General features: G+C 70.6%; 60 protein-coding genes, 1 tRNA gene and 1 pseudogene (2 of these 62 running past the window's edge). 32 read left to right on the top strand and 30 right to left on the bottom strand.

Features of this window, described 5'->3' with window-relative positions:
- Positions 1-1192, top strand: partial view of an RtcB family protein gene (locus ACZ5KW_RS07740; protein WP_343780211.1) — the 3' portion only. Its footprint begins 317 nt before the window's first position; the window shows 1192 of its 1509 coding nt (coding positions 318-1509); the start codon falls outside the window, past its left edge; it ends in the stop codon at positions 1190-1192.
- Positions 1193-1238: 46 nt separating this feature from the next.
- On the opposite strand, the gene ACZ5KW_RS07735 is transcribed toward ACZ5KW_RS07740, so the two are convergent.
- From ACZ5KW_RS07735 to ACZ5KW_RS07725, 3 genes are read right to left on the bottom strand one after another with little or no spacing between them, the layout of a single operon-like run.
- The gene (locus ACZ5KW_RS07735) at positions 1239-1550 is read right to left on the bottom strand and encodes an MTH1187 family thiamine-binding protein (RefSeq protein WP_343780208.1); all 312 of its coding nucleotides are present in this window, start codon (positions 1548-1550) and stop codon (positions 1239-1241) included.
- 25 nt (positions 1551-1575) lie between these two features.
- Positions 1576-2529, bottom strand: a complete 954-nt coding sequence (locus ACZ5KW_RS07730; RefSeq protein ID WP_343780206.1) for an alpha/beta hydrolase — start codon at positions 2527-2529, stop codon at positions 1576-1578.
- Positions 2526-2918, bottom strand: a complete 393-nt coding sequence (locus tag ACZ5KW_RS07725; protein ID WP_343780204.1) for a DUF8159 domain-containing protein — start codon at positions 2916-2918, stop codon at positions 2526-2528. The genes ACZ5KW_RS07730 and ACZ5KW_RS07725 overlap by 4 nt, the downstream gene beginning before the upstream one ends.
- A gap of 239 nt (positions 2919-3157) precedes the next feature.
- Between ACZ5KW_RS07725 and ACZ5KW_RS07720 the strand changes: the two genes are divergently transcribed.
- From ACZ5KW_RS07720 to ACZ5KW_RS07710, 3 genes are all read left to right on the top strand, one after another.
- Positions 3158-4384, top strand: a complete 1227-nt coding sequence (locus ACZ5KW_RS07720) for a DUF4013 domain-containing protein (protein WP_343780203.1) — start codon at positions 3158-3160, stop codon at positions 4382-4384.
- Positions 4385-4409: 25 nt separating this feature from the next.
- Complete coding sequence (locus ACZ5KW_RS07715; protein ID WP_343780202.1) at positions 4410-5477, top strand: mRNA surveillance protein pelota; 1068 nt, start codon at positions 4410-4412, stop codon at positions 5475-5477.
- A gap of 226 nt (positions 5478-5703) precedes the next feature.
- Positions 5704-6279: a hypothetical protein gene (locus ACZ5KW_RS07710; protein ID WP_343780201.1), complete on the top strand. Its 576-nt coding sequence runs from the start codon at positions 5704-5706 to the stop codon at positions 6277-6279.
- 23 nt (positions 6280-6302) lie between these two features.
- Here ACZ5KW_RS07710 and ACZ5KW_RS07705 read toward each other — a convergent pair whose 3' ends face one another.
- The 3 genes from ACZ5KW_RS07705 to infB all read right to left on the bottom strand — a co-directional run bounded on the left by ACZ5KW_RS07705 (position 6303) and on the right by infB (position 8715).
- Positions 6303-6629 (bottom strand): hypothetical protein, encoded by a 327-nt coding sequence (locus ACZ5KW_RS07705; RefSeq protein WP_343780200.1) that lies wholly within the window; start codon positions 6627-6629, stop codon positions 6303-6305.
- A gap of 71 nt (positions 6630-6700) precedes the next feature.
- On the bottom strand, positions 6701-6880 hold the full coding sequence (locus ACZ5KW_RS07700; RefSeq protein WP_343780198.1) for a hypothetical protein: 180 nt from the start codon (positions 6878-6880) through the stop codon (positions 6701-6703).
- 41 nt (positions 6881-6921) lie between these two features.
- A complete protein-coding gene (infB, locus tag ACZ5KW_RS07695; protein ID WP_343780194.1) occupies positions 6922-8715 on the bottom strand; it encodes a translation initiation factor IF-2 in 1794 nt (597 codons plus the stop codon).
- Positions 8716-9043: 328 nt separating this feature from the next.
- On the opposite strand from infB, the gene ACZ5KW_RS07690 reads away from it, so the two are divergent.
- From ACZ5KW_RS07690 to ACZ5KW_RS07680, 3 genes are all read left to right on the top strand, one after another.
- Positions 9044-9289, top strand: a complete 246-nt coding sequence (locus tag ACZ5KW_RS07690) for a PRC-barrel domain-containing protein (protein WP_343780192.1) — start codon at positions 9044-9046, stop codon at positions 9287-9289.
- Complete coding sequence (locus ACZ5KW_RS07685; protein ID WP_343780190.1) at positions 9289-9747, top strand: NOB1 family endonuclease; 459 nt, start codon at positions 9289-9291, stop codon at positions 9745-9747. Before ACZ5KW_RS07690 ends, ACZ5KW_RS07685 begins: the two co-directional genes overlap by 1 nt.
- Positions 9748-9843: 96 nt before the next feature.
- Positions 9844-10944, top strand: coding sequence for a DUF2891 domain-containing protein (locus tag ACZ5KW_RS07680; protein ID WP_343780188.1), 1101 nt, complete (start codon positions 9844-9846; stop codon positions 10942-10944).
- Here ACZ5KW_RS07680 and uppS read toward each other — a convergent pair.
- Positions 10941-11960: a polyprenyl diphosphate synthase gene (gene uppS, locus ACZ5KW_RS07675; RefSeq protein WP_343780186.1), complete on the bottom strand. Its 1020-nt coding sequence runs from the start codon at positions 11958-11960 to the stop codon at positions 10941-10943. The two genes, ACZ5KW_RS07680 and uppS, sit on opposite strands and share 4 nt — an antisense overlap.
- Before the next feature lie 64 nt (positions 11961-12024).
- On the opposite strand from uppS, the gene lwrS reads away from it, so the two are divergent.
- The 4 genes from lwrS to ACZ5KW_RS07655 all read left to right on the top strand — a co-directional run bounded on the left by lwrS (position 12025) and on the right by ACZ5KW_RS07655 (position 14049).
- Positions 12025-12408 (top strand): LWR-salt protein, encoded by a 384-nt coding sequence (gene lwrS / locus ACZ5KW_RS07670; protein ID WP_343780184.1) that lies wholly within the window; start codon positions 12025-12027, stop codon positions 12406-12408.
- 61 nt (positions 12409-12469) lie between these two features.
- A complete protein-coding gene (locus ACZ5KW_RS07665; protein ID WP_343780181.1) occupies positions 12470-13156 on the top strand; it encodes an HAD family hydrolase in 687 nt (228 codons plus the stop codon).
- Between the two features lie 34 nt (positions 13157-13190).
- Positions 13191-13502, top strand: coding sequence for a PadR family transcriptional regulator (locus ACZ5KW_RS07660; protein ID WP_343780180.1), 312 nt, complete (start codon positions 13191-13193; stop codon positions 13500-13502).
- 25 nt (positions 13503-13527) lie between these two features.
- Entirely contained in the window at positions 13528-14049 is a 522-nt protein-coding gene (locus tag ACZ5KW_RS07655) for a CopG family ribbon-helix-helix protein (RefSeq protein ID WP_343780177.1), read from the top strand.
- A 33-nt stretch (positions 14050-14082) separates the two neighbouring features.
- Here ACZ5KW_RS07655 and ACZ5KW_RS07650 read toward each other — a convergent pair whose 3' ends face one another.
- A complete protein-coding gene (locus tag ACZ5KW_RS07650) occupies positions 14083-16308 on the bottom strand; it encodes an AAA family ATPase (RefSeq protein WP_343780176.1) in 2226 nt (741 codons plus the stop codon).
- A gap of 116 nt (positions 16309-16424) precedes the next feature.
- Between ACZ5KW_RS07650 and endA the strand changes: the two genes are divergently transcribed.
- A complete protein-coding gene (endA, locus tag ACZ5KW_RS07645; RefSeq protein ID WP_343780175.1) occupies positions 16425-17615 on the top strand; it encodes a tRNA-intron lyase in 1191 nt (396 codons plus the stop codon).
- Positions 17616-17626: 11 nt separating this feature from the next.
- Here the strand turns inward: endA and ACZ5KW_RS07640 are convergent, their stop codons facing one another.
- A complete protein-coding gene (locus tag ACZ5KW_RS07640; protein ID WP_343780174.1) occupies positions 17627-18334 on the bottom strand; it encodes a universal stress protein in 708 nt (235 codons plus the stop codon).
- A 300-nt stretch (positions 18335-18634) separates the two neighbouring features.
- Here ACZ5KW_RS07640 and ACZ5KW_RS07635 point away from each other — a divergent pair, with 300 nt between their 5' ends.
- Positions 18635-19237 (top strand): LURP-one-related family protein, encoded by a 603-nt coding sequence (locus ACZ5KW_RS07635; protein WP_343780173.1) that lies wholly within the window; start codon positions 18635-18637, stop codon positions 19235-19237.
- 30 nt (positions 19238-19267) lie between these two features.
- On the opposite strand, the gene ACZ5KW_RS07630 is transcribed toward ACZ5KW_RS07635, so the two are convergent.
- Together ACZ5KW_RS07630 and ACZ5KW_RS07625 are read right to left on the bottom strand one after the other, a co-directional pair.
- The gene (locus tag ACZ5KW_RS07630; RefSeq protein WP_343780172.1) at positions 19268-20122 is read right to left on the bottom strand and encodes an SDR family oxidoreductase; all 855 of its coding nucleotides are present in this window, start codon (positions 20120-20122) and stop codon (positions 19268-19270) included.
- Positions 20119-20778, bottom strand: coding sequence for an NAD(P)-dependent oxidoreductase (locus ACZ5KW_RS07625; protein WP_343780171.1), 660 nt, complete (start codon positions 20776-20778; stop codon positions 20119-20121). The genes ACZ5KW_RS07630 and ACZ5KW_RS07625 overlap by 4 nt, the downstream gene beginning before the upstream one ends.
- Before the next feature lie 115 nt (positions 20779-20893).
- Between ACZ5KW_RS07625 and ACZ5KW_RS07620 the strand changes: the two genes are divergently transcribed.
- Positions 20894-21301, top strand: a complete 408-nt coding sequence (locus ACZ5KW_RS07620) for a winged helix-turn-helix transcriptional regulator (protein ID WP_343780170.1) — start codon at positions 20894-20896, stop codon at positions 21299-21301.
- 69 nt (positions 21302-21370) lie between these two features.
- Here the strand turns inward: ACZ5KW_RS07620 and serS are convergent, their stop codons facing one another.
- The 3 genes from serS to ACZ5KW_RS07605 form a co-directional block, all read right to left on the bottom strand.
- Positions 21371-22741, bottom strand: a complete 1371-nt coding sequence (gene serS / locus ACZ5KW_RS07615; RefSeq protein WP_343780169.1) for a serine--tRNA ligase — start codon at positions 22739-22741, stop codon at positions 21371-21373.
- 182 nt (positions 22742-22923) lie between these two features.
- Positions 22924-23133: a DUF1328 family protein gene (locus tag ACZ5KW_RS07610; protein ID WP_343780168.1), complete on the bottom strand. Its 210-nt coding sequence runs from the start codon at positions 23131-23133 to the stop codon at positions 22924-22926.
- Positions 23134-23231: 98 nt separating this feature from the next.
- The gene (locus ACZ5KW_RS07605) at positions 23232-23813 is read right to left on the bottom strand and encodes a DUF8162 family protein (protein ID WP_343780167.1); all 582 of its coding nucleotides are present in this window, start codon (positions 23811-23813) and stop codon (positions 23232-23234) included.
- A gap of 141 nt (positions 23814-23954) precedes the next feature.
- Here ACZ5KW_RS07605 and ACZ5KW_RS07600 point away from each other — a divergent pair, with 141 nt between their 5' ends.
- From ACZ5KW_RS07600 to yciH, 5 genes are all read left to right on the top strand, one after another.
- Positions 23955-25286, top strand: coding sequence for a dihydroorotase (locus ACZ5KW_RS07600; RefSeq protein WP_343780166.1), 1332 nt, complete (start codon positions 23955-23957; stop codon positions 25284-25286).
- A gap of 207 nt (positions 25287-25493) precedes the next feature.
- Positions 25494-26534: an AAA family ATPase gene (locus tag ACZ5KW_RS07595; RefSeq protein ID WP_343780164.1), complete on the top strand. Its 1041-nt coding sequence runs from the start codon at positions 25494-25496 to the stop codon at positions 26532-26534.
- Between the two features lie 27 nt (positions 26535-26561).
- Entirely contained in the window at positions 26562-27731 is a 1170-nt protein-coding gene (locus tag ACZ5KW_RS07590; RefSeq protein WP_343780163.1) for a DUF58 domain-containing protein, read from the top strand.
- Positions 27732-27781: 50 nt separating this feature from the next.
- Positions 27782-30025, top strand: coding sequence for a transglutaminase TgpA family protein (locus ACZ5KW_RS07585; protein WP_343780521.1), 2244 nt, complete (start codon positions 27782-27784; stop codon positions 30023-30025).
- 54 nt (positions 30026-30079) lie between these two features.
- Complete coding sequence (gene yciH, locus ACZ5KW_RS07580; protein ID WP_004596695.1) at positions 30080-30373, top strand: stress response translation initiation inhibitor YciH; 294 nt, start codon at positions 30080-30082, stop codon at positions 30371-30373.
- A 94-nt stretch (positions 30374-30467) separates the two neighbouring features.
- Here yciH and ACZ5KW_RS07575 read toward each other — a convergent pair whose 3' ends face one another.
- A complete protein-coding gene (locus ACZ5KW_RS07575; RefSeq protein ID WP_343780161.1) occupies positions 30468-31301 on the bottom strand; it encodes a geranylgeranylglycerol-phosphate geranylgeranyltransferase in 834 nt (277 codons plus the stop codon).
- Between the two features lie 153 nt (positions 31302-31454).
- Between ACZ5KW_RS07575 and ACZ5KW_RS07570 the strand changes: the two genes are divergently transcribed.
- A complete protein-coding gene (locus ACZ5KW_RS07570) occupies positions 31455-32063 on the top strand; it encodes a helix-turn-helix domain-containing protein (RefSeq protein WP_343780160.1) in 609 nt (202 codons plus the stop codon).
- 288 nt (positions 32064-32351) lie between these two features.
- Here the strand turns inward: ACZ5KW_RS07570 and ACZ5KW_RS07565 are convergent, their stop codons facing one another.
- The 3 genes from ACZ5KW_RS07565 to fer form a co-directional block, all read right to left on the bottom strand.
- Complete coding sequence (locus ACZ5KW_RS07565; RefSeq protein ID WP_343780158.1) at positions 32352-33587, bottom strand: TIGR04347 family pseudo-SAM/SPASM protein; 1236 nt, start codon at positions 33585-33587, stop codon at positions 32352-32354.
- On the bottom strand, positions 33584-33982 hold the full coding sequence (locus tag ACZ5KW_RS07560) for an Htur_1727 family rSAM-partnered candidate RiPP (protein WP_343780156.1): 399 nt from the start codon (positions 33980-33982) through the stop codon (positions 33584-33586). The genes ACZ5KW_RS07565 and ACZ5KW_RS07560 overlap by 4 nt, the downstream gene beginning before the upstream one ends.
- 238 nt (positions 33983-34220) lie before the next feature.
- Complete coding sequence (gene fer, locus ACZ5KW_RS07555; protein ID WP_297886178.1) at positions 34221-34610, bottom strand: ferredoxin Fer; 390 nt, start codon at positions 34608-34610, stop codon at positions 34221-34223.
- Between the two features lie 294 nt (positions 34611-34904).
- On the opposite strand from fer, the gene ACZ5KW_RS07550 reads away from it, so the two are divergent.
- The gene (locus ACZ5KW_RS07550) at positions 34905-35774 is read left to right on the top strand and encodes a CheF family chemotaxis protein (protein WP_343780153.1); all 870 of its coding nucleotides are present in this window, start codon (positions 34905-34907) and stop codon (positions 35772-35774) included.
- A gap of 87 nt (positions 35775-35861) precedes the next feature.
- Positions 35862-36779, top strand: coding sequence for a hypothetical protein (locus ACZ5KW_RS07545; protein WP_343780151.1), 918 nt, complete (start codon positions 35862-35864; stop codon positions 36777-36779).
- Between the two features lie 181 nt (positions 36780-36960).
- On the opposite strand, the gene ACZ5KW_RS07540 is transcribed toward ACZ5KW_RS07545, so the two are convergent.
- Together ACZ5KW_RS07540 and ACZ5KW_RS07535 are read right to left on the bottom strand one after the other, a co-directional pair.
- Complete coding sequence (locus ACZ5KW_RS07540) at positions 36961-37869, bottom strand: MOSC domain-containing protein (RefSeq protein ID WP_343780149.1); 909 nt, start codon at positions 37867-37869, stop codon at positions 36961-36963.
- Between the two features lie 81 nt (positions 37870-37950).
- On the bottom strand, positions 37951-38895 hold the full coding sequence (locus ACZ5KW_RS07535) for a hypothetical protein (protein WP_343780147.1): 945 nt from the start codon (positions 38893-38895) through the stop codon (positions 37951-37953).
- A gap of 104 nt (positions 38896-38999) precedes the next feature.
- Between ACZ5KW_RS07535 and ACZ5KW_RS07530 the strand changes: the two genes are divergently transcribed.
- The 3 genes from ACZ5KW_RS07530 to ACZ5KW_RS07520 all read left to right on the top strand — a co-directional run bounded on the left by ACZ5KW_RS07530 (position 39000) and on the right by ACZ5KW_RS07520 (position 44356).
- A complete protein-coding gene (locus ACZ5KW_RS07530) occupies positions 39000-39395 on the top strand; it encodes a CopG family ribbon-helix-helix protein (protein WP_343780145.1) in 396 nt (131 codons plus the stop codon).
- A gap of 423 nt (positions 39396-39818) precedes the next feature.
- Complete coding sequence (locus ACZ5KW_RS07525) at positions 39819-44000, top strand: CARDB domain-containing protein (RefSeq protein WP_343780142.1); 4182 nt, start codon at positions 39819-39821, stop codon at positions 43998-44000.
- Between the two features lie 134 nt (positions 44001-44134).
- Positions 44135-44356, top strand: coding sequence for a hypothetical protein (locus tag ACZ5KW_RS07520; protein WP_343780139.1), 222 nt, complete (start codon positions 44135-44137; stop codon positions 44354-44356).
- 107 nt (positions 44357-44463) lie between these two features.
- Here the strand turns inward: ACZ5KW_RS07520 and ACZ5KW_RS07515 are convergent, their stop codons facing one another.
- On the bottom strand, positions 44464-44703 hold the full coding sequence (locus tag ACZ5KW_RS07515; protein ID WP_343780138.1) for a hypothetical protein: 240 nt from the start codon (positions 44701-44703) through the stop codon (positions 44464-44466).
- Between the two features lie 82 nt (positions 44704-44785).
- Between ACZ5KW_RS07515 and ACZ5KW_RS07510 the strand changes: the two genes are divergently transcribed.
- Positions 44786-45022, top strand: coding sequence for a hypothetical protein (locus ACZ5KW_RS07510; protein WP_343780135.1), 237 nt, complete (start codon positions 44786-44788; stop codon positions 45020-45022).
- Positions 45015-45368, top strand: coding sequence for a type II toxin-antitoxin system PemK/MazF family toxin (locus tag ACZ5KW_RS07505; RefSeq protein WP_343780133.1), 354 nt, complete (start codon positions 45015-45017; stop codon positions 45366-45368). Before ACZ5KW_RS07510 ends, ACZ5KW_RS07505 begins: the two co-directional genes overlap by 8 nt.
- Position 45369: 1 nt before the next feature.
- Here the strand turns inward: ACZ5KW_RS07505 and ACZ5KW_RS07500 are convergent, their stop codons facing one another.
- From ACZ5KW_RS07500 to ACZ5KW_RS07480, 5 genes are all read right to left on the bottom strand, one after another.
- Complete coding sequence (locus ACZ5KW_RS07500) at positions 45370-45663, bottom strand: chorismate mutase (protein WP_343780132.1); 294 nt, start codon at positions 45661-45663, stop codon at positions 45370-45372.
- A complete protein-coding gene (locus tag ACZ5KW_RS07495) occupies positions 45660-46568 on the bottom strand; it encodes a shikimate kinase (protein ID WP_343780129.1) in 909 nt (302 codons plus the stop codon). Before ACZ5KW_RS07495 ends, ACZ5KW_RS07500 begins: the two co-directional genes overlap by 4 nt.
- Positions 46569-46672: 104 nt before the next feature.
- Positions 46673-47287: a hypothetical protein gene (locus ACZ5KW_RS07490; RefSeq protein ID WP_343780127.1), complete on the bottom strand. Its 615-nt coding sequence runs from the start codon at positions 47285-47287 to the stop codon at positions 46673-46675.
- Complete coding sequence (locus tag ACZ5KW_RS07485; protein WP_343780125.1) at positions 47284-47745, bottom strand: hypothetical protein; 462 nt, start codon at positions 47743-47745, stop codon at positions 47284-47286. The genes ACZ5KW_RS07490 and ACZ5KW_RS07485 overlap by 4 nt, the downstream gene beginning before the upstream one ends.
- Positions 47742-49103, bottom strand: a complete 1362-nt coding sequence (locus ACZ5KW_RS07480) for a hypothetical protein (protein ID WP_343780122.1) — start codon at positions 49101-49103, stop codon at positions 47742-47744. The genes ACZ5KW_RS07485 and ACZ5KW_RS07480 overlap by 4 nt, the downstream gene beginning before the upstream one ends.
- Before the next feature lie 114 nt (positions 49104-49217).
- On the opposite strand from ACZ5KW_RS07480, the gene ACZ5KW_RS07475 reads away from it, so the two are divergent.
- The 4 genes from ACZ5KW_RS07475 to ACZ5KW_RS07460 all read left to right on the top strand — a co-directional run bounded on the left by ACZ5KW_RS07475 (position 49218) and on the right by ACZ5KW_RS07460 (position 50531).
- On the top strand, positions 49218-49682 hold the full coding sequence (locus tag ACZ5KW_RS07475) for a DUF5796 family protein (protein WP_343780120.1): 465 nt from the start codon (positions 49218-49220) through the stop codon (positions 49680-49682).
- Positions 49683-49707: 25 nt separating this feature from the next.
- Positions 49708-49947 carry a DUF7508 domain-containing protein gene (locus ACZ5KW_RS07470; RefSeq protein WP_343780119.1) on the top strand — a complete coding sequence of 80 codons (240 nt, stop codon included), beginning with the start codon at positions 49708-49710 and terminating at the stop codon, positions 49945-49947.
- Between the two features lie 70 nt (positions 49948-50017).
- Entirely contained in the window at positions 50018-50389 is a 372-nt protein-coding gene (locus tag ACZ5KW_RS07465) for a ferredoxin (protein ID WP_343780117.1), read from the top strand.
- Positions 50390-50446: 57 nt separating this feature from the next.
- Positions 50447-50531, top strand: a tRNA-Leu gene (locus ACZ5KW_RS07460).
- A 154-nt stretch (positions 50532-50685) separates the two neighbouring features.
- Here ACZ5KW_RS07460 and ACZ5KW_RS07455 read toward each other — a convergent pair.
- Together ACZ5KW_RS07455 and ACZ5KW_RS07450 are read right to left on the bottom strand one after the other, a co-directional pair.
- Complete coding sequence (locus ACZ5KW_RS07455) at positions 50686-50904, bottom strand: hypothetical protein (RefSeq protein ID WP_343780116.1); 219 nt, start codon at positions 50902-50904, stop codon at positions 50686-50688.
- 54 nt (positions 50905-50958) lie between these two features.
- Positions 50959-51408, bottom strand: coding sequence for a MoaD/ThiS family protein (locus tag ACZ5KW_RS07450; protein WP_343780113.1), 450 nt, complete (start codon positions 51406-51408; stop codon positions 50959-50961).
- A gap of 62 nt (positions 51409-51470) precedes the next feature.
- On the opposite strand from ACZ5KW_RS07450, the pseudogene ACZ5KW_RS07445 reads away from it, so the two are divergent.
- Positions 51471-51722 (top strand): annotated as a pseudogene (locus ACZ5KW_RS07445) (hypothetical protein); the annotation flags it as partial.
- 29 nt (positions 51723-51751) lie between these two features.
- Here the strand turns inward: ACZ5KW_RS07445 and ACZ5KW_RS07440 are convergent.
- Together ACZ5KW_RS07440 and ACZ5KW_RS07435 are read right to left on the bottom strand one after the other, a co-directional pair.
- Positions 51752-52195 carry a CBS domain-containing protein gene (locus ACZ5KW_RS07440; protein WP_343780111.1) on the bottom strand — a complete coding sequence of 148 codons (444 nt, stop codon included), beginning with the start codon at positions 52193-52195 and terminating at the stop codon, positions 51752-51754.
- Positions 52196-52288: 93 nt separating this feature from the next.
- Positions 52289-52641: the final stretch of a 1,4-dihydroxy-2-naphthoyl-CoA synthase gene (locus ACZ5KW_RS07435; RefSeq protein WP_343780110.1), read on the bottom strand. 559 nt of this gene lie beyond the right edge of the window; only the last 353 of its 912 coding nucleotides appear in the window; its start codon lies off the right edge, out of view — the gene reads right to left on this strand; its stop codon occupies positions 52289-52291.

Below are 52641 nucleotides of genomic sequence, written 5' to 3'. Positions count from 1 at the left end.
GATGGTGAAAACTAACCTCACCTACGACGACGTTCGGGGTCGCGAGGAGGAGCTCGTCGACGCCCTCTTCGAGGCCGTCCCCTCGGGCCTGGGCGGCGGCGGCGTCGTCGGCGGGACCGCGGACGCGATCGAGGGCGCGCTCGAACGCGGCGTCGAGTGGGCCGTCGAGGAGGGGTACGGGATCGAGAGCGACCTCGCGCGCTGTGAGGACGAGGGGCGCCGGCCCGACGCCCGACCGGAGTACGTCTCCCAGAAGGCGATGGACCGCGGCCGCAACCAGATGGGGTCGCTCGGCTCGGGCAACCACTTCCTGGAGGTCCAGCGCGTCACCGACGTGTTCCGCGAGGGCGTCGCCGACGCCTACGGGCTCGAAGAGGGTGGGATCGTCGTCCTGATCCACTGCGGGAGCCGCGGGCTGGGCCACCAGACCTGTAACGACTACCTCCGGCGGATCGAGAAGGAGCACGGCGACCTGCTCGAGGAGCTGCCAGACAAGGAGTTGGCGGCCGCGCCCGCCGGCTCCGAGCTGGCCGAGGAGTACTACGGCGCGATGGGCGCGTGTATCAACTTCGCGTGGGTGAACCGCCAGCTCATCACCCACCAGGCCCGCAAGACGTTCGGCGAGGTGTTCGACGCCGATCCGATCGACGACCTCGGGATGGAGCTGTTATACGACGTGGCACACAACATCGCGAAGAAGGAGACCCACGCCGTCGGCGTCGACGCCGAGGGGCGGCCCGCGGTCGGCGACGCGGTCGTCGAGCGCCACGAGCGCGAACTGTACGTCCACCGCAAGGGCGCGACCCGAGCGTTCCCCGCGGGCAACGAGGACGTGCCCGCGGTCTACCGCGACGTCGGTCAGCCCGTCATCATCCCCGGGAGCATGGGCGCGGGCTCGTACGTCCTGCGCGGCGGCGACGAGTCGATGGGCGTCTCGTTCGGCTCCACGGCCCACGGCGCCGGCCGCCTGATGAGCCGGACGCAGGCGAAACAGGAGTTCTGGGGCGGCGACGTGCGCGACGACCTCGAAGCCGACCAGCAGGTCTACGTGAAGGCGGAGTCGGGCGCGACCATCGCGGAGGAGGCGCCCGGCGTGTACAAGGACATCGACGAGGTGATCCGCGTCAGCGACGACCTCGGCATCGGCGACAAGGTGGCCCGCACCTTCCCCGTCTGTAACATCAAGGGGTGAGCGGGCGCCGAAGCCGTTGCCGCCGAGGGACCGGACGCCGCCCTCCTCACCGCTCCCGCTTGGCATCTCGACCGAGGTGCTCCTCGACGGCGTCGACCTTGTCGGCGGCCGACGAGTCGCTCGTCCGCTTGTCGTCGACCTTGAGGAACGTCGAGACGCGGTCGCCGTCGACCGCCTCGTGGGCCGCCGCCGCGGCCGCGAACAGCGTCTCCGCGTCGTCGGCCTCGATCACGGTCCCCATCGGGTTCGTCTCGTAGCTCACGTCGAAGTCGTCGAGCGCGGCGACGGCCTTCGCGACTTCCTCGGCCATGCTCCCTTCGATCACCGGTGCGACGCTCAACATCGCGATAGCGGTCATGCGAACGGATCCGTCACGGAGGGACTTAACGGGTCGCGGCCGGGGGCTCTAACGCATCCTTGAGGAACGACAACTGATGACCGATCGCGCCCTCGAAGTCGCCGCCGAGCACGGAGAAGTGGTCGGCTGGCATCGAGACGACGGTCCCGCGGTCGAGCCGCTCGCCGGCGGCGGCGACCGCGTCGGCGTCGACGATGGCGTCGTCCGTCCCGGACAGCAGGAGCGTCGGCGCGCGTATCTCGTCGAGCAGTTTCACGGGGCGGTAGTTCGCGACGCGCAGCAGCGACCGCCCGGGCGTCTCGTTGCGCCACGCCGACTCGCGGTCGACCAGGTCGAGGTACCTCCGCTTCGTCCCGGGTTCCGTGATCGCCGCGCACTCCTCGGTCCCGCCGACGATCGGGACGGTACGACCGCGACCGACCCGATGGCCGAGGAGGTCGCGGAGTCCCGCGGCGCCGGAGCGCGCGAGGTACCGCCCGCCGCGCCGTCTGGCGATCGCGCGCCCGTCGAGCATCGGGACGAGCCCGACGACGGCGTCGACGTCGCGGCGCTCCGCGGCGAGCGTGAGGACGTGCGCCGCCGACAGCGACGCGCCCCACAAGACGAGGTCGTCGCCGAGAACGTCGACGCGCTCCGCGCGCTCGATCGCCGCCGCGTACGCCGCGCGCTGGCGGGCCGGATGGACCGCCTGTGAGTCGCCGTCGGAGTCGCCGAACTCGGGGTAATCGAAGAGGAGCGCGGCGTAGCCCGCGTCGGCGAACCGCTCCGCGACCGCGGGGTAGCCGAAGGTGCGTTCCGCGCCGAGCCCGGGCGCCATCACGACGACCGGGGCGTCGTCGTCGTCGCCGCCGGGCAGGTACAGCGTCCCTCGACAGGTCGCCCCGTCGACGTCGAACGCGACCGCGCGGGTGGCGAACCGCTCGCGCGCCGGGCGGTCGAGGCGGCGCTGGGCCCGGTTGATCGGGTGTCGGCGGGTCACTGGTCGCCCCCCGAGTCGTCGGCGTCGTCGGGCGCGCCGCCGGTCTCGTGGCTGACGGTCTCCAGCACGCGGCTGGAGAACTCCGTCTCGGAGATCTCGTAGCTGTTCAGCGCCTCGAACCAGTCCGCCTCGGCGTGCCACGTGCCGAGGACGTCGCCGGGCGAGCGGACGACCGTGCCCTCGACGCGGACCGGGTCCCACTCGCCGGCCTCCGCGCGGTCGATGAGCGCGTTGAGCGCGCGCCCGATCTCGCCGTGGTGGATCTCGCGGCCGGGGAACGCCGTCATGTAGGTCAGCTCCAGCGGATCGGTCCCGTCGATCGACTCGACGCTGACGCCGTAGCTGCGGAGCGCCGGCTCCACGTCGGCCGTCCGCTCGTCGCCGGTCATGTCTGGTCCGTCGTCCGGACGGGATAAATCGGTACCGGCACGCGATTGAGACGTGACTAGCGGAGCGTCGTCGACACGAAAGCCGCGGACGGGAGGGGGCGACCGCCGACTGGCGGCCGCGGTTAGGTTGTCAGAGGCACACGATTGTCCCGCGCGGCCGGCTCGTGATTGTCCGCGGAGGGGCATAAACGCTCGGGCCGGGTACCATTTATGCGGCTCCCGTCCCTGTGTCGGGACACATGCTCACTGCGGCCGTCACGGCGCTGACGCGAACGGACGACATCGCCGGTGTCGTCCTCGTCGGCGGGTCGTTGACGCTCCTCTCGTGGCTCGTGACGCCGCTGTGGCTCGGCGGCGTCCTCTTCGTGTCCCCGACGCTCGCCGTCGCGGCCCCGCTCGGGCTCGCCCCGGCGCTCGTCGCGCGCGGGTACTTCGTCCGGGTGACGCGCGGCGCGATCCAGGACGGCGACGCGGCGCGCGCGCCGTCGCTCGTCGCGTGGGGAGAGCTGTTCCGGGACGGGGTCAAGTCCGTACTGCTGTCCGCCGCGTTGCTCGCGCCGCTCGCGGGCGGGTTCGCGGTGCTCTTCGGTGCCGCGTACGCGGCGACCGTCGCCGGACCGGTCGATCCGGGGGTGACTGCGACCGCCGTCGAGTCGGCGCTCGGACCGAACGGCCCGGCCGCCGTCGCGGCGGTCGGCGCCGTCGTGCTCGCCGCGTTCGTCGGCGCGTACCTGCTCGCGTTCGCCTACCTCCGGCCGGCGGCGCTCGCCGCGTTCGCCGCGTCCGGTCGGCTCAGAGACGGTCTCAGCCCCCGGACCGTGGCCGACGTCGCGGTGACCGGCCCGTACGCCACCGCGTGGACGCTCGGCGTCGGGGCGCTCGCGGTCGGCTACGCGGTCGCCGCCCCCACGGCGCCGCTGGTCGTCGGCGTCGCGCTGGCCTTCCTCGTCCGGATCGTCGCCCACGGGCTCTACGGGCGCGGAGCGGCCGGCGCCCTGACGAGCGGTCCAGCGAAGAGCATCGGGGGACCGACCGCGGTCGGCGCGGCTCGCAAAGCGGCCGCGACGCCGACGACTCGCGGCACCGGTGCGGCGCGCGAGTCCGCCGCTACCCCCGAAACTGTCACGGCCCGCGGGGCCGGCGCCGCCCGCGGCACCGGCGAAACCCGCGACCTCGGGGGTACCCGCGACTCGGGCGTGACACGAAACCCGGACACGAAGCGGTCGCCGCCGACGCAAGGGATGTCCGGAGACGGCGGTCGACCGATGCGGAGCGAGCCGCCGTCCGGGGTTCAGGTCGGTCGCGCGGTTCCGATCGGCGACGACGGCGAGGGCGACGCCGACAAAAAGGCCGACTCGAGGGACGGGACGGACTCGGACGGCGGTACCGGTCCGGACGACGGTCCCAGTCCGGACGGCGGCTTCGAGTGGGGGCCGCCCCTCGACGACGCGGAAGACAAGAGTTGATACGGTCCCGAGCGAACCGACGGCCATGCGCATCTCCGAGCGAGGCTACGGCGAGGAGGGCCGCGAACGGCTCACGCTGGTCCCCGAGAACGTCGACGACCTCTGGCACCTCGCGCACGTCCTCGAACCGGGCGACCTCGTCGAGGGCGACACCACCCGGCGGATCCAGCGGAACGACGACCAGATGCGGGACACGGGCGGCGAGCGCGAGCACATCTTCGTCACGCTCGACGTCGAGGACGTGGAGTTCGCGCGGTTCGCCAACCGCCTCCGGGTCTCCGGCGTGATCGTCGGCTGCTCGCGAGAGGACCAGCTCAACGCCCATCACACCCTCAACGTCGAGGAACAGGACGAGATCACCGTCGAGAAGCATTTCAAGCCGGACCAGACTGAGCGGCTCCAGGAGGCCACCGAGGCCGCCGAGAACCCCGACGTCGCGATCGCGACCGTCGAGGAGGGCGCGGCGTTCGTTCACACGGTCCAGCAGTACGGCACCGAGGAGTACGCCTCGTTCACGAAGACGACCGGCAAAGACGAGTACTCCGGGCCGCGCTCCGAGCTGTTCGCCGAACTCGGCGACGCGCTCGCGCACCTCGACGCCGACGCGATCATCTTCGCGGGCCCCGGCTTCACCAAGCAGGACGCGCGCGACTACGTCGTCGAGGACCACCGCGAGCTGGCCGACCGGATCACCGTCGTCGACACCTCCGCGGCGGGTGACCGGGGCGTCCACGAGGTCCTGAAACGCGGCGCGGTCGACGAGATCCAGAAGGAGACCCGGATCTCGAAGGAGGCGAACCTCATCGACGAGCTGACCGAGAACATCGCGACGGGCGCGAAGGCGACGTACGGCCCCGACGACACCGCCGAGGCGGCCGAGTTCGGCGCGGTCGAAACGCTGCTCGTCGTCGACGAGCGGCTCCGCACCGAGCGGCAGGGCGACGGCGACTGGACCATCGACGTGAACCAAGTGATCGAGTCGGTCGAACAGCAGGGCGGCGACGTCGTGGTCTTCTCCTCGGAGTTCGCGCCCGGCGAACAGCTGTCGAACCTCGGCGGCATCGCCGCCATCCTCCGGTACCGGCTCCAGTGAACCACTAACTGTCGGAGTGCGGCGGCGCGTGCCGCGAGCGACCGTAGGGCGCGAGTAGTGAGAGACCGAAGGTCCCTCTGATAGCCGGCGCGTGACCGTGCGGGGGACTCGAGGCTGGGACTTCGGTAGTCTCGGTCGTGACGAGTCGTTCGCAGCCAAAACAGTCACCTATCGCGTTCGGGGAGCGGCCGTGACCTTATGAGAGCGCGTCGCCAACCCCGGACCGATGGCGGACCCATCCGGCGGTGACGAGACCGTCTCGACGACCGCCGACCGCGAAAGCGCCGTCGACGCCGACGACGACCCGATCCCGGACGACACCGACCCCGTCCCGGACGAGGTCAACGCCGGCGTCGACGAGGAGGTGAAACGTCGGCTCCGCGAGGCGTACCTCAACGACGAGGAGAACGCGCTGATCGTCACGGCGGTACGGTCGGTCGGCGACCGCGTCGTCGTGGAGATGCGCCCCCCGCACGGCGACGCCACGCACACCGAGCGGTTCGACGCCCCCCGAGACGGCTCGCTCACCGAGTCGGCGGCGTTCCTCGAGTTCTTGGACGCCGCCGGGGTCTCGCCGCTCGACGTCGACGAACTCGTCGGCGCCCGCGTCCCGGCGACGTACGAGCCAGAGACCGGCTGGCGGGTCGACCCCGCGTACCGGGCCGGATCGGAGTCGGACGCGAGCGAGCGGCTGGCGGCCGCTCGCGACTGGCTGTGGACCTACCGGGCGTGGCTGCTCGCCGCGCTGCTCGTCGGCGGCGAGCTCGCCTTCGTCGCCGTGCTCATCCTGCTGTACGCCTGAGTCCGGAGTCGCGGCGCGTCGACTCAGAGTACGCGGAGTCGGTACCCCTCGGCGGCGGTCTCGTCGGTGACTCTCCCCGTCTCGAGCGCCGTGTCCAGGATCTCGGCGACGAACTCTTTCGGCACCTCGACGCCGATGAAATCGGTGCCTTCGCGCGCGGTCGTGAGCCGCGCCATGGTCCGCTTCGTGCCGTCGTCGTTGTAGACGCTCCCGACGCGTTCGCCGTCTCGGAGGAAGCGCAGCGTCACGTCGGTCGGTTCGAGCGCGTCGAAGCGCACCTCGAACACCCGGTCGTCGCTCTCCAGCCGCGCGAGGATCGCGCCGTCGTGTTCGATCACAGTAGTCTCCATACGTGTCCTACGTGCTCGAGACACATAACGGCGAGACGGATTGCCCGTCACTCGGACGCAACGGGTCGGCGTTACTCCGAGACCTGCGCGTCGAGGGAGCCGATGACCAACTGCGGCGCCACGACGCCGACGAAGATCAGGACGCCGATCAGGACGGTGTCGCTTAGGCTCGTCACGACGCGACCGCCGTACGCCAGCGTCAGTCCGGCCGCCATGAACAGGAGGATGACCGCGTTCTCGCGGGAGACCATGCGACCGGGTTCGACGGCGGTCGATAAATATCTCGTGGCGGCTACTTCCCCCAGAAGGGGTCGCGCTTCCGGCGCGTGTCGAGATACCCCTGTAGCGCCTCGCGCTCGTCGGCGGTGATCTCCTCTTTTAATTCCTGTTCTAAGATCTTCGCGTGCTTCTCGGGCACCTCGGTCCAGAGGGTGTCGCCCTCCTCGATGCCGCGCCCGACGGTCGGGCCGTCGATGGCGATGCTGACGCGTTCGCCGGACCGGGCCTCGTCGACGTCCTCGCCCTGCTTTTGAATCCCCGAGAGGCCGCCGACGCGCTCGAACTCGTTCCCCTCGAAGTAGCCGACGTTGCGGTTGTTCTGGAGGGTCCCGGAGATGATCTCGACGCCGACGACCGCGGGGTCGTTCTGTCGGAACGTGTGGTCGGGGAGGATGCGGAAGCGGGCCGGGCGGACCACCTTGTCCAGCACCGTCTCCTGTTGGGCGCGCTGCTTCTCCTCGACGTACCGCTCGTAGTCCTCGACCAACTGGTAGATGACCTCGTTTTTGAACAGCTTCACGTCCGCGTTCTCGAGGTCGGACTCGGCGTTCTGGAGGAGGTCGACGTTGAACCCGAGGATGGCCTTGTGCTCGTCCTGGTTGGCGGTCTCCGCGACCGCGATGTCGCGCGGCGCGATGTCGCCGACCTCGGCGCGCAGGATGGGGACCTCTGCCTCGCGGAGGGCGTTCGCCATCGCCTCCAGCGAGCCGAGCGTGTCGGCCTTGACGACGACGCCGTTGTCGGCCGTGTCGACCTCGATCTCGGCGAGTTCGGCCTTCACCTCCTCGACGACCTCGTCGACGCTGCGGTCGCGGACGACGCGGACCGGCGCGCCGGCCATCGCCTTGTCGAGGTCTGGCGCGGCGATCTTCACGCCCGCCGCGGCGCCCACCTCGGCGACCTTCTCGAACTGCTTTTCGGTGCGGATCTCGGCGAGCGGCCGGGGCTGGAGCAGCGCGCGGATCTCGGTGACTATCGGCTCGTTCTGTCCCCCGACGACGATCGTGTCGCCGTTGCGGATCACGCCGTCGTAGACGACGGTGTCGATGGTGGCGCCGAAGCCGCGCTCGTCTTTCACTTCGAGGACCGTCCCCTCGCCCGGCCCCGCGACGTCGATGGCCATCTCCTCTTTCATGAACCGCTGTGAGAGACCCATGAGGACGGTGAGGAGGTCCGGTACGCCCTCGCCGGTGAGCGCCGACAGCGGGACGACGCCGATGTTCTTCTGGAAGTCCTGGACGCGCCAGTAGAGGTCGGCGGAGAAGCCGGCGTCCGAAAGCTGACCGATGATCTCGTAGAGGTTCTCGTCGAGCATCGACTTCGCGCGCTCGGACTGCGCCTCCATGCTCCGCTGGATCGGCTCGCCCTCCTGCGGGTTCCACCCCGGCGTCGTGTCGACCTTGTTCGCCGCGACGACGAAGGGGGTCCCGGTCCGGCGGAGAATGTCTATCGCCTCTTCGGTCTGCGGCTGGAAGCCGTCGTTGACGTCGACGACGAGGACCGCGATGTCGGCGAGCGCGCCGCCGCGGGCGCGCAGCGTCGAGAACGAGTGGTGGCCCGGCGTGTCGATGAACAGCAGGCCGGGGAGGTCGAAGTCGTCCGGGTCGATGAGCTCGCCGGCCATCCCGGAGATGGTCGAGAGCGGGATGTCCGTCGCCCCGATGTGTTGGGTGATCGCGCCGGCCTCGCCCTCGCTGACGGCGGAACCGCGGATCTTGTCGAGCAGGCTCGTCTTGCCGTGGTCGACGTGACCCAGCACGGCGACGATGGGGGTTCGAAGGGTGTCCGCGTGTGTGTGGTCGGTCATATGTGATCGCCCCGAGAAGGTTATACCGTCCGTTCCGCCCGGCCGTCAGTTAAGCCTTTCAAAATGCCGCCGCGAACCGCGGGGACGAACGCGCACGCTCGGGCCGTGTCACAGCGCGGGTGTGTCAGCGATCGGAATCGGTCCGCGGTCGGAGGAGTTCGCGACCGGAGTCCGCGGTTGTGGCGTCCGCGACCGGAGCGGATCCGCGGTCGGAGGGGTCCCGGCGGTCGCGCCGGAGAACGCGTCCCTCGGCCGTCGCGGGCGTCCGCGTCGGTCAACCGTCGGACGGCCCGTGGCGTTTAAGACCGTTGCCCGGGACCGTGAGGGTATGGTCGACATCCTCGCGGAGAACCTCTCCGGGAAGGCGGTGATGAGCTCCGACGGCACGGAACTCGGGGACCTGTACAACATCACGATGAACCTCGAGTCCGGCGAGTTGAACCACCTACTGGTGAGCCCGCACGAGCAGCTCCGGGCCGAACGCGTCGACTTCGAGTTCGACGATATGGGCCGGCTCCGGGTGCCCGTCGCGAACGTCAAGGCGGTGAAAGACTACATCGTCGTCGCCCGCTGATGCAGGTCCTCGACTCGTCCGCGTTCATCCACGAGTACACGACTGACGACGACGTCGTCTCCATCCCGGCGGTCCACGAGGAGCTCACCGGCGAGGTGGCCCTCCGGTTCGACGCGATGGAGGGGTCGGGGATGACGGTCCACGTCCCGGCGCCGGAGGCGGTCGACCGGGTGCGCCGCGCCGCGAAGGGGTCGGGCGACGCCGCCGAGCTGTCCGACACGGACATCCGGCTGATCGCGACCGCGCTGGAGCTTCACGCCGAACTCGTCACCGACGACTACGCGATGCAGAACGTCGCCGAGCGGCTGGACCTCCCCGTCGAACCGATCGCCCGCGACGGCATCTCGGAGGAGCGAGAGTGGCGGTTCCAGTGTGTCGGCTGTAACCGCACCTTCGACGAGAACAGGGAGCGCTGTCCGATCTGCGGGAGCGACCTGACGCGTAAGAACCCCGCGTGAGCGACTCGGGGAGATTGGCTCGGGGTGAGCGCACCCGCTTGCGGCTCGATCGCACGCGACCGACCGATTGAACAGGCCACCGAGCGACCGGCCGGCATGAACGCTTTCGAGGCGATATCGCCGGACGCGATCCGTGCCGGCCGGGCGGACGCGCTCGACGACGCGGCGGCGACGGCGCTCGCCGAACACCCCCTCGACGGGATCGGGACCGAGTACCCGCACTATCAGGGGAGCGTGGAGGGGCCGGGCGCGCCGCCGCGACCCGCGGAGAACCATCCGGTCTTCTACGGCTGTTTCGACTGGCACTCGGCGGTCCACAGCCACTGGGCGCTGGTCCGCGCGCTGCGGCTCGTCCCGGACCACCCGGACGAGACCGCCGTCGAGACCGCGATCGACGAGCGTCTCACGCCGCCGAACGTCGCGGGCGAGGTCGACTACCTCGACGAGAACCCCGGCTTCGAGGAGCCGTACGGCTGGTCGTGGCTGCTCCGGCTCGCCGCCGAACTCCACCTCTGGGACGACCCGCGAGCCGACGCGTGGCGGGAGTCGCTCCGCCCCCTCGAAGACCGGGTCCGCCGGGGCGTCCGCGAGTCGTTCCTCGGGATCGACCGGGCGCACCGCGTCGGCACGCACGGAAACACCGCGTTCGCGCTCGCCGGAGTCCTCGATTACGCCCGAGTCGTCGGCGACGCGGACCTCGAAGCCGAGACGGAGGCGACCGCGCGTCGCCTCTACGCGGACGACACCGCCGCGGCCGTCGGCGCTGAGCCCGTCGGCTGGGACTTCGTCTCGCCCTCGCTGACGGAGGCCGACCTGCTCCGCCGAGTCCTCGACCCGGACGCGTTCGCGGCGTGGGTCGACGAGTTCCTGCCGGACCTCTCGGCGCCGCCCCACGACGCGCTGTTGACTCCCGTCTCCGTCGAGCCCGACGAGGGCGACGGCGCGGCGATGCATCTGATCGGGCTCAACGTCTCGCGGGCGTGGTGTCTCGCGGGCGTCTCTGACGCCCTCGCGGGCCGAGACGGGCCGGCGGCGGAACGGCTCCGTGAGCCCCTGGACGAGGCGGCGCGCCGCCACGCCGAGGCCGGCGCCGCTGACGTACTCACCGACGACTACGCGGGGTCGCACTGGCTCTCGTCGTTCGCGCTGTACCTGCTGACCCGGGGCGAGGGCGGTATCGCGCCGGGAGCGGTCTAGTCCGCGCCCTTCGACTCCGGCGAGTCGCTCTCGGCCGGCCCGGAGCGATCGCTTTCCACCGGTCCGACGCGGTCGTTCGCCACCGGACCGACGCGGTCGCTCTCGGTGGCTCCGAGGGCGTCGTCGGCGAGGTCGGTCCCGTCGAGCCGCGGGACGCGGTCTCGAAGCCGGGTCGCGGCGGCGCGCGCCTCCTCGAACTCCACCTCGGCGAGCGCGCGGACCAGCGCGGCGGCCCGTTCCGCTCGCGCGCGCTGCCACGACTCCTCGCGCGACTCGTAGGTGCGGATCGCGCGCAGGAAGTCGGCCTCGGAGAACTCCGGCCAGTACGGCGCACAGAAGTAGACGGCGGCCTCGTTGCCGTTCGCGTGCCACGGGAGAAAATTCGAGGTCCGCTCGTCGCCGCCGGTGCGGACGATCAGGTCCACGTCGCGGATCGGACGGTCGTACAGCCGCGACTCGACGGTCTCGACGTCGACGTCCTCGGGATTCGTCTCGCCGGCGTCGACCTCGCTCGCGATGGCGCGCGCGGCGTCGAGCAGCTCGGTCCGGCCGCCGTACGCCAACGCGACGTTGAGCGTGAAGCGGTCGTTGCCGGCGGTCCGCCGCTCCGCGTAGTCGACCGCGTCGCGGACGCGGGGCGGGAGGCGAGAGACCTCGCCGATGGCCCGGACGCGCACGCCCTGGTCGTGGACGCGGTCGGCGTCGGCGAACTCGCGGAGCTTCCCTTCGAGCAGGTCGAAGAGGGGCTCCAGCTCCTCGTCGGGCCGCGAGAAGTTCTCGGTGGAGAACGCGTAGAGGGTGAGCTCCGAGACGCCGAGATCGGCACACCAGTCGAGGACCCGCTCGGTGGTGTCGGCGCCGGCGCGGTGGCCGTCGGGGGCGTCGTCGCCCTGCTCTCGGGCGTACCGACGGTTGCCGTCCTGGATGACCGCGACGTGGTCCGGGACGTCGTCGATCTCGCTGCGGAGGTGCCGGCGGTACGCGCGCTCGACGAGGCCGCGGAGACGATCCAGCATCTGGATCACCTCACTGGACCGAGGGATATGTATTTTTACCCTCGGATCCCGCAGATCGCACTCGATGGACGCCGCCTACGTCTTCCGCGTCGCCCTCCGGCTCGATCCGCCCGCCGCGAGCGTCGACCCGGACCGCTTCGAGACGACGATGGAGGTCCCCGCGAGCGAGCCGGGCACCGACGGGTGGCTGTTCTTCCGTGACCGGCTCTGGCGCGGCGAGATCGGCGACGAACCCGCGTTCCGGCGGCTCGCCGAGGAGCGGCTGGGGATCGCGGACGCCACGGGCGTCGCCGTCGCCGCCGCCGACTTCCGGGAGCTCCGCACCGACGAGGCGTACCGCGACGCGCTGACGGACGCGATCACCGACGATCTCGGCCCGTTCAACGCCGACTCGGTCGACGAGGTCCTTCACAAGTACCTCGGCTCGTCGATTCACGTCAGGGAGTGACCGGACGCGCGCGGTCGACGCCCACAACGCACTTACCCACACCCGACTTACGAGCGCACCCATGGCCGTCGCCGACTACGACTTCCACCTGTTCGACCTCGACGGGACCCTCGTCGACGCCGAGTGGGCGTACACCCGCGACGTGTTCGACCGCGTCGGCGACAGGCTGGGCCGCGAGTTCTCGGACCGGGAGGCGTACGTCCTCTGGAACGGACTCGGCGGGGCCCGCCGCGAGACGCTCCGCGACATCGGCGTCGACCCCGACGACTTCTGGCCGGCGTTCCACGCCGAGGAGGACCCGATCGCCCGCGCGGAGGCGACGTTCCTCCACGACGACGCCGCGCGCCTGCTCGACCGCGTGGCGGAGGTCGGCGGGCCGGCCGGCCTCGTCACCCACTGTCAGGAGTTCCTCGCGGAGCCGGTCCTCGACCACGTCGACCTCGACGGGCGCTTCGACGCGGTCGTCTGTTGCACCGACGAGACCGGATGGAAGCCCAGCCCCGACCCGATCGAGTTGGCGATGGAGTCGCTCGGCGTCGACCCTCGGAGCGCCCGCGGCTACTACGTCGGCGACGGCGAGAGCGACGTGGGCGCGGCCTGGAACGCGGGACTCGACGCGGTCCACGTCGAGCGCGTCGGCCACGACGAGCGCGGGCGCTGCGTCCTCGGCGACCGGCGCGTGAGCCGCCTCGACGAACTGGTCGACGGCGACGCGCGGGGCAGCGGCGGGCCGGCGGACGCGTCGTGAGCGATTTATTGTGCCGCGGGGCGACTCGCGATCCATGACGAAGTGGTTCCACAGCGGCCGGCGCCGCGACCTCTGTGCGCTGTTGTACGACCACGGCGAGTTGCGCGCGCAGTCGGCGAAGAGCCGGCTCGAATCGCACTACGACGAGCGGATCGACCCGAGATCTTTCTACGGGACCCTCTCCGCGCTCGTCGACGACGGCTACCTCGACCGGCGGACCGAGGGGATCGCCGACGTGTACGCGCTCACCGAGGCGGGCGAGGCCGCGTTACTCGACCACTACGCGTGGCTGAGCGAGCGCGTCGGGATCGACGAGGCGCGCGAGCCCCCGGACCTCAAGGATTAACAACTTCGCCGGTGTGGGTTAATACATGACCGTCGTCAGCGTCTCAATGCCGGAAGAGTTGCTCGACCGGATCGACCAGTTCTCCGACGAACACGGGTACACCGGGCGCAGCGAGGTGGTCCGCGAGGCCTCGCGTAATCTCCTCGGCGAGTTCGAGGACGCCAAGCTCGAAGACCGGAGCCTGATGGCCGTGGTGACCGTCCTCTTCAACTACGAGACGACGAGCGTCGAGGAGCGGATGATGCGGCTGCGACACGAACACGAGGGGATCGTCGCCTCGAACTTCCACAGCCACGTCGGCTCGCAGTACTGTATGGAGCTGTTCGTCTTAGAGGGCGGCTTAGAGGAGATATCGGCGTTCGTGGGGAAGGTCCGCGCGACGAAGGACACGCTGACGGTCGATTACAGCGTCACCCCGGTCGACGAGTTCGGCGCCGGCGCGCTTCACGAGGGCCACGCCCACGGCGGGCACGGGAGCGACGAGAGCGGCGAGGCCGACGCGGAGGCGAGCGACGCCGAAGAGAGCCCGACCGCGGAAGACGACTGAGGCGAGCGGGCTGCGCGGGGGATTCGGACGGCCTCAAGCGGTTTCAGGCCGGACCGACTCGATCGCCGCGTCGAAGTCCTCGTCGGTGATCCCGACCTCGTCGGCGTGGTCGTTGGCGGCCTCGCCGTGTTCGTCGGCGACGCGTTCGATGGCGCGCATCGCGGCCGCGCGCGACAGCGAGGCGATCTCCGCTCCGGAGTACCCCTCCGTCTCGTCGGCGACGCGCTCCAAGTCGACGCCGTCGACGAGGGGTTTCCCGCGGGTGTGAACGTCCAGAATCTTGCGGCGCGCCTCGCGGTCCGGTTCGGGCACCTCGACGTGGGTCTCCAGCCGACCGGGACGGAGCAGCGCCGGGTCCAACGCGTTCCGCCGGTTCGTCGCCGCGAGGACGACGAGGTTCGGGTTGTCGCTGGCGCGGTCGAGCTCCGTCAGCAGCTGTGAGACCACCCGCTCGCTCACGCCGGAGCCGTCGCCGCCGGCCGCGTCGCGGTCGGTCGCGACCGCGTCGATCTCGTCGAAGAAGATTATCGCGGGCGCCGCCTGCCGCGCGCGGTCGAACAGCTCGCGCACCGCCTTCTCCGACTCGCCGACGTACCGGTCGAGCAGTTCCGGCCCCGCGACCTGGATGAAGTTGACGCCGCTCTCACCGGCGATGGCGCGCGCGAGCATCGTCTTCCCGGTGCCGGGCGGGCCGTACAGCAGGACGCCGGTCGGGGGGTCGGCGCCCGCGGCGTCGAACAGCGGCCCGTACGACAGCGGCCACGTCACGGCGCGTTCGAGTTCCTCCTTCGCGTCCTCGAGCCCGCCGACGTCCGAGAAGTCGGTCGTCGGCTGCTCGGCGACGTACTCGCGCATCGCGCTCGGCTCGACGTTCGCGTGGGCCGCCTCGAAGTCCGCCTTCGTGACGGTCACGTCGGCGAGCGCCTTCGCGTCGTCCTGACGCGCGCGGCGCAGCGCCGTCATCGCCGCCTCCTGCGCGAGCCCCTCGATGTCGGCGCCGACGAAGCCGTGCGTCCGGCTCGCGATCCGGTCTAAGTCGACGTCGTCGGCCAGCGGCATCCGGCGCGTGTGGACGTCGAGGATCTGGCGGCGACCCGCCTCGCCGGGGACGCCGATCTCGATCTCGCGGTCGAACCGCCCGCCCCGCCGGAGCGCCGGGTCGATCGTGTCGACGCGGTTCGTCGCGCCGATGACGATCACGTCGCCGCGGGCGTCGAGCCCGTCCATCAGCGAGAGCAGCTGCCCGACGACGCGGTTCTCCACGTCGCCGCCGTCGTCGCGTTTCCCCGCGATCGAGTCGATCTCGTCGAAGAAGATTATCGCCGGGGCGTTCTCGCTCGCGCGCTCGAACACCTCGCGGAGCCGCTCCTCGCTTTCGCCCTTGTACTTCGACATGATCTCCGGGCCGTCGACGGTGATGAACGTCGCGTCGACCTCGTTGGCGACGGCGCGGGCGATGAGCGTCTTCCCGGTGCCCGGCGGGCCGTGGAGCAGCACGCCCTTCGGCGGGTCGACGCCGAGCCGGGTGAACACCTCCGGCTCGGAGAGGGGCAACTCGATCGTCTCCCGGACCAGCTCCAGCTCCTCGTCGAGGCCGCCGATGTCCTCGTACGTCGAGCCCGCGGTGTGTTCGGCGGGCGGCGACCCGCCCTTCGGGGCGGCGTCGTCTCCGGGCAGATCGGTGCCCGAGTCGGTCGACCTCGCGGCGCGGTCGTCGGTCCCCGTCGACGCCTCGGGCGTGTCGCCCGCGCGCTCCTCGTACTCGACCGACACGTCGGTCGAGGCCGTGATCCGGACGGTCCCGGACGGGGCGGTCGCGGCGACGACGAACCGGAGCCCCCCCAGCCGCTCGACGTGGACGGCCTCACCCTCGGTGACGGGGCGGTCGCGGAGTTCGCGGGAGAGCGCGCGCTCGACGACCTCGCGGCTCACGTCGACCTCGGCGAGCCGGCCCGGCGCGGCGAGCGTCACGCGGTCCGCGTCGGAGACGTCGACGGGAGCGATCGTCACGGTGTCGCCGACCTTCACGCCGGCGTTCGCGCGGGTGTCGGCGTCGATGAGGACGGACCCGTCGGCGGCGCTGGGGCCGCCCGGCCACACCTTCGCCACGGCGGTGCGCTCGCCGCGCACCTCGACCGTGTCGCCGCTGAGGAGGGCGAGCCGCTTGCGGGCCGACTCGGGGAGCCTAGCGATGCCCCGGCCCGCGTCCCGCTTCTCGGCGGCACGCACCGTGAGCCGGAGCCCTGCGGTGTCGTTCATACGCCACGTTCTCGCCGGCGGCTCTTTATCCTTATCCGATACGTCGGGAGGACGGGGAGACGACCCCGCGAACGCCGACCGCAACCCCCTTCCCTCGGCCGCCCGCCGTGACGGGTATGCAACCGACGGGACACCTGCGGGGCGACGCGGTCCGCGTCGGCGGGGACGCCCGCCAGCGCTTCTACGACGCCCGGGGGTACGGGCGGCCGCTCGACGGCAACGAGATCGCGCTCTCGCGGGTCGAGGCCGCGCACCTGCTGTTCCGCGGCGACCTGTCCGGGATCGAACTCGGGGGCGACGACGCCGGCGGACCCGACGCCGGCCCCGTCGGCTTCGAGCGCTTCTTCGTCGCGAGCGCGGCCGCCGCCGACCGCTTCGCGGTGCGGTTCCTCGTCTACTCGGACCTCCGCGACCGCGGCTTCTACCTCTCGCCCGCCCGCGAGCCGTGGCCCGGCGGGAGCGACGCGCCGAGCGACGCGGTCGACTTCGTCACCTACGAGCGCGGCGAGACGCCCGACACGGGGAACGTGAAGTACCCGATCCAAGTGGTCGGCGAGCGCGAGTCGATCGCGGCGGCGGGACTGGCGGGCCGCACCCTCGCGGTCGTCGACGAGGAGTCCGACATCACCTATTTCGCGGCCGAGGCGGGCGATATCGACGGCGCGACCGGCTACGAGCCGCCGGGGTCGCTGTCGGGGGTCCTCCTCGCCGACCGCGTCGTCGTCTGGGACGCCCCCGAGGGGCTCTACGAGCGCGGCTTCTACGGCCGACCCCTCACCGGCCGAGCCGCCGACGTCGAGGGCGCGCTCCAGCTCTCGCTCGTCGAGGCCGCGTCGCTGGCCGCCGACGGGCGCCTGTCGCTGTCGGCGTCGGTCGGGGCGACGGGCGAGGCTCCCGGCGACGACCCGGGGAACGGGACGACCGACGACGCCGCCCGGATCGTCGCCCGCGGCCGCGACGTGGAGGGCGAGCGGTTCGACCGGCGGCTCGCCGTCTACCGGCGCCTCCGCGGCGCCGACGCCGTGCCGAAGACCGGCTTCAAGTTCGGCGCCGACTTCCGGACCTACCTCGACGTGGAGACGGTCGAGGACCTGCCGCACTCGGAGCACCTCGTCCGAGTCGTCGGAAGCGACCACCGCTTCTCGCCCCGCGAACTCTCGCTCGACGTGCGCCTCGCGGGCGGCGTCCGCAAGGAGATGGTGTTCGCGCTGACCGCGGTCGGCGACGACCATCCCGCCGCCGACGCCGACGACGCGTCCGTCGACGCCGACGTGGCGTGGCTCTCGGTCGACCGGCTGACGCCCTGACCGCCGAGCGATCAGCGGAGGATCAGCACCGGAATCTGCCGCTCGTCGACGATGTACTCGCCGACCGGGCCGAAGATCCGGTCGCCGATGTCCTGTTCCGTCTCGCCCAACACGATGAGGTCGTAACCGCTGGCCGCCTGGCCCAGTTCGAACGCCACGTCCGTCCCCGTCCTGACGGTCCGGTCGATCTTCAACTCCGGGAAGCCCGCGTCGGTGAGCGTCGAGGCCGTCTCCTTCAGGATCCGTGCTCCCTCCGCCTCGCCATCGGGGTCGTCCGGATCGGCGACGTGGACGAGGCCGATCGAGATCAGGTCCGTCTGGTCGACGATGTCGAGCAGCGGGACCTTCCGCTCGGCGTTCCGCAGGTCGCGAGAGGCGATCAACACCTTGCCGAGCGTGTTCGCCGCCCCGGGGAGCAGGACCGCGTCGACGTCCTCCTGCTCGACGATCTGTTGCCGGGCCGCGAACCGGTCCCGGTCGAACACGAGGTCGTGATCCGTCCGGACGCCCACCTGCTCGAACCGCTCGGCTATCGCTTCGAGTTCCGAGGCGAACTCGGCCCCGCGCGCGGCGCGCACCTCCTCGGCGGACTCGTCGTCGTCGAGGTGGTAGAAGCCGACGACCTCGGCGTCCGGGTATTTGAGGTGATTGAGGAAGCCCGTCGTGGGGACCGTCGGGTCGGGGAACTCGACGAAGACCAGTACGTTTGGGTGCTCCATACCAGCCCACACAAAACCTGATTAGAAATAGTTTCGCTTGTGAGCGGTTTGTCGGGGTTCTATTTTCTTTTCGTAATTTGTTCTATGATCTACTAATTGACGGCCGGGATCGATGACAAGGCGACCGCGCCCGACGCGCTCGCCGCCGGCCGCGACCGTAGTCCGCTCGCTCCGCCGCCGTGGCGACGCGGCGAAGCCGGTGGGCCGGCTGACGCGCTGAAGAGCCCCGCCGCGGCCGGGGTATTCCCGCCGGCTGCGACGAGCGGAACCGTTTTCTGACGCCTCGACATCGTGTCGGCCATGAACGATCCCTCCACCGGCTCGTCCGAGCCGGGCAAGTACGACATCTCGACCGTCGACCTCAGCGACGACCGCTACGAGGTGAAACAGTCGATGGTCCGGAACAAGTACACTGTCCGCGACAGCGCGGGCGACGTCGTCTTGCGCGGGAAACAGAAGATGTTCAAGCTGAAAGAGGAGTTCCCGTTCGTCACCGGCGACGACGAGGACGCGTTCTCCGTGAAGGCGGGCGGCATCATGGACATCGGCGGGAACTACGCCATCGTCGACGCGGGGACCGGCGAGGAGGTCGTCGTCTTAGACGAGGACTACTCCATCTTCGTCGAGAACTGGACGATCCGAGACCCCGACACGGGCGAGGCGCTGGCGACGATTCAGTCGAAAAATAAGCTCCTCTCCGCGCTCCGGCACCTCGTCGGCGCCGCGAACCTCATCCCGAACAAGTACGAGATATTCGACGCCGACGGCGGCCACGTCGGCGACATCGAGGGGCAGTTCTCGCTGCGCGACGCCTACACGGTCACCATCGACGACGCGAGCGACGTGCCGAAGGAGGCCGTCGTCGCCGCCGCGTGTATCCTCGACGCCCTGGAGAACCAGTAGGACCCGGGCAGTGTGGGATTCCGGTGCGCACTACGCGCGGAACTCGTCGGCGTAATCCGCGACGAACTCGCGCACCGTTCGCGGCGGCCGCCCCAGCAGCGTCTCGACGTCGTCGGTCGTCCGTCCGGAGCGGCCCAGCCGGACGACGGAGTACTCGGCGACCATGAACGCGACGAACCCCGGGGAGAACCCGCGTCGGTACATCTGCCGCGCGAACGTCAGCCGCGACGGGTCGGCGTATTTGATCGGTCTGTCGAGCACGTCCGAGAACACCGCGGCGACCTCGTGAAAGTCGAGCGCGGCCGGGCCGGTGAGGTCGTACGCCCGGTTCTCATGCCCTGACTCGGTGAGGACGGTCGCGGCGACCGCCGCCACGTCCCGCGCGTCGGTGAAGCTCAGCACGCCGTCGCCCGCCGGGAAGAATAGCTCGTCGCGCTCGACGATCTCCGCGCGGTGAACCTCGCTCAGGTTCTGCGTGAACCACGAGGCGCGGAGGAGCGTGTACGACATGTTCGTTCGCGCGAGGTGCGTCTCGATCCGCCGGTGCGGAAGGACCGGGAGCTTCTCCGCGCCGAGGATCGACAGGAAGGCGACGTGCTCGACGCCCACTCGGTCGGCGGCGTCGGCGAACTCGGTGACCTCGCCCACGCCGGTTCCCGGCGGATACAGGAGGAACAGCCGGTCGACGCCGGCCAAGGTCTCTCCCCACGTCTCCGGGCGATCGAGGTCGAACTCGACGTACTCCTGCCCGTCGCCGAACGTTTCGCGTGGGTTATCCGGGCTCCGAGTCGCGATGCGGACCGACGCGTCCCCGGCAGAGAGTGCTCGGACGAGCGGCTCGCCGACGGTCCCCGTCCCACCGGTGACGAGGAGCGTCTCCCTCATCGGTCGTCGGCGATCTTCGGCATCTCGCGGACGTATCGATCGTCCTCGAGGCAGTCGAGGACGAACGCGGCGACGTTCGCCCGCGCGGCGGTGTCGCGCATCCCGAGCGTGAGGTCGGTTCCGTGTCGGAAGGCGCCCGCCTCCGGCTCTTCCGTGAGCCGCGGGCCGCGGACGACCGTCCACCGCGTGTCGCTGGCCCGGACGGCCTCGACGTGGTCGCGGGCGTCTTCGAGGGCCGCCCGCGCCAGCAGCTTCAGCAGCGACCCCATCACCTTCCCGCCGAGGCTCACCGACTCGCCCTCCTCTCGGACCCCGGCGCCGACCAGCGTCACGATCCGGTCGACGCCGTGTTCCTCCATCGCCACGAGCAGATGCCCGCCGGCCGCCGTGAGGAGGTCGTCCGGCCCCTCCTTCGTCTGTCCGAGGACGCTGACGACGGCGTCGACGGGGACCCCGTCCCCGCCGACGGCGCGGTCGACGCCGTCGCCGGTGTAGGCGTCGCCCTCGACGACAGTCACTCGGTCGTCGTCCCGGAACGCCGACGGGAGGCCCGCGGGGTCCCGAACGAACGCGACCACCTCGTGTCCGCGGTCGAGCGCCTGTTCGACGAGCGGACGCCCGGTTCGTCCCGACGCACCGAATACTGCGATTCGCATACCGGGTGAAGGAGCGCTGAGGGCATATACGTGCGACTTCGAAGTCTCGAAGTATCGGGCGAATCTAGGACCAACGGCCAAAGATACAATACGACAAGTGTTGACGTTCCGCCCGATGGACGACCCGAGCGATCCGCCGGACGTGCCCGAACTGAGCGGCGGACTGACCCGTGAGGAAGCGACCGCGCTCCGCGAGTCGTTCGAACCGGAGACGCAAGAGCGCATCAGTCGGACCGTGGCCGAGCTCCTCGACCTGCTCGGAAAGGCCCACACGATGGCGGTGTTGAGCGCGTTCGCGTTCGCCGAGGGGTCGCTCAGGTTCAGCGACCTCGAAGCCGAGCTCGACATCGCGCCGAACACGCTCTCGACTCGGTTACGAGAGCTGACCGAAGCGGGGCTGCTCGACCGCGAGGCGTACGACGAGGTCCCGCCCCGCGTGGAGTACACGCCGACAGAGAAGGCGGAGTCGCTGTTCCCCGCCTTCGGACACCTCCACCACTGGGCGGTCGAACACGAGCTCTGATTCGGTCGCCGTCGCGACGGACGTCGCTCGGCCGGACGGCGAGACGGTTCCGAGGAGGAACGCTCGGGACTACTCCTCGCCCAGTTTCGACTCGCCGACCGGGTCGTGGCCCTCGATGACCTCGGTGCCGCCCATGTACGGGCGCAGGGCCTCGGGGACGGTGACGGTGCCGTCGTCGTTCTGGTAGTACTCCAAGATGGCGACGACGATCCGCGGGACCGCGAGCCCCGAGCCGTTGAGGGTGTGGAGGTACTCGGCGGACTCGTGGTGCTCCTCGCGGTACTGAATCTGAGCGCGGCGCGCCTGGAAGTCCTCGAAGTTCGAGACCGAGGAGACCTCCAGCCAGCGGCCGCCCTGCTCGGGGCCCTCGTCCATGTCGTCGCCGGGCGCCCACACCTCGACGTCGTACTTCTTCGCCTGCGTGAAGCCGAGGTCGCCGGTACACATCTCTAAGATGCGGTAGGGGAGTTCGAGGCGCCGGAGCACCTCCTCGGCGTCGTCGACGAGCCCCTCGAAGCGCTCGTCGCTCTCCTCGGGGCGGACGAAGTTCACCATCTCCACCTTGTTGAACTGGTGGACGCGGACGATACCGCGCGTCTCGGTGCCGTGTTCGCCCGCCTCCTGGCGGAAGTTCGGCGTGTACGCCTGATACTTCAGCGGGAGGTCCTCGCCGAGCAGGATCTCGTCGCGGTGGAGGTTAGTGACGGGTACCTCGGCGGTCGGGAGCAGCCAGAGGTCGTTGTCGTCGTACTCGTCCTCGTTCGATCCCTCGACCCGGTAGGCGTCCTCGGTGAACTTCGGGAGCTGGCCGGTACCCCGCATCGACGCGGAGTTGACCGGGATCGGCGGGAACACGTCCTCGTACCCCTGCTCGCGGTGGACGTCGAGCATGAACTGGATCAGCGCGTGTTCCAGCCGGGCGCCGTCGCCCTTCGCGACGTAGAAGCCGCCGCCGGCGACCTTCGCGCCGCGCTCGAAGTCGAGGATCTCCAGCTCCTCGCCCAGGTCGTAGTGCGGGGTCACCTCGGCGGGGAGGTCGCGGAGGTCGTCGAACCCCTCGCGGCGGCGCTCGACGTTCTCCGACTCGTCGGCGCCGACCGGGACCGACTCCTGCGGGATCTGCGGGAGCTCGAGCAGCGACTCCTCCAGTTCGGCCTCCAGTTCGTCGGCCCGCTCCTCGATCGCTTGGAGCTCGGCCTTGAGGTCTTGAGACCGCTCGATCGCCTCCTGGGCTTCCTCCTCCTCGCCGGCCTGTTTCAGCTCGCCGATCGTCGAGGAGACCTCGTTGCGCTCGTGACGCAGGTCGTCGCCGCGCTGTTTCAGCTCCCGCCACTCCTCGTCGACGTCGAGTATCCGGTCGAGGTCGACGTCGACGCCCTTGTTGGCGAGCGCCTCGCGGACGACCTCGGGGTTCTCCCGGACGAACTGTCGAGACAGCATTTAACGGCAGTTCCGCGGGGCGACCCAAAACCGTATCGGAGCGTCGGCACGGAGTGACACGGTCGATCGCGAGCGTCCGTGACACCCGTTCGGTCGGCGACCAGTCGCTGGCGGTCGACCCGTTCGACTCGTCTGGAAGAACATCGGCGGACCCTACGGCGGTTGTGGGGTTCGCTTCTGGATTAGAGGACGAACGTGACGACCGCGAGCACGACGAAGATGATGACGAGCCACTTCGCGATGCTCATGCTCAGTCCGGCGACCCCGCTGGCGCCGGCGACCGCCGCGATGACGGCGAGGACGAGAAAGAGGATCGCCAGTTCGATCAGGTCTCCGCCGAACTGCAGAGGCATAGCCATCACTCCGCTGTGAATCGCCTGAGTAAGGCTCATGCTCGGCCACACGACCTTCGCCCGCTTAGTTAGGAGACGCGTATCGGTCGGTCGCGGGAATTCCCGGGTCGGAGGAGAGCGGTAACCGACGGTTTCTCTCAGTACCCGCCCGGCAGCGCCATCCCGACGGCGAGCGCGACGAGCGGCACCGCGGCGACGACCGCGTACGCCGCCCCGGCACCGACGAGGAGGAGCCACGTCGAGTAGCCGTATCCCGTCGGGTCCCAGTCGAGGCCGAGCCGCGGGAGTCCGAGCACGGCGACCGCGGGGGCGACGAGGACGGGGCCGACGGCGCCGAGCGCCGCCGTGGCGATGAATCCCTCGCTCCAGCCGGGCCCCGCCGACTCGACGAGGCCGACGGTGAGGGCGACGCCGGCGATGTACGGGGCCGAGAGTCCGACCGAGACGGCGACGTACGAGGGGAGCACGCGTCCCGCCGGGGGGAGCGAGCGGAACAGCGCCCGGAGACGCGTGACGGCGAGGAACGGGACACACAGCCCCGCGGCGACGAGGCCCGGAAAGAGGAACAACAGGAGGGTCCACAGCCACGTGACGACCGAGTCGGCGAGCGTCGAGACCGCGGGGAGGGCGCTCGGATCGGCGGCCGCGAGGAGTCCGATCGGATCGGGGACCGCGGGGAGGGCGTTCGGATCGGCGACCGCGGGGAGGGGCGAGACCATGCGAGAGGAACCCGATGCGGGCGGCAAACGTCTTGTGGTGACGCCGGCCGCGGGGCGGGCGCGAGCCTGGCGACCGGGGTCCGCGGGTCGGCCGCCGAGAACCACCAGCGTTTATCCCGCTCGCCGCGACCGGCCGACAACATGCTCATCACGGGCGCGACGCTGGCCGACGGCCGGGTTCGGGACGTGCGGATCGGCGACGATGGACGGATCGACGCGGTCGCCGAGGGGCTCGGCGCCGACGCCGGCGAGCGCGTCCTCGAAGCGCGCGGCAGACACCTCCTTCCGGGCGCGGTCGACGTCCACGTCCACTTCCGCGAGCCGGGCGGGAGCCACAAGGAGACGTGGGCGTCGGGCTCGCGCAGCGCGGCCGCCGGCGGCGTCACCACCGTCGTCGACCAGCCGAACACCTCGCCGCCGACCGTCGACGGCGACGGCTTCGACGAGAAGGCGGCGCTCGCCGCCGAGTCGCTCGTCGACTACGGGATCAACGGCGGTGTGACCGCCGACTGGGATCCAGAGAGCCTGTTCGACCGGCCGCTGTTCGCGCTCGGCGAGGTGTTCCTCGCGGACTCGACGGGCGACATGGGGATCGACGCCGACCTCTTCGCGGACGCGCTCGACGAGGCGACCGCCCGCGACGTGCCCGTGACGGTCCACGCCGAGGACGCGACGCTGTTCGACGAGAGTGCCCTCGACGGTGACCTCGGCGGGATCGGCACGGCCGCGACCGCGGACGCGTGGTCCGCCTACCGGACCGCTGAAGCCGAAATCGCGGCCGTCGAGCGCGCGCTCGCGACGGCCGCGGACCGCGACGCACGGGTCCACGTCGCGCACACCTCGACGCCGGAGGCGGTCGACGCGGTGAGCGAGGCACGGGCGGACGGCGCGTCGGCGACCTGCGAGGTGACGCCGCACCACCTGTTCCTCTCGCGCGAGCGCGCTCGGTCCCTCGGCACGTTCGGGCGGATGAACCCCCCGCTCCGGTCCGAGGAGCGCCGCGAAGCGCTGTTCGCGCGGCTCGCCGAGGGCGCGGTCGACGTCGTCGCGACCGACCACGCGCCGCACACGGTCGCGGAGAAGCGGCAGGGGCTCGCGGACGCGCCGAGCGGCGTTCCGGGCGTCGAGACGCTGTACCCGCTGCTCCTCGAATCCGCTCGGAAGGGCGAACTGTCGCTCGAACGCGTCCGCGACGTTGCGGCCGCGAACCCCGCCTCGGCGTTCGGGCTCGACCGGAAGGGGCGGGTCGCCGAGGGGTACGACGCCGACCTCGTGCTCGTCGACACCGCCGGATCGCGGGAGATAGAGGCCGCCGCGCTCCACAGCGCCTGCGCGTGGACCCCCTTCGAGGGGCTCCGGGGCGTCTTCCCCGAGGTCACACTCGTCCGCGGCGAGGTGGTCTACGAGCGCGATCCGGCGACCGGCGCGGCGTCGTTCGGCGAGGCCGTCGGGCGGAACGTGCGCGAGTCGTAGTCGGGGAACGGCGACCGGGCGCTCGGAGCGAAGGAGACGCGCGCCGGCGCGACGAGCGCGAGACCGCGACCCGCCGCAACGGACGGATACCCGCCGGCGGAACGCATATGACGCCTCCAGCCGTATCGGATCCATATCGATGACCATGGGGAGCACTCGCACGGCCGCGTCCGGTCGGCAGACCGAGCCTGACGGGACCGGCCGACAATGACCGGCCCCGGAGACTCCGGGCCGATCGGCGCGGACCCTACCGAGGCTGCCGAGAACGGGCCGGGAGGGGCTCGGTCGGCGAGCGACGCCGACCTGTCGGACCGACACGCCGACCCCGAGACCCCGGCGGACGTCGCCGACCTCGCCGACCGGATCGTCGCCGAGGTCGAGGACGTGATCGTCGGCAAGCGCGAGGCGGTCGAGCACGTCCTCGTCACCGTGTTGGCCCGCGGCCACCTCCTCGTCGAGGACGTGCCGGGCGTCGGGAAGACGACGCTCGCGAAGTCGGTCGCGCGCTCGATCGACGGCTCGTTCAAGCGCGTCCAGTTCACGCCCGATCTCCTCCCGTCCGACGTCACCGGCGTCAACGTGTTCAACCGCCGAACCGACGAGTTCGACTTCCAGCCCGGGCCGGTGTTCGCGAACGTCGTCCTCGGCGACGAGATCAACCGCGCCCCGCCGAAGACGCAGTCGGCGCTGTTGGAGGCGATGGAGGAGAACCAGGTGACCACCGACGGGACGACCCGGAGCCTCCCGGACCCGTTCTGCGTGATCGCGACACAGAACGACGTCGAGCCCGGACAGACTTACGAGCTGCCGGTCGCGGAGGTCGACCGATTCACGAAGAAGATCCGGCTCGGCTACCCGGACACCGACGAGGAGGCGGCGATCCTCGGCCGGCTCACCGGGGATCACCCGGTCGACGCGGTCGAGCCCGTGGCGACGGTGGCGGACGTGCGGCGCGCGAGGCGGATCGTCGGCGAGATAGAGGCCTCCGAGCCGATCCGGGAGTACGTCGCCAGGCTCGCGGTGTACACCCGTCAGAACGCCCGGCTCGGGGCGAGTCCGCGCGGGAGCCTCGCGCTGGTCCGGGCGGCGCAGGCCCGCGCCGCGCTCGACGGCCGCGAGTACGTGATCCCCGACGACGTACAGACCGAGGCGCCGACCGTGTTAGCCCACCGGATCCGGACCGAGTCGGGCGGGGTCGACGGCGCGGAGGTCGTCGCCGACGCGCTCGACCGAGTCCGCGTGGAGTGATCCGCGGATGACGCATCGGGAACCACGATGAAGGCCGCGCTCACGCGCCGGGGACGCGTCGCCGGGCTCGTCGGCGTCCTCGCGGCCGCCAGCGCCGTCGCCGCCGGCGGGCGCGCGCTCGATGCCATCGTGATCCCGGTCGCCATCGCGCTCGTCGCCGGCTACGTTCAGGTGTCGCGCGTCGACGCCCCCGCGGTCCGCCACGTGACCCCGCCCGACGGGTTCGTCGGGGAGACGCGGGACGTGCGGCTGGAGTTCGGCTCCGAGGCGACGGCGGCCGGCGGCGGCTCGTCGCCGTCGTTCCTCGCCGACGTTCGCGTCCGGGTCGGCGAGGGGCTCGACGGTCCGACGGCCCCGATACGGGCGTCCGTCGGCACGGAACCGGTCTCGTACCGCGTCACCTACCGCGAGCGCGGCGAGCGCGTTCTCGGACCGGTCGACCTCACCGTGACCGACGTGTTCGGCCTCTTCGAGCGAGAGATCGTCGTCGACGAGACCGACGCCGTGACGGTGTATCCGCCCCGAGACCCGGTCCCGGCGTGGTTCCGACGCGAGCTGTACGCGGCCGACGCGGTCGACGTGAGCCGACAGCGGGAGGAGTTCGACCGGCTCCGCGAGTACGCCCCCGGCGACGCGGTCCGCGACGTTCACTGGGCGACGACGGCGAAGCGCGACGAGATCGTCGTCAAGGAGTTCGCGGCCGAGACCGCGCGGAATCGGGTGACCGTCGCGGGCGGCACCGAGGTCCGCGGCGACGAGGGGGCCGACGACCGCGGGACCGCAGTCGGCGGGGTCTCGTTCGGTCGCGGCGGCGCGACCGACGACCGCGCCGCGAGCGCGGCCGCCGCCGACGAACTCGCGCGGGCGACGGTGAGCCTCGCGCTGGCGCTGCTCGACGACGGCGTTCCGGTCGACGTGCGGCTGCCCACGGGGCGCGTCTCGGCGGAGCCCGGGGGTCGCGGCCGACGCGACGTGCTCGAACTCGCGGCCCGGACCGGACCGGGTCCGGTGCCCGACGACGAGGCCGACGTGACGGTCGTCGCCGAAGCCGACGGCGCGCGATTCCGAGCCGGCGACCGGTCGGTCTCGTTCGACGACCTGCGCCGCGATGCCGCCGAGGAGCTCGCCGGGGACGACGCGTCCGCGACGGAACGGGGAGCGGAACCGAGCGACCGAGGCGAGGTGGCGTCGCCGTGAGCGACGACTCGTCCGTCGGACCGAGCGGATCGCCGTCCGGGCCGAGCGAGATCGGTCCGGGAATCGTCGGTTCGGGGGTCGTCGATCCGGCGGTCGCGGGCGTCGCCGTCGTCACGGCCGCGTACCTCGCCGTGTTCTTCGGGGTGACGAACGTCGTCGGCGGGACGGCGCGGACCGCGGCCGTCCTCGCCGTGGCGGGGGTCGGCGGAGTCGCGCTGGCCCGCGTCGTGCGCGAGCGGACCGCGCTGTGGCTGTCCGGACTGCTCTTCGCCGCGGGGCTCGCCGGCTACTTCCTCGCGATCCCGGAGAGCCAGCGCGCGCTGTTCACCGTTCGGAGCGTCGCCTTAGACCTCCTCGCGCTGTCGACCGGGCTCTCGGTCCTGCGACTGGCGCTCGCGGACGTCTGGGTGCTCGCGGTCGTGCCCGTTCCGACGTTCCTCGTCGGCTACTTCGCGGGTCGCGGTCGGCACGTCGCGGCCGCGTCCGTCGCCGGCGGGACCCTCGGGTTCCTCGTGCTGACCGGCGACGCGGGCACCGGTGCGGCGGTCGCCGGCGTCGTCGGGTTGGCGCTCGCCGTCGGGCTCTCGACGCTCTCGACGCCCGGCCGCCGCCGCGGCCACGTCGGCACCTTCGCGGTGGTCGTCGCGGCGATGGTCGTCGCGAGCGCGACCGTCACCGTGATCCCGGCTGGCGCGGCGGAGCCGCTGGGGCTCGACCGCGGCGCGTCGACGCTGGAGTCAAGCCTGAGCGGCGACGACGAACTGGAGGTCGTCGGTACGACGCGGCTCTCGCCGGAGGTGCGGTACACGATAGAGAGCCCCGTCGAACGGAACTGGCACACGAGCGCCTACGACACCTACACCGGCGACGGGTGGGTGAGAACCGGAGACCGGTCCACCCTTGGCGGCTCGCTGGCCGGTCCGCCCGGCGACGCGGAGGCCGTCTCCGTCTCGGTCACCGCGGAGACCGAGTCGACCGCGCTGCCGGCGCCGTGGAAGGCGGTGTCGGCGTCCGGCGCGGGGGCGGTCGAGGTGGACGAGCGCGGTAGCCTCCGACTCGCGGAGCCCCTCGGGCAGGGGGAGACGGTGACGGTGGAGAGCCGCGTCATCGACCCCGACCCGGCCGCGCTCCGGAACGCCAGCACCGACTACCCGGACGCGATCGAGGAGCGGTACACCCAGCTGCCGGAGAGCACGCCGGACCGGGTCGGCGAGCGGACCGAGGAGATCGTCGCGGCCGCGGACGCCGACTCGCCGTACGAGCAGGCGGCCGCGGTCGAGGCGTACCTGCGCTCGGAGTACGACTACTCGCTGACCATCGAGCGGCCCGAGGGCGACGTGGCCGACGCGTTCCTCTTCGAGATGGACGCCGGCTACTGCGTCTACTTCGCGACGACGATGGCGGCGATGCTCCGGTCACAGGGCATCCCGACGCGGTTCGAGAGCGGGTACACCCCGGGCGAGCGGGTCGGCGACGACGAGTACGTCGTCAGAGGCCAGAACGCACACGCGTGGGTGTCGATCTACGTGCCGGAACACGGCTGGGTGTCGTTCGACCCGACCCCGTCGGGCCCCCGCGACGAGGTCCGGGCGACCCGCCTCGCCGAGGCGCGCGCGAGCGGGACTGAGAACGTCGACACCGAGGAGACGGCCGCCAATCAGACGCTCGAAGCCGACGTCGGGACCGATCGCCCGGTGACGGTCACCGGCGACGCGTCCGCGTCGAGCGGCGGAGAGAACGGGTCTGCCGGCTCGACGGGCGAGGAGTCCGGCTCGGTCGACGACGCGAACGCCGACCCGCAGACGGACATCGATCAGGTGAGAGCCGACCGGAACCCTTCGTCGGCCGCCGAGTCCGACGGGGCCGGCCGGCTCGGCTTCGGCCCGGTGTCGCTCCCCGACCCGGAGACCGCGGCCTACTGGCTGCTCGTCGTCGCGCTCGGGGTCGCCGGCGCCCGCCGGACCGGGATCGCGGGCCGCGCGGGTCGGCGGGTGGGCCCGCTGCTCCCGCGACGGCGGCGCGACCCGGGGTCGGACGCCGAGCGGGCGTTCGCGGACCTCGAACGGCTCCTCGCCGGCCGGTACCGCGAGCGGCGACCCGGAGAGACGCCGCGGAGCTACGTCAACGCGGTCCGGACGCTCGGCGCGGACGAGCGCGTCGAGACCGTCGCGGCGGCCTACGAGCGCGCCGCGTACGCCGGATCGGTGACGCGCGCGGAGGCCGACGAGGCGCGCCGAGCGGTGCGGCGGCTCGCGCTCGAACGCCTGCCGCTTATCGGGCGCTTCGTCCGCTGATCGGGGGGCTTCCCGACACTATTTAATACGGGCGTCCTGTAGATTCGGGCTGTAATGTCGGAAGTCTGCTCGACGTGCGGACTGCCCCAGGAACTCTGCGTCTGCGAAGACGTCGCGAAAGAGTCCCAGCAGATCAGCATCCGCATCGACGAGCGCAGGTACGGTAAGGAGGTAACGGTCATCGAAGGATTCGACCCGAAGGACGTGGACCTGAGTTCACTCTCCTCGGATCTCAAGTCCAAGTTCGCCTGCGGTGGCACCGTCGAGGACGGCGCCATCGAGCTACAGGGGAACCACTCGGGTCGCGTGGAGGACTTCCTCCGCGATAAGGGCTTCAACGTCGCGTGACCGTCACCTGACCGTCCGCCGTCGAGCGTCGTTTCGGACCGCAACCGTTTTTTCGCAGCTCTCGACCGTGAGCGACTCGCATGGCCGAGCGGTCTCAGACGACCACCACGACCCGACCGACGACGAACGCCGCAGCCGCGAGGAACGTGCCGTACTTGAACCGGCGCTGGGCCGCGGCGGGGTCGGTGAATCCCTCGTAGGTCGCGTACAGCATGACCGCGTCGGCGACCGCGACGACCGCGAGGTACGCCCCGCCGAGCGTTCCGGTGAGGTACGGGAGCGGGCTGACGGCGACCGCGACGACGATCGCGGCCGCGCCGATCCACAGCGCGCGGCGCTCGCCGAGGGCGATAGGGAGCGTCGTGAGCCCCTCCTCGCGGTCGCCCGCCACGTCTTCGACGTCTTTGATCACCTCGCGGGTGAACGTCGAGAGGCCGGCGAGCGCCGCGAGCACGAGGACCGCCCGCGGGCTCCCGACCGCGGCCCCGCCGAACAGGAACGTCGAGCCGACGAGGTACGCGACTAAGGCGTTGCCGAGCCCCGGCGTCCCCTTGAACAGGCTCGTGTAGGTGACCAAGGCGACGAGGTTCACGGCGGCGATACCGATCGAGAGCGGCGGGAGTTGGACCGCGACCGCGACCGCGACCGCGAACCAGGCGCCGGCGGTCGCGAGCGCGCCCCGCGGCGAGACCGCGCCCCGGGGGATGGGTCGGTCTGGACGGTTCACCGCGTCGACCTCGCGGTCGAAGTAGTCGTTGATCGCGTTGCCCGCGGCGACCGCGAAAGCGGTCGTCGCGGCCGCGAGCGCCGTGGGGACGGCGGCGCCGCTCGCCCCCGCGACGAACGCCCCGGTTGCCGTGAGCGCCCCGGCGGCGACGCAGTTGCCGAGGCGCGCGAGTTCGACGATACCGCCGAGCGTGTCTCGCACGTCGTCCCGGTACACCCGCCCGCGAGAAATAAACGGTGCGGGATCGGCTGGAGGGGAGGTCCGTTCGAGGCCGAACGCGAACGGCCCGAGGCGCCGCGCCGGACCCTGAGAATCCGCCGAAGAATCAAACGGGCCCCGCCCGTATCGATCGATATGTCCGACGTGGCGGCCGCCGACGGGGACCGTCGACTGCGGGTCGACCTCGACGTCGACCCGGCCGCCGACAGCGGCTGTCCGATCGTCGCCGAGTCCGACGAGGCCGCGTCGGTGACGGTCAACGCGGTCGGCGACGACTGTGTCGTCGACGTGACGACGCCCGACGGCGAGGTGCGGCGCGGGACCGGCGAGGTCACCGACGACTGCCTCTGTCACGCGTTCGGGCGGGTCGGCTGCGTGCCCCACTTCCGACGGGTCGAGGGCGGAACGGTCCTCGTGACCGCGTACGTCGACGACCGGACCGCCGTCCGCCGGTTGGTCGAGGAGCTCCGAGGGGTCGTCGACCGGGTACGGCTCGTCCGACTCGCGGTCGTCGAGGGGCCGGACGCGACCGAACAGGTCACCTTCGACCTCTCCGCGCTGACGCCGAAACAGCGCCGCGGGCTCGAACTCGCGGTCGTCCGCGGCTACTTCGACGGCGACCGCGACGTGCGCTTAAGCGATCTGGCCGACGAGCTGGAGATCAGCAAGTCCGCGCTCTCACAGCGGCTCCGCACCGCGCAGGCGAAGCTGGTCACCGACATCTTCGACGACGCCGAGCGGTGACCGCGGGGGATCGTTTGAAGCGATACACACGTGAAGCGGGACGCGGACGGCCCGCCGGCTTCTCTCTCCGCGCATGAACGAGGACGAACCGCCAGTGCCCGAACCGGTCCGCGACGACGCCACCGTCGAACTCGTGTGCGACGCGATCGGCGTCGCCCGCGGCGAGGTGCCCGCGAAACGGTTCGCCGCGAAGTGCGACACCGGCGCGCCGGGCGGCAAGAACGAGGAGAGAGGACAGCGACGCGGGGTGATGAGGACGGATGACGACAGCGACCGACCCGAGAGCGTTCAGTCGTCGGCGGTCGCGGTGCCGTCGGCGCTCTCGATACGAGAGAGCGCCGCCTCGCCGCCGCGTTCCTCGTCGGTGAGATAGCACTTCGGGTCGGGCGCGAACGGGTCGTCGTGCGCCGAGAGCGCGCGGAGCCGCGACCCGCCGCGGCAGATCGACTGGTACGCGCAGTCGGCACACCGGCCGGAGAGGTGCTCCTCGCGGTTGCGAAGCCCGGCGAGGAGCGGGTTCGACTCGTCCGACCAGATCGCGCCGAACGAGCGGTCGCGGACGTTGCCCGGCGAGTACCCCTGCCAGAACTGGGTGAGGTGGACGTTGCCGACGGGGTCGACGTCCGCGACGCGCTCGCCGGTCGGGTCGCCGCCGTTGCGCCGGAGGTACCGGTAGATGAGCCGGGCGCGGTCGGTCCCCATCTCGCGGTCGGCGTACTCGACGAGGTACCCCGCGTCGGCGTAGTTGCCGACGAGCAGCGTCTCTATCTCCTCGTCCGCGTCGTGGTACTCGCGGGTGAGGTCACAGAGGTCGGCGACCGCCCGGCGGGTCGCCTCGGGGCTCAGGTCCACGTCGGAGATGTCTGCGCCGCGGCCGCCGTAATCGAGGTGGTAGAAGCAGAACCGGTCGACGCCGACGTCGACGAGGAGGTCGACGACGCCGGCCAGGTCGTCGACGTTGTGCTCGGTGATCGTGTACCGCAGTCCCGTCTTGAGCCCCACGTCGAGACAGGCCTCGATACCCCGGACCGCGGCGTCGAACGCGCCCTCCTCGCCGCGGATGCGGTCGTTGCGCTCCGGGAGGCCGTCGACCGAGACGCCGGCGTACTTCAGCCCCGCGTCCTTCAGTTCGCGGGCCCGGTCGCGGGTGAGGAGCGTGCCGTTCGTCGAGAGGACCGGTCGGACGCCGCTGTCGGCCGCGTAGGCGACGAGCTCAGCGAGGTCCTCGCGGACCATCGGCTCGCCGCCGGAGAACAGCAGGACCGGCGCGCCGAACTCGGCGAGGTCGTCGATCAGGGCCTTCCCCTCCGCGGTCGACAGCTCGTTCGGGGCGCCCTCGGCGTCGGCGCCGGCGTAACAGTGTTCGCAGTAGAGGTTACACCGCTTCGTGGTGTTCCAGACGACGACCGGCCGCTGCTGTACCTCCTCGGAGATCTGCGGCTTCTTCGAGCCGTCCGCGGCGTCGTATCGGAGCCCGTCGCTCTCGGCGTCGAGCCCGCACAGCAGTTTGCTGACGGAGATCATCGGGATCCCCCCGCGTCGTCGACCGGCGAGCCGCCGCAGGAGGCGACCGGCGTCCCCTCGGTCTCCTCGTGAACGCGTGCCTCGCTCCCCTCGCCGTCCGCTTCGCCTCCCTCGTCGTCGGCCGCTTCGCCTCCCTCGTCGCCGTCCGCCTCGCCCGCCAGCGGCTCGGCCGAGTACCGAGACACCTCGCCGGCCGGACACACCCACACGTCCCGGGCGTACCACCCGAAGAGCTTGCTCGCCTCCTCGTGGGCGGCGTCCGGCGTCGGCGCGGCGACCGTGCCGACGTGTCGGAGCGGGTCGGACTCCTCGTCGCGGACGAACACCTCGAACCGACGACCGTCGGCCGACCGCGGCCCGGCCGCGTCCTCGCTTCGACTCGTCTTTTCGACCATACCTCGCGTACGGACGGGGTTCCGAACGGTGTTTCGCGGGTTTTCACGGTCGGGAAATTCGACCGAACACGTTCGGTCGAGCGACGGTGAGCCGAGAGGAAGCGACGGAACGGAAGGACACGTCCGGCGGACGAACTGATAGGAGCGCGGCTAGCGGGGCGAAACGGAGAGAATTACGGGGACCGCGGGTGCCGCGATCCCGTGTGAGAACGGGCCGTCACGGTGGTGACGGGGCCGATCAGATGACGCGGTTCTGCAGGTAGTCGAGGTGTTTCGCGTTGTAGACGATCTTGACCTCGTCGGTGGCCGGGCTGCCGATACAGGTGAGACGGACGTTCTTCTCTTCGACTTCCTCGTCGGAGAGGATCTGCTGCATGTCCATCTCGATGTCGCCTTCCTTGACGATGGAGGCGCAGTTCGCACACGCGCCAGCACGGCACGAGAAGGGCCAGTCGTAGCCCTGTGCCTCGGCGGATTCGAGGATGTACTCGCCCTGGTTGACTTCGAGGGTACCGTAGTCTTCGGCGTCGAGGCCCGCGTCAGCGGCCTCCTCGAAGAGGTCGTCGTCGTCCATCGACCAGCCGTGGTCGTCGAGCACTTCGTAGTTGAGGTATTCTACTGTGGGCATCACCTGATGGTTTGAAGCCCACGTCATTAGGCTTTGCTGTTCCCTGACCGCTCCCCCCGCGGAGCGAGGCCACCGAGACCGAACACGTTCGACCGGTCTCGGCGTGCGTTGCGGCCGCCAGACCGCCAGACGGTGGTGAGTTCGCTCCGCCGTCGGTGAGCTTCCGTTCCGATCGGTCTGTCCGTCGGCGCGCGCCCGTTCTCGCCAGTCCGTCACCGCGCTGGTGACAGCTGCTTATCACGATTGATACGGCGTGAGTAACAATAAATAGTACACGGCGCTCAGAGGAGATCGATGGAGGAGTCCGTCGTCGCCGACTTCGTTGGCCGCGTTCACGCGGCGAGCTTCGAGACCGAGGAGCCGGTGACGGGTCGCGTGCTGTTGAGCCAGCGACGGCTGGTCCTCGCCACGGACGACGGGAAGGAGACGATACCCCTCTCGGACGTGTTCGACGTCGTCGTCGGCAGCGTGCCGGGAGACCTCCGGTCGTTCTTCAACGAGAGCGTCACGATCGCGTACGACCGCGACGGGTCACGGCGCGCGGCGCTCGTCGAGGGGGAGCCCGAGGACATGGACCGGTTCGTCCGACTCCTGTTCAAGGCGCTGTTGCGCAACGTGACCGTCACCGTGCGCCACCCCGCGAAGGTCGGCGGGCGCGTCACTGACGCGACCGATCACCGCGCCTCGGTGACCGTGTCGCCGGGGGCGATCCGGTTCAGTAACTGCCCCGATCCGTTCACCGTGGAGCTCTCGTCGGTGATCGACTACGAGCGCACCGACCGCACCCTCGGCGGGAAAAAGCGGCCCGCGCTCGTCTTCCGACACGTCGCCGACGGGCAGACCGTCACGTCGATCACGACCGTCCCGAACAAGCGGGCGCTCAACATCCTCGGTCGCTACATCAAGATCGAGTACGACGACGTGATGGAGGACCTCGACTCGTTCGACCCGACCGAAGAGCAGATGGAGATCCTCGTCTCCATCTACTCCGCGGGCGGCGAGGCGAACGTCGCCGACATCGTCACCGGCGACGTCACGCAGACCTCGATGATCCTCGACTCGCTGCGCGAGGCCGAACTCGTCGCCGACGGCGAGTCCGGAACCACGCTCACCCGCAAGGGGCAGATGATCGTGAGTTCGTACCTCGAGTCGGTCAACGCGTAGCGACCGGCCGGGAACGCGCCGCGGACCGTCGCCGCGAGCCGGTAACGCGGGGGAAACTTCATAGTCGCGCAACCGTAGGTATCTCTCATGCGAGACCGTGACCACCACGGGGGCGGGACGCCGCTCGACACCGTGGTCCGCGAACGAAGAATCGACGCCCCCCACGGGTCGGGCGGGTCCGACCCGGCCGGTGACGGGAGCCGCGAGGGCGACGCGTCCGAGTCTGGGCCGCGAGTCGCCCGCGTGCCGGAGGGCCACGAGCACGACACGTTCTCGGTCGAGGGGATCGAGACCGAGCGACGCGAGGGGCTGTTAGAAGCCGTCCTCCGCGACGTTGACGGCGTCAGCGCCGCCTCGGCGACGTGGCGCAACGGCACGGTGGGCGTCCACCACGACCCCTCGCTCTCCCGCGGCGCGCTCCGCGAGGAACTCGAGGAGTGCGGGCTCGTCGTCGCGTCCGGCGACGCGGCGTTCGAGGCGCGGCGCGCCTCGCAGTTCGCGTCGGCCCGCGTCGCGGTCGCGGTCCTGTTCGGCCTGATGGTCGCGACGCCGTACATCGCGGTGTTGTACCCGACGCGCGTCGAGTGGCTGTTCTACGACCCCGTGACGGTCCAGTACCTCCAGTCGATCCTCGACTCGCAGATGGCGACGCACTTCTTCGTGAACCTCGGCTCGCTGTCCGGGATCGCGTTCCTCGTCGCCTGCGGCCCCATGATCCGACGGGCGGTCGCGGCGGTGCGCGACGGTCGCTTCACCAACGAGACCGCGTTCGTCGGGAGCGTCGTCGCCCTGTACGGCTACAGCACGCTCGCCGCGTTCACCGAGTTCGGCGGCGCGGTCCACTACGACCTCGTCGCGTACGCGGTCGTCGTCGCCACCCTGTGGACGCAGTTCGGCGTCACCGACACCGCGTTCGACCTCGCGAAGAGCGACGAGTCCGCGGCGGAGGAGACCGCCGACGACGGCGGGGACGAGCCGGTCGCGATGACGGACGGCGGGCGCTGAGTCCGCCCGCGGCGCGCCTCATTTCACGGTCCGTTCCGGTTCGAACTCCTTCCTTCGCGTTTCGCTGAGACGGGTCGGTGTCCCTCCCGCTTCGCTCCGTCCGACCAGTGACGTTAGCGTTCGGCGGGGCGATCGGCCTCCGCGACGTTAGCGATCGGCGGGGCGATCGGCCTCCGCGACGTTAGCGATCGGCGGGGCGATCGGCCTCCGCGACGGGCGTCTCGTTCTCGTCGACGGCGACGACACCCTCGGCGGCGACCGCGTCGCCGACCGCGACGACGTCGCCCCACGACCGCTCCTCGACGACGGTGTTGACCATCAGTCGGAAGTCGTGGTCGAAGCGGTCGCTCGCGGTCCACTCGGGGAGCGTCTCGCGGCGCCGCCGGACGAACGTCTCGCGGAAGTCGGCTATCTCGGCGCCCGTGTCCGGGTCGCGAGAGGGGACGACGCAGCGCTGGCACGGGTTGACGCCTATCAGCTCCGTGTCGCCGACCGCGACGCGGACCCCCTCCCCGTGGTCGGCGAACAGCCGGTCCTCGAAGAACGCGGGGCAGTCGTCTACGACGACGTTCGGGCGGAGTCGCCGCCGCATCTCCGTCGCGTCCGCGACCGCGTCGAACCACGAGGCGACCGTCTCCAGCGTCGCTCGGGAGACGACCGTCGGGCCGTGAGCGGCGAGGTCGTCGGGGAAGCCGCCCGCGGAGTCGCGGACGAGGTCGACCGCGTAGCCGAGGTACTCGCCCACCCAGTCGGCCAGCGCGTCGCCCTCCGCGGGGAGCGCGAAGGTGCGCTCGTCGGCGGGTGCGCGGTCCGTCTCGGGCCGCGAGAGCGTCACGGCCGTCGGGGTGGCGTCGGTCGGCCCCGCGAGCTCGTACTCGGCGCGGAGACCGTGGACCGCGGGCTCGCTCTTCCCGTTCACGTACCCGCCGCCACCGCCCACCGAGGCCGCCTCGGGGTCGACGCCCGCCTCGACGAGGGCGTACGAGCGGTCGCCGCGGAGGGCGCCTTCGGGACCGATCGCGGCGCGGTCGACGGCGACGCCGTCACAGGACTTCAGCGGGTACGCGAGGAGTTCGGCGACGCGTGTCATACCACGGGTTCGGGGGGCCGCACCAAAAGCGATCGGCCGGGCGGCCGCGCGCCGCGCCAACGCCCTCGGGTCGCCGGCGGTTCAGAACAGCCCGGCGATGAACCCGAGACCCATGACGACGAGGACCGCCGCGGAGAAGGCGGGGAGGTACGGCGTGTACCGCTCGACCCGCTCTCGGGAGCGGTGGTAGCCCGCGATCAGCAGCATGGTGAGCCCCACGATGCCCGCGATGACCGTGAGCGCGTACGCCCCCATTAGTTCGAGACAGTGGTTCGACCCGGCACAGAGCGCGATGATCTCGAACTCCTCCTCGTGGGCGAACCCGAGGACGAACGCGAACCACGCGATGCCGAGGAGCCCCCTGTCGGCGCTCTCCTCGAAGCCGTCGTGCGAGTGGGAGTGGCCGCCGACGAACGGGAGGAACCCCCGCAGTCGGGACCAGATCCCGGCGTCGCGGTCGTCGGACTCGTCGTGACTGTGGCTGTGGTCGTGGTCGTGCGTGTCGTGATTGTGCCCGTGGTCGTGGTCGTCGTGAGCGTGCTTGTGGTCGTCGTGGCCGTGGTCGTCGTGGCCGTGGTCGTCGTGAGCGTGGTCGTCGTGGCCGTGGTCGTCGTGAGCGTGGTCATCGTGGCCGTGATCGTCGTGACCGTGGCCGTGCGCCTCGTCCGGAGACCCGTGAGAGTGTCCGTGAGCGTATTCCCGGACACCGAGACCGATGAGCAGGACCCCGGCCACGAGGCTGACCGGACCGCCGATCTGAACGCCGCCGAGTATCGTTATCGGCTCGTTGACCTGCGTGAGATCGAAGTAGCTCTTCGCGTAGAAGAAGACGGCCACCATCGCGATGCTGCTGACGAGGTGACCGAGCCCGATGATCGCGCTCGCCGCGAACCCGTACAGCCACTTGTTCGTCTGGTCGAGCGCGTACGAGGCGGCGACCGGCCAGCCGTGTCCCGGTTCGACGCCGTGAACCGCGCCGAGGAGGACCGCGCCCGCGAGCGGCCCGAACAGTTCGCTTGGGAGCATCCTTGCGTGAGGGTCGGGAACGCCACCGTTTAGCGGTTGTTAGTACCGAATCGGGGGAAACGTAATACGGAGCCTCTTGTGTCGTCGGGTTCGACGACGAGGCGATGCGAACGAGTTTCAACATCCCCGACGCGCTGATCGAGGAGTTCGACCGGACGTGGCGAGACGAGGGGATCGAGAACCGCTCGCGGGCGGTTCGGGAGGCGATGCTGGAGTTCGTCGAGTCGCACTCGCGGCTCGAAGACACCTCGGGCGAGGTCGTCGCGCTCGTCGGGTTCGACTACCGCCACCACGACGTCATTCGAGAGCTCCACAGCGTCCAACACGAGTACCAAGACGTCATTCTCAACACGAGCCACACCCACCAAGGGGAGTGGTGTCTCGAATCGCTGTTCTGCCGCGGGAACGCGGAGCGGGTCCGCGAACTGACGTACCGCCTCCGCGACTTCGACGGCGTCCGTCGGGTGAAGGTGATGATGATCCGCGACGGCGACGAGTAGGTCTCCGTCGGTTACGAGGCGGTCTCTCGAGCGGGAGAGGTGAGTGAACGTACACTGATAGGTCGGTCACAGCCGGGGATGTTCCGCCACCGGAGGACCGGTTAAGAAGGCGTCATCGCGTCGTTTGCCGTGACCGGTCTACGCGGCTCATCGAACGGGCCGTACACACGAGGGAGCGGCAGATTCCTCGCGTCGAGACGCACCGCGCGTTCGAAAATCAGTCCCGCTATATATCGGTCAATGCCGGCCGCGAGCGGTAGAGGCTAGACGTTACGGATCGGCCCACGCGGCGCGAACGGACCCGTTACCGGGCGTCTCGACGGAGCCGGTCGTCTCGATCACCGCTCGTCCGCACCGGACGTAAGGCGGGCTTACACGCGATTGGGTGTCTATTACAATGTCTCTCGATGGCGTCGAGCGTCCATGTCCGGCCGTAAGGTCGCCGCCGTCTGGCTCTGTGTACTGGTATGTTTCGCGACGGTGACGTTCGCGGGGGGTGTCGGTCTCGCGGCTTCGGCCGCGGTGAACGCCGAGTTCAACGTCGTCGAGGCCGGCCTAGAGGAGACGCCGATAGAGGAGGGCGAGAGCGCCACGGTCACGGCGACCGTCGAGAACGTCGGGACCGAGACCGGCACGTTCACGGCAGAACTCGAGACTGACGACGACGGCGTCGTGGACACGAAAGACGTTGAAATCGAGGCCGGAGAGACCGAGGAGGTCGAGTTCGACCGGACCTTCGACAAGGCGGGGACCTACGGGCTCAGCGTCAGCGGCGAGTCAGCTGGCGACCTCACCGTGACGGAACCCGCATCCGCCGAGTTCACCGTGACGGGGGTGCGGCTGTCCGAGTCCGAGATCGAGGTCGACGACAGCGTCGACGTCGCCGCCGAGGTCGAGAACACCGGGGACGCGGACGGGACCTACACCGCCGACCTCCTGGTCGACGGAAACGTCTCCGCGTCGAAGTCGGTCGAGATCGCTGCCGGTGAGACGGCCACGGTCGGCTTCACGCGTTCGTTCGAGACAGCGGGCGAGTACTCGGTGACCGTCGGCGACGCACCGCCCAAGGGTCTCACCGTGGTCGAACCCGCGGACGTCTCGATCACGGACGCCGGGCTGTCGACGACGCGCATCGATCCGGGCGAGGCGGTGACGGTCACGGCGACCGCCGTGAACGACGGCGGCACCGCGGGGGAGATAACCGCCGCACTGCGGGTGGACGAGACGGAGAGAGACACCGAGACCCGCACCGTCGACCCCGGCGAGTCGGCGACGATCGAGTTCGCCCCGACCTTCGAGGAGGCGGGCGAGTACGAGGTCAATGTCAACGGCGAGCCCGCCGGCACGCTCACCGTCTCGGAGCCCGCGGCGTTCGAGGTATCGAACGCTGAACTGGAGGACGACACCGTCTTGACGGGCGAGTCGACGGCCGTGAGCGCCGAGGTGACGAACGTCGGAGACGCCGAGGGGACGTTCACGGCCGAGGCCCGAGTGACCGGGCCAGACGGGAATACCCGGACCGTCTCGAGCCAGTCTGTGACGCTGGCCGGCGGTGAGTCGGAACCGGTCGATCTCGCAGTGACGATCGAGGAGCCCGGCGAGTACGACGTGGCCGTCAACGAGGCCGACGCCGGGACGCTCACCGTGGACGCACCGGCCGATCTGACGGTCACGGATGCGTCGGTCGGAGACGATACCGTCCGCGTCGGCGACGAGGTCACGGTGACCGCCGTCGTCGAGAACGCCGGCGACCGCGCGGGGAACGCGACGGTCGCGGTGGCGGCCGACGGCGAAAAGAGAGCCGATACCGACGTCGCTCTCGATCCCGGAGAGAGCACGGACGTCGGGCTCTCCTACACGGCGTCGACAGCCGGGGAGTACGACATCACGGTCAACGGCGTGGGCGCGGGAAGCGTTACCGTGACGGAGCCAGCGAACGCCTCGGTCACGGACGCGTCACTGTCGGCGACGCGTATCGATCCGGGCGAGGCGGTGACGGTCACGGCGACCGTCGTGAACGACGGCGGCGCCGCGGGCGAGGTGACAGCTGACCTCAGAGTCGACGGGACGACCAGAGACTCCGAGACCCGCACGGTCGGTCCGGACACGCGGACGACGATCGAGTTCGCGCCGACCTTCGAGGAGACGGGGACGTACGACATCGCGGTCAACGACGCGGCGGCCGACACGCTCACCGTCTCGGAGCCCGCGGCCTTCGAGCTATCGAACGCGCGGCTGGCGAACGACACGGTGCTGGCGGGCGACGACGCCGTCGTCTCCGTCGAGGTCCGGAACGTCGGCGACGACGAGGGGACCTTTACCGCGGGCTTCCGCGCGACAGGGCCGGACGGCGCCACGCGGACGGTCGACGCACGGCCGGTGACGCTCGCGGGCGGCGACTCGCAGACGGTCGAGCTGAGCGGGGCCCTCGAGCAGCCGGGCCGGTACGACGTGACCGTCAACCGGACGGCGGTCGGGACGCTGACGGTCGAGGCGCCCGCCGCGCTGGCGGTCACGAGCGCGTCCCTCGACGACGACGTCGTCTCCGTGGGCGAGGAGGTCACGGTCACCGCAGCCGTCGAGAACACCGGCGGCCGTACCGGGAACACGACTGTCGCGGTGGCGGCCAACGACGAAGGGAAGGCCACGAGCGAGGTGACCGTCGGACCCGGAGAGAGCGTCCGGGAATCGCTCACCTACACGGCGTCGACCGCCGGTGAGTACGAGGTCACGGTCAACGGCGTGTCCGCCGGGACGCTCATCGTGATCCGACCGGCGACGTTCAGGACGGCGAACGCGGACGTCGAGCCGACGACGGTGCTCGAAGGCGAGTCGGCGTCGGTGACCGCCACCGTGGTGAACGACGGGAGCGAACCGGGGACCCACAACGCCACGTTAGCCGTCGACGGCGAGCCGGTCGAGACGACGACGTACGAGATCGGCCCGGGCGAAAGCACCGAGGTCGACTTCACGCGGACGTTCGAGACGGCCGGCGAGTACGCGCTCAGCGTCAACAACGAATCGGCCGGGACGGTGACCGTGCTCGAGCCGGCGAACGTCTCGATCCGCGACACCGCTCTCACGCCGGAGACGATCACGACCGGCGAGTCGGCCGCGGTGACCGTCGATCTCGCGAACGACGGCGACGTTAAGGGCGAGTTTACGACGCGCCTCCGGAGCGACGCCGAAACGCTGGATACGGTCAGGCGGACCGTCGGGCCGAACACGGCCGAGACCGTTCGGTTCAACCAGACGTTCGGAACGCCCGGTGCGTACGCCCTCAGCGTGAATAATGCCTCTGTCGGCACCCTGAGCGTACTCAGGCCGGCGGACGTCTCGGTCGGCGAGACGACGCTCGGCGCCGAGTCGGTCGAACCGAACGAGTCCGTGGCGCTCACGGTGACGCTGCGTAACGCCGGCGAAGCGACGGGACGGCAGAATCTCACCGTCACCCTCGGCGACGGGACGACGCTCCGGCGGACGGAGACAGTTCCGGACAACGGAACGACGGTGACGGTCACGCACGCGTACGCCACCACCGGGGAGTACACCGTCGCGATCAACGACGTGACCGTCGGAAACGTCACCGTCGCCGAGCCGGAGAGCGATGCCGGAACCGGCGGCGGGGGAGGTGGAAGTGGCGGTGGGGGCGGCGGGGGCGCCCCGTCCGGCTCGTCCGGGTCCTCGGGGTCGTCCGGGTCGACGGGCGGAACGGGAGCCGCGGCAGCGAACGATCCGGAGCCGACGGTGGTCCGGGCCGAGTCCGACGAGGGCGTCAGCGTCGGCGTCGAGGGCGCGACGGGCGAACGCTACGACATCGCGGTTAATCTCGTCGGCCCGTCGACCTCGCGGCCCGCAGTGGCGGTGTCGTCGGTCGGCGTCGACCCGGCCGGTGACTCGGAGGCGTACGAGACGACGATCGGTCGGCCGACGGCCGAGCCGGCCGGCCGCGATCCCGTTCCTCGCGGGACCCCGCTCGGGTACGTGGCGTTCAATTCCACGCTCGGCGAAGCGGACACGAGTGCGGCGACGCTTCGGTTCACCGTCGACGCGGCGACGATCCCGCGAGGGTTGAGCCAAGAGAACGTCGCAGTGCTTCGATACGTCGACGGCGGGTGGACGACGTCAAACGTCGCGCACGACCGATCGGGAGAAAACCACACGGTAACCCTGCCGCACGCGGCGCCCGTGGCCGTCGTCGCGCTCGCACCGGGCCGCGTCGACATCGTCGAGAGTGAACTGCCGGCGGATCAGGTTCGGATCGGCTACGAGACGACCCTCCGGACGACGGTCGAAAACCCTGGCGACCGTCCGGCGACCCGAACGCTCACGGTGGCGGTGGACGGCGAATCTGTCGCCGAACGAGGAGTGTCGCTCGGTCCGGGAGAGAACGCGACGCTCGAGATCGCGTTCGAGCCACCCGAGGGCGGAACCGTCTCTCTGGCGGGGAACGAAGTTGGCTCGATCGGGCTTTTCGGCGAGAGCGACGGTGAGACGGCGTCGGCGGGGACTGAGACCGAAGAGGGTGCCCCGGGATTCGGCGTGATCGGCGCCGTGCTCGGGCTGTTGCTAGCGGCAGTCGCGGCCCGGGTGCGACGCGAGTGATCCGAGAGGCGGCCCCGTCGGAACGGGTCGTCGCCGACTGGTTCCGCGAACCCCGGTGAGTACGGGCGCGTCTCGGCCGGAGGCGAGTCCGGACGGCAGGAAACCCTTTCGGTGGTGATCCCCTCGAGGCAGATATGTCCGCAACCGTTGCGACCCCGGGGGCAGACGAACTGTGCGCGTACTGTGAGTCGCGTATTTTCGACCACGATCCGATCTGTGTCCGTGACTGCGACGACGGCTGCGGCTCGCCCGAGTACTTCTGTAACTACGCGTGCCTCTCCGCGTACATCGAGGAGAACGGCCTGACGACCGGGAACGCGTGTGCGTGGGACCCGGACGACCGCGACTGCGGTTGATCGGCGATATCACCGGCACGGACTCAGACGGGGAAGCGGAACCGATTCGGTATCGCTCCGACGGGCGTGGCGAACCCGTGCCCCGCATCGGTCGCGTCAGTCGGCTCTCACCGAAATGCGCTCGGCGGAACCGAGACCTCGGAGGCGGTGAGTATGGCCACTCGGCTCGCGCGTGACGTCGAACTGACCCACGTGGCGGCGGACCCGCCGCGTCGGCCCCTGACGAGCGCGGAGAACGCCTCGGACGACGTGAAGTTCAAAGCAGGCGCTGAGCTGTCGAAGAGCGCGAACTGTTCTCGTTCAGCGGCCCTCCTTTGCTCTACCTTGTTCAGGTAGCTGAAATCCATAATACATCCTGTAACTTCTACGTGGAACTCCGTGGGTAATAGTGGGCAACACATATCCGCGGTGGGTCCGTACCGTTCGTCGATGAAAGTCGACGCGACAGACCTCAAAACGAACGAGACGGACGACCGGGGTCGAGTCTACCTCGGCACCGAGTACGCGAACAAGCGCGTAACCGTCGCTGTCGTTGAGGTGGAGTCCGACCGGCCGGACGACGACGAGCTAGCAGCCGCCTATCGGGAGGCCTCCGAGAGCGCGGAGGAACTCGCCGAGGAGTGGAGCGAAGCGTCCGACGAAGCGTGGGAAGGCCTCGATGAGTGACGGCACGGACGTGCGACGGGGCGACGTGGTTATCGTTCGACTCGACCCCGCCGAAGGACACGAGACGAAGAAGACGCGACCGGCCGTGGTCGTTCAAAACGATATCGGAAACCGGAACTCCAGCACGACCATCGTCGCGCCCGTCACGGGAACCTACCGCGAATATCCGTTCGAGGTGTTCGTCGAGGCGGACGGGTCACCGCTCGAAAAAGATTCGTCAATCCGCCTCGACCAGGTTCGAACCGTCTCGGTTCCGGAACGGATTCACTCGGTCGTCGGTTCACTCGACGGAGCCACAATGGCGACAGTCGACGAGGCATTAAAACTGAGCCTCGGCCTCGACTGAGCTACCGACTCTCCCGCTGCTCCACCTTGTTCAACTCGATCAGCAGCCGGAAAATCGCTTTCACGAGGTTCGCGTCCACGTCGAACTGCTCGGCGTTCTCGCCGGCGCGCTCCATCACGCGCTCCTCTTGGCTCTCGTCGGTCGTCGGGAGGTCGCGGTCCTCCTTCACGGCCGCGACCGTGTCGGCGACGTAGGTCCGGCGGGCGATCAGTTCCACGATCTCGCGGTCGATGTCCTCGATCTCGCGGCGCAGTTCGTCCAGACTCATCTCTTCGGGGTTCGGTGTTTCGCTCATTGGGTTGGCTCTCGGGTGACGGCCGCGCCGTCGTTTCTCGTGGTCGTTCGCCGCAGGGTGCCGGGTCGCTCGCGCCACGCGTCGGCGACCGCGTCGAGGTCTGCCTCGGGGTCGTCGGGGGCCGCGACGGCGACGACGCTCGGCCCGGTGCCGGACAGCGACACGGCGGTGGCGTGGGGCATCGCCTCGACCGCGGGGTCGGCGTCGAAGCCGAGCGCGGCCGAGAACGCCAGCCCGTTCACCGTCATCGCCTCGCCGTACCGCCCGTCGAGCGCGAGGTCGGCGACGAGGTCGGCCATCGGCGCCACCGCCTCGCAGCGCGCCACGTCGGCGTCGGCGCTGTACGCTCGCTCCGGCGGCGTCCAGACGAGGACGTCCCAGTCGACCGCTTCCCGGGCGCGCAGTTCGTCTGCGTCGTTGTCGGTGACGGTGACGCCGCCGAGCATCGACGCGGTCGCGTCGTCGAACGCGCCGGTGACCGTGACCCCGGCCTCGCGGGCCGCGCGCACGCCGAGCCGGCACGCCGCGAGGCGGGTCACGTCGACCGCGGGGTCGTCCGGGTCGTCGCCGACCGCGAGGCCGAGCGCGTCGCAGGTGGCGAGGACCGTCGCGTTGGCGGCCGCGCTCGAACTCTTCAGCCCCGCCGCGAGCGGCACGTCGCTGTCGGTCCGGACGGTGCCGCCCTCGCCGTCGCCCCAGCGGTCGGTCGCGAGCGAGACGCAGCGCTCGATCAGTTCGGTGTCGGCGTCCGGGTCCTCGGCGATCTCGCCGGTGACGCCGTCGGCCGCGGGAACGAGGTCGACGGTCGCGCGCGTCTCGACGTCGATGCCGAAGGCGGCGCCCGTGCCGGTCGCGAGCGCGTTCAACACGGTGCCGGCGCCGAGCGCGGTTGCCCGTCCCTCCATGGTTCCCGGCTCGCGAGCGCGGACAAAGAGGTAGCGATCACGGCGAGACTCTCGGCCGCGAGCCCGCGAACTAACGGTGACCTCACACCGGCCGGGGTCCGGTGTCAGAGCGGCTCCGCGCGTCTGACCGCCGCGTCGACCGCGTAACGGTCGGGGGCCGGGCGGACGGAGGTTCCGTTACTCTCGAACCTGATCGTCACGTCGAACGCACGGGGGTCCGAACCGTCGAAGGGGTCGTCGGGCGAGAACCGCTTCGTGACGTACGCGAACCCGACGGCCTCGCGCTCGTCGGTCCCGGCCGGCGTGGCGTACGCGTCGACGCGGAGTTCGACGACGCCGTAGTCGAACCGGCCCGCGTTCTCGACGGTCAGTCGGGCTCGGACCCTCGTCCGGCCGCCGCCTTCTGTCACCTCCCGGACCGTCGTGTCGGTGACGACGAGGCCGGCTCCGTCCGGACCGACCTCGTCGGGCGTCGTGTCGTCGTCGCTCTCGCCGTCTCCCCCGTCGTCGGTTCCCGACCCCTCACCGTCGGAGTCGTCGCCGCTCGCACCGTCGTCCGTCTGCGGAGCGGTGGCGTCCCCTTCCTCTTCGGAGGTCACGAGACACCCGGCGAGCAGTCCCGCGGCGCCGACCGCGAGCACCCCTCGACGCGACGCGCGCCGGAGGGGTCGGTCGGCGTCACGGCGACCGTTCCGTCTCGCGTCGGTGTCGGGGGTCATCGCATCACCGTCCCCAAGACGCCGGTCGACGCGCCGACTGCGCCGGACACGAACGCCGTCGCGAGCGTCGGCACGAGCGCGTCGACGATCCCGTGCGCCTGCGTGGCGGCGTCGCCCTGCGAGACGACGATCACCGTGACCGCCACCAGCCCGTAGGCGAGCGCGCCGAGACCGGTGCCGAGGCCGCAGGTCGTCGCCGCGGAGACGACGCTCCGGGACCGGGAACCGACGAGGACGCCGAGGACGCCGGCTAGCGGGACCGCGCCGACGAGGACGGTCGCGGTCGCGGCGAGGTACGACTGCGCGACGAATACCGGGCCGAACCGCGCGGTCTCGCCGGTCGCGGCGGTCGCCAGCGCCGTCTCCGCCCACCCGGTCGCGGCCGCGCCCACGACCCCCGCGCCGGCGCCGACGAGCGCGAACGCGGCCGCCACGAGGCCGATCCGGTTCGCGTTCACGCGCCGGTCACCCACCCGTGCCGCAGGCCACCGTGCCAGCCGGTCCGTTCCTCCCACGCGTCGCCGGAGAACCCGGTCGCGAGCAGGAACTCACCGGCCCGGGCGACGTAGCCGTACTGGACGCCGGCGTGCTCGTCGAAGCCGTACCGCTCGCCCTCCGCTTCGCGGTGGTAGAACCGGTGCCAAGCGGTCGGTCCGGGATCGACCGCCTCCCCGTCCGCCCCCGTCGCGTTGGCGGCCGTGTTGTTCGCCGACTCGGAGGCGTTGCCGGTGACGTCCGAGCCGGCGAGCGTCGCCTCCGGATCGATCGGCGCACGTCCTTCGGTCGAGCCGGCGTCGAGGGCCGCAGAGAGGCGCTCCGCGGCGGTCTCCGCGTCCGGATAGCGCTGGACGTAAGCCGGAACGCCGTCGAGTTCGCGGGCCCACCCCCGGAACGCCTCTCGTCTCCGGTTTCCGGGGAGCGGTCGGTCGGTAAACGCGAAGAACAGCTCCTCGACGCGGTCCGTCGACTGCGGGATCGGCCCGAGCCGAGCGCGGAGCTCCCGGCGACGCTCGGCGTTGAACGCGTCGCCGTAGATTCGCGGCACCTCGTCGCGCTCGAGTTCGTCTCGGTCGTACGGCCGGTGCGCGAACGTCTCGAACCCGCGGCTCGCGACGGCGACTTCGACGAGCGTGTCGGAGAGGACCCGGTTGCGATCGTCGTCGTCCGTCGGCAGCGGCGCCAGCAGCCGCCGGAACAGCCGGTTGTGTATCGGCCGACGCGAGAACGCCTCGTCGACGTAGATCGCCGTTCCGATGCTCGCCAGCTCCCCGTCCAGACGGTCGAGTTCCTCGAGGACTCGGTCGACGTCGTCACGGGGCGCGACCGTCCGCAGGGCCTCGACGTGTCGGTCCGTTCGGGCGCGGATTCGTGGACCGGGCGAGAAGTGCGGCTCCAAGGCGTCCGCGGCGCGGTCCTCCGCGGTCGCGGTCGCGGCCGCGACCGCGTCCACCTGTTCGGTCGTCACCGCCGCCTCCTCGTCGACCGTCGCGCGGACCGATCGGACGGTCGAGACCGCGTCGGCGATCGCGTCGCGGTACGTCGCCACCGCGGCCGGGTACTCGGTCGCGAACCACACCGCGTCGTCGACGACCTCGCGGGTCGCGTCGGCGAGCGCGGAATTGAGCGTCGCGGGCTCGTCGCCGGCGTCCGCGGGGTCGTCGGGAGGGCCGTCTTCCGGCGGGTCGTCGCCGGGGGGGTCGGCGTCGCCCGGGGCGTCGGCGCTCTCGGGGTACTCGACGCCCTCGACGCCGAGACACCCGGCGGTCCCGACGAGGGCGGCACCGACGCCGAGAAGCGTCCGTCGCGTCCGTTGCATGACACGCACTCCCCTCGGGAGTAACTTAAATGTGGCACGCCGATTCTCGCGGCTGACAGCGGGCGCGGCGCGCCGAGCGCGGTCCTTTTGAGTCCGGCACTCCGAGCGTGTCGTATGTCTGCGCCATCACGCAGCGACGTGCCCCCGACGTCGATCGGCGTCGACCTCCGCGAGGAGGGCGTCGTCATCGAGTACCTCGACGGCCGGACGACCCTCTACCGGGGCGTCCCCGAGTCGGCCGAGGGGTCGGTGACCGCCGGTCCCGGCAAGGAGACCCACGTGCTCGTCACCGACCCCACGGAGACGGAGGGCGTGATGACGTACGTGAACGATTACAAGACCGACGACGAGATCTTAGAGGAGTCCGGCGTCGGTCGCGTCATCGTCGAGGACGGCGAGCGCGACGAGGTGTTCCCCGGCGTGATCGTCGGCCGGACCGGCCAGCGGAACGAGGTCGTCGCCGACCCCGAGATCGCCGGCGGACGGGTGTTCGTCTTCGTCGAGGACGGCTGGACCGAGGGGAGCTACGAGATCGTCGATGGCCCGGAAGACGGCCTCGACGCCCACCGGGAAGTGTGACGCGGAGCCCGCCCACCCGGAGCCGATGAGTCTCGCGAAGCCGTGGCGCGACCTCGACCGATCGACCGTCGGGAGCGCCCCGAACCGCTACGCGCTGTACGAACTCGGCGACGCCGACGGCGAGACGGTCGGGTTCGGCGCCGGCGTCCTCCGCGACGACCTGAAGGAGGCGCTCGCGTACGGCGACGCCGCGAAGGTCCGGTGGGAACTGGCGGAGTCGGCCGACCACGCCGAGCGGCTGCTCGCGGACCACGCGGACGAGTGACCGACGGCTTCGTTGCGAGCGAGCGAGAACGACCGACAGACGAAAGTCCCGCGACCGCCGAGGGAACGGCATGAGCGACGAGGCCGACGGCGACGAGGCCGCGACCGACGGCGGCGACGAGGTGCTCCGCGCCAGCGACATCGGCGGCGAGGGGCCGCCGATCGACGAGAAGCCGTACAAGATCGTCTTCGAGGCGAACAAGTGCTTCGGGGCGGGGAAGTGCGCCGAGGTCGCGGACAACTGGGTGATGGACGTGGCGAGCGGGATGGCGAAGCCGGAGGCGTACTACATCGGCGAGGAGGACTTAGCCGAGAACGTCCGCGCGGCCGAAGCGTGTCCCGCGAAGAAGGACGCGGGCGTGATCCACGTCGTCGACCGTCGGACCGACGAAGAGATAGCACCGGACCCGCACGGCGACGGGACGCTCTCGGTCGACTGGTAGGGCCTCGGCCGACGGTTCCGAAAGGCGTTTCATCCCGCCGCGGATACTCGAATCCGCGCGGGGGTGGCTGAGCCTGGCCAAAAGCGGCGGACTTAAGATCCGCTCCTGTAGAGGTTCGAGGGTTCGAATCCCTTCCCCCGCATGCTGTCGCGAACAATACGTGAGCGACAGCATCGGGCACAGAAGGGATTCGAACCAGGGAACGAAGCGAGCGTAGCGAGCGGAGTGAGTGAGGTTCGAATCCCGCCTCTCTCGCTGTCGCACTCACGTCGCGAGCAGCAGCCGGGCGACCGCACTCACGACCGCTCGTCGAGCCGACGCGCCGCCCGTTCGTATCCGTTCCGAAGCAGTTTGGCGGCACCGACGAGGGTCAACACGCCGGCACCGACGACGACGCCGAGGTGAGCGATCCGGAACGACGGCGCCGGCGTAAACCGCCCGACGAGGTGGACGACGGTCAGCAGTATCCACAGGAGGTAAGCACCGACTGCGAATCGGTAGAGGGCCGCGTACATGGCTTCAGACCGACGAGCGACTCCGAAAAGGGTATCGGCGGCCGCGGGCGGCGGCTAACAGCAGAACATGAAGGGGTAGACTAAGGCGACGCGGTCGCCCGCCTCCAGTTCCGTGTCGAACCCGTTCTCGTTCTCGTTGAAGTGGCCGTTCACGAGGATCCGGGCGTACGTCGTCGTCTGCTCGCCGACCGGGTTCTTCGTCCACGTTCCGGGCAGCTCGTCGGGCGCGGGCGCCCACCCGCTGTGGGTCGCGTCGGACTCCGACTCCGCGATCAGCATGTCCTGAAGCTGCGGGTACTCCTCGAACAGCTCGTCGAGGAAGGCCCGAAGCGTGTCGCCCGCGAACGTGTACTCGAACTCGTACACGCCCAGTTCCGTTCGCACGTGGCCGGTACACCGGACCGTGACCGTCGTCTCCGCTTCGGTCGCGGTCGCGTCCGCCGCGTCCGGGCTCGACTCCGTTTCGGCCGGGCTCGACTCCGCCATCTCGCTGGGTTGGGCCATACGCGTTCGTAGACCACCGGTCCGGGTAAGCCGACCCGCGAACATGTTCGCGGAGAGCTACCGCGGCGCGCAGCCTCGAGTTCTACGACGGCGGCCTCGTCCAGACGCTGTTCTGGGCGCGGCTCCCCGGTGACACGCTGATCATCGTCGGGACGGTCGTCTACAGAGAAAACAAGGCGAGTGCCTCGGGGCTCGACCCCGAGGCAGTTCACGTGGCCGACCTGATCCGCAAGCGGTTCGTCCTGCGCGTGTCGGAAGAAGACCCATCGGTGGACGACATGGCGGTCGCAGAGGGGATCGCCGGCGACGACTGAGCGGTCGACGGGCCGACCGTCCGGACCCCTCAGTCGCCGAAGCCGTCGGACCGCTCCGACCACCCCGTCGCGTCCGTCGCGAGGTCGTGAACCTCGCGTCGGATCCCGGCGTAGTTGTCGACGACGTCCTGCGTGGTGACGATCCCCGCCGGTGTCACGCCGTCGACGACGACCAGCTTCTTGACGCCCTCAGAGCGCATACGATCCGTCGCGGTCCGAAGGGTGGCGTCGGGTCTGACGGTGACGAGCGGGGCGCTCGCCGCCTTCTGTACCGGGATCGTCGACAGCGGGTCGTCGGTGGCGTAGGCGGCGTGGAGGACGTCGCTCTCGGTGAGGATCCCGGCGGGCGTCCCGCCGTCCGTGACGACGACGCTGCCGATCCGGTTGCGGAGCATCAGCTCCGCGGCCGTTCGGACCGTGGCGTCGGCGTCGCAGGTCACGAGGTCCGTCGTCATCACTTCCTCGACGAGCATGGGGAGAGATACCGCGGGCGAGCACTTGTAGGTGACCTCGGCGAGGCCGACGGCGGGGGACGGGTCCGGCTCCCCTGCGGCGGCCTCCGGCGCTCAGTAGTGCCAGGGGTACTCGCTGAACTCCGGCTCGCGACCCTCTAAGAACGCGTCACGACCCTCCGCCGCCTCCTCGGTCATGTACGCGAGTCGGGTCGCCTCGCCGGCGAACACCTGCTGGCCGACCATCCCGTCGTCGGTCATGTTGAACGCGTATTTTAACATCCGCATCGCGGTCGGCGACTTCTTTGTCATCTCGGCGGCCCACTCTAAGGCCACGTCCTCTAACTCCTCGTGCGGAATCGCTTCGTTGACCATCCCCATGTCCGCGGCCTCCTCGGCGGAGTAGGTCTTCCCGCGGAAGAACACCTCGCGGGCCTTCTTCTGGCCGATCTGTTTCGCGAGGTACG

Source organism: Halorubrum ejinorense (assembly GCF_055389685.1).
This window is presented reverse-complemented; position numbering and strand designations above follow the sequence as displayed.

Excerpts from the sequence above, each read along its gene's own strand:
- ACZ5KW_RS07535 (WP_343780147.1), bottom strand. The coding sequence starts at position 38,895 with ATGCTCCCAAGCGAACTGTTCGGGCCGCTCGCGGGCGCGGTCCTCCTC.
- ACZ5KW_RS07620 (WP_343780170.1), top strand. The coding sequence starts at position 20,894 with ATGGACGACCCGAGCGATCCGCCGGACGTGCCCGAACTGAGCGGCGGA.
- uppS (WP_343780186.1), bottom strand. The coding sequence starts at position 11,960 with ATGCTGGATCGTCTCCGCGGCCTCGTCGAGCGCGCGTACCGCCGGCAC.
- ACZ5KW_RS07635 (WP_343780173.1), top strand. The coding sequence starts at position 18,635 with ATGAACGATCCCTCCACCGGCTCGTCCGAGCCGGGCAAGTACGACATC.
- ACZ5KW_RS07700 (WP_343780198.1), bottom strand. The coding sequence starts at position 6,880 with ATGGTCTCCCGCGAGAACGCGGTCATCCTCCTGTTCATGGCGGCCGGA.
- fer (WP_297886178.1), bottom strand. The coding sequence starts at position 34,610 with ATGCCCACAGTAGAATACCTCAACTACGAAGTGCTCGACGACCACGGC.
- ACZ5KW_RS07465 (WP_343780117.1), top strand. The coding sequence starts at position 50,018 with ATGAGCGACGAGGCCGACGGCGACGAGGCCGCGACCGACGGCGGCGAC.
- ACZ5KW_RS07720 (WP_343780203.1), top strand. The coding sequence starts at position 3,158 with ATGCTCACTGCGGCCGTCACGGCGCTGACGCGAACGGACGACATCGCC.
- ACZ5KW_RS07540 (WP_343780149.1), bottom strand. The coding sequence starts at position 37,869 with ATGACACGCGTCGCCGAACTCCTCGCGTACCCGCTGAAGTCCTGTGAC.
- ACZ5KW_RS07510 (WP_343780135.1), top strand. The coding sequence starts at position 44,786 with ATGAAAGTCGACGCGACAGACCTCAAAACGAACGAGACGGACGACCGG.
- ACZ5KW_RS07665 (WP_343780181.1), top strand. The coding sequence starts at position 12,470 with ATGGCCGTCGCCGACTACGACTTCCACCTGTTCGACCTCGACGGGACC.
- ACZ5KW_RS07595 (WP_343780164.1), top strand. The coding sequence starts at position 25,494 with ATGACCGGCCCCGGAGACTCCGGGCCGATCGGCGCGGACCCTACCGAG.
- ACZ5KW_RS07600 (WP_343780166.1), top strand. The coding sequence starts at position 23,955 with ATGCTCATCACGGGCGCGACGCTGGCCGACGGCCGGGTTCGGGACGTG.
- ACZ5KW_RS07470 (WP_343780119.1), top strand. The coding sequence starts at position 49,708 with ATGAGTCTCGCGAAGCCGTGGCGCGACCTCGACCGATCGACCGTCGGG.
- ACZ5KW_RS07505 (WP_343780133.1), top strand. The coding sequence starts at position 45,015 with ATGAGTGACGGCACGGACGTGCGACGGGGCGACGTGGTTATCGTTCGA.
- ACZ5KW_RS07530 (WP_343780145.1), top strand. The coding sequence starts at position 39,000 with ATGCGAACGAGTTTCAACATCCCCGACGCGCTGATCGAGGAGTTCGAC.
- ACZ5KW_RS07565 (WP_343780158.1), bottom strand. The coding sequence starts at position 33,587 with ATGATCTCCGTCAGCAAACTGCTGTGCGGGCTCGACGCCGAGAGCGAC.
- ACZ5KW_RS07440 (WP_343780111.1), bottom strand. The coding sequence starts at position 52,195 with ATGCTCGTCGAGGAAGTGATGACGACGGACCTCGTGACCTGCGACGCC.
- ACZ5KW_RS07450 (WP_343780113.1), bottom strand. The coding sequence starts at position 51,408 with ATGGCCCAACCCAGCGAGATGGCGGAGTCGAGCCCGGCCGAAACGGAG.
- ACZ5KW_RS07525 (WP_343780142.1), top strand. The coding sequence starts at position 39,819 with ATGTCCGGCCGTAAGGTCGCCGCCGTCTGGCTCTGTGTACTGGTATGT.
- ACZ5KW_RS07570 (WP_343780160.1), top strand. The coding sequence starts at position 31,455 with ATGTCCGACGTGGCGGCCGCCGACGGGGACCGTCGACTGCGGGTCGAC.
- serS (WP_343780169.1), bottom strand. The coding sequence starts at position 22,741 with ATGCTGTCTCGACAGTTCGTCCGGGAGAACCCCGAGGTCGTCCGCGAG.
- ACZ5KW_RS07710 (WP_343780201.1), top strand. The coding sequence starts at position 5,704 with ATGGCGGACCCATCCGGCGGTGACGAGACCGTCTCGACGACCGCCGAC.
- ACZ5KW_RS07490 (WP_343780127.1), bottom strand. The coding sequence starts at position 47,287 with ATGACCCCCGACACCGACGCGAGACGGAACGGTCGCCGTGACGCCGAC.
- ACZ5KW_RS07650 (WP_343780176.1), bottom strand. The coding sequence starts at position 16,308 with ATGAACGACACCGCAGGGCTCCGGCTCACGGTGCGTGCCGCCGAGAAG.
- ACZ5KW_RS07625 (WP_343780171.1), bottom strand. The coding sequence starts at position 20,778 with ATGCGAATCGCAGTATTCGGTGCGTCGGGACGAACCGGGCGTCCGCTC.
- ACZ5KW_RS07640 (WP_343780174.1), bottom strand. The coding sequence starts at position 18,334 with ATGGAGCACCCAAACGTACTGGTCTTCGTCGAGTTCCCCGACCCGACG.
- ACZ5KW_RS07475 (WP_343780120.1), top strand. The coding sequence starts at position 49,218 with ATGTCTGCGCCATCACGCAGCGACGTGCCCCCGACGTCGATCGGCGTC.
- ACZ5KW_RS07480 (WP_343780122.1), bottom strand. The coding sequence starts at position 49,103 with ATGCAACGGACGCGACGGACGCTTCTCGGCGTCGGTGCCGCCCTCGTC.
- ACZ5KW_RS07610 (WP_343780168.1), bottom strand. The coding sequence starts at position 23,133 with ATGAGCCTTACTCAGGCGATTCACAGCGGAGTGATGGCTATGCCTCTG.
- ACZ5KW_RS07545 (WP_343780151.1), top strand. The coding sequence starts at position 35,862 with ATGCGAGACCGTGACCACCACGGGGGCGGGACGCCGCTCGACACCGTG.
- ACZ5KW_RS07705 (WP_343780200.1), bottom strand. The coding sequence starts at position 6,629 with ATGGAGACTACTGTGATCGAACACGACGGCGCGATCCTCGCGCGGCTG.
- ACZ5KW_RS07680 (WP_343780188.1), top strand. The coding sequence starts at position 9,844 with ATGAACGCTTTCGAGGCGATATCGCCGGACGCGATCCGTGCCGGCCGG.
- ACZ5KW_RS07655 (WP_343780177.1), top strand. The coding sequence starts at position 13,528 with ATGACCGTCGTCAGCGTCTCAATGCCGGAAGAGTTGCTCGACCGGATC.
- ACZ5KW_RS07495 (WP_343780129.1), bottom strand. The coding sequence starts at position 46,568 with ATGGAGGGACGGGCAACCGCGCTCGGCGCCGGCACCGTGTTGAACGCG.
- ACZ5KW_RS07690 (WP_343780192.1), top strand. The coding sequence starts at position 9,044 with ATGGTCGACATCCTCGCGGAGAACCTCTCCGGGAAGGCGGTGATGAGC.
- yciH (WP_004596695.1), top strand. The coding sequence starts at position 30,080 with ATGTCGGAAGTCTGCTCGACGTGCGGACTGCCCCAGGAACTCTGCGTC.
- ACZ5KW_RS07500 (WP_343780132.1), bottom strand. The coding sequence starts at position 45,663 with ATGAGCGAAACACCGAACCCCGAAGAGATGAGTCTGGACGAACTGCGC.
- ACZ5KW_RS07735 (WP_343780208.1), bottom strand. The coding sequence starts at position 1,550 with ATGACCGCTATCGCGATGTTGAGCGTCGCACCGGTGATCGAAGGGAGC.
- ACZ5KW_RS07455 (WP_343780116.1), bottom strand. The coding sequence starts at position 50,904 with ATGTACGCGGCCCTCTACCGATTCGCAGTCGGTGCTTACCTCCTGTGG.
- ACZ5KW_RS07590 (WP_343780163.1), top strand. The coding sequence starts at position 26,562 with ATGAAGGCCGCGCTCACGCGCCGGGGACGCGTCGCCGGGCTCGTCGGC.
- infB (WP_343780194.1), bottom strand. The coding sequence starts at position 8,715 with ATGACCGACCACACACACGCGGACACCCTTCGAACCCCCATCGTCGCC.
- ACZ5KW_RS07715 (WP_343780202.1), top strand. The coding sequence starts at position 4,410 with ATGCGCATCTCCGAGCGAGGCTACGGCGAGGAGGGCCGCGAACGGCTC.
- endA (WP_343780175.1), top strand. The coding sequence starts at position 16,425 with ATGCAACCGACGGGACACCTGCGGGGCGACGCGGTCCGCGTCGGCGGG.
- ACZ5KW_RS07550 (WP_343780153.1), top strand. The coding sequence starts at position 34,905 with ATGGAGGAGTCCGTCGTCGCCGACTTCGTTGGCCGCGTTCACGCGGCG.
- ACZ5KW_RS07605 (WP_343780167.1), bottom strand. The coding sequence starts at position 23,813 with ATGGTCTCGCCCCTCCCCGCGGTCGCCGATCCGAACGCCCTCCCCGCG.
- ACZ5KW_RS07560 (WP_343780156.1), bottom strand. The coding sequence starts at position 33,982 with ATGGTCGAAAAGACGAGTCGAAGCGAGGACGCGGCCGGGCCGCGGTCG.
- ACZ5KW_RS07520 (WP_343780139.1), top strand. The coding sequence starts at position 44,135 with ATGTCCGCAACCGTTGCGACCCCGGGGGCAGACGAACTGTGCGCGTAC.
- ACZ5KW_RS07725 (WP_343780204.1), bottom strand. The coding sequence starts at position 2,918 with ATGACCGGCGACGAGCGGACGGCCGACGTGGAGCCGGCGCTCCGCAGC.
- lwrS (WP_343780184.1), top strand. The coding sequence starts at position 12,025 with ATGGACGCCGCCTACGTCTTCCGCGTCGCCCTCCGGCTCGATCCGCCC.
- ACZ5KW_RS07660 (WP_343780180.1), top strand. The coding sequence starts at position 13,191 with ATGACGAAGTGGTTCCACAGCGGCCGGCGCCGCGACCTCTGTGCGCTG.
- ACZ5KW_RS07685 (WP_343780190.1), top strand. The coding sequence starts at position 9,289 with ATGCAGGTCCTCGACTCGTCCGCGTTCATCCACGAGTACACGACTGAC.
- ACZ5KW_RS07515 (WP_343780138.1), bottom strand. The coding sequence starts at position 44,703 with ATGGATTTCAGCTACCTGAACAAGGTAGAGCAAAGGAGGGCCGCTGAA.
- ACZ5KW_RS07630 (WP_343780172.1), bottom strand. The coding sequence starts at position 20,122 with ATGAGGGAGACGCTCCTCGTCACCGGTGGGACGGGGACCGTCGGCGAG.